The organism is Enterobacter cloacae complex sp. SHL018, from assembly GCF_049237905.1.
GTDB classification, from domain to species: Bacteria; Pseudomonadota; Gammaproteobacteria; order Enterobacterales; family Enterobacteriaceae; genus Enterobacter; species Enterobacter hormaechei_C.
Map to the genome: position 1 here is coordinate 57028 of NZ_JBMKJE010000008.1, position 54121 is coordinate 111148.

Annotated in this window: 48 protein-coding genes and 1 rRNA gene (1 of these 49 cut by a window edge); 14 read left to right on the forward strand and 35 right to left on the reverse strand. The window is 56.0% G+C overall.

Annotated elements, in window-relative coordinates; genetic code table 11:
- Nucleotides 1-89, reverse strand: the start of a protein-coding gene (locus tag ACOTY5_RS21285) for a sensor domain-containing diguanylate cyclase (protein ID WP_032103688.1). It extends 1312 nt beyond the left edge of the window; the window shows 89 of its 1401 coding nt (coding positions 1-89); it begins with the start codon at nucleotides 87-89; its stop codon lies off the left edge, out of view.
- A 443-nt stretch (nucleotides 90-532) separates the two neighbouring features.
- On the opposite strand from ACOTY5_RS21285, the gene ACOTY5_RS21290 reads away from it, so the two are divergent.
- Complete coding sequence (locus tag ACOTY5_RS21290; protein WP_003860282.1) at nucleotides 533-814, forward strand: YjcB family protein; 282 nt, start codon at nucleotides 533-535, stop codon at nucleotides 812-814.
- 60 nt (nucleotides 815-874) lie between these two features.
- Here the strand turns inward: ACOTY5_RS21290 and ssb1 are convergent, their stop codons facing one another.
- Nucleotides 875-1399 (reverse strand): single-stranded DNA-binding protein SSB1, encoded by a 525-nt coding sequence (gene ssb1, locus ACOTY5_RS21295; protein WP_003860284.1) that lies wholly within the window; start codon nucleotides 1397-1399, stop codon nucleotides 875-877.
- A 251-nt stretch (nucleotides 1400-1650) separates the two neighbouring features.
- Here ssb1 and uvrA point away from each other — a divergent pair, with 251 nt between their 5' ends.
- The gene (gene uvrA / locus ACOTY5_RS21300; protein ID WP_045141429.1) at nucleotides 1651-4473 is read left to right on the forward strand and encodes an excinuclease ABC subunit UvrA; all 2823 of its coding nucleotides are present in this window, start codon (nucleotides 1651-1653) and stop codon (nucleotides 4471-4473) included.
- Nucleotides 4474-4476: 3 nt separating this feature from the next.
- On the opposite strand, the gene ACOTY5_RS21305 is transcribed toward uvrA, so the two are convergent.
- The 6 genes from ACOTY5_RS21305 to dnaB all read right to left on the reverse strand — a co-directional run bounded on the left by ACOTY5_RS21305 (nucleotide 4477) and on the right by dnaB (nucleotide 10155).
- Nucleotides 4477-4830 carry an MmcQ/YjbR family DNA-binding protein gene (locus ACOTY5_RS21305; RefSeq protein ID WP_045141430.1) on the reverse strand — a complete coding sequence of 118 codons (354 nt, stop codon included), beginning with the start codon at nucleotides 4828-4830 and terminating at the stop codon, nucleotides 4477-4479.
- Nucleotides 4831-4832: 2 nt separating this feature from the next.
- Nucleotides 4833-5249 (reverse strand): secondary thiamine-phosphate synthase enzyme YjbQ, encoded by a 417-nt coding sequence (locus tag ACOTY5_RS21310; protein WP_022650227.1) that lies wholly within the window; start codon nucleotides 5247-5249, stop codon nucleotides 4833-4835.
- Between the two features lie 112 nt (nucleotides 5250-5361).
- Nucleotides 5362-6075 (reverse strand): acid phosphatase AphA, encoded by a 714-nt coding sequence (gene aphA / locus ACOTY5_RS21315; RefSeq protein ID WP_045141431.1) that lies wholly within the window; start codon nucleotides 6073-6075, stop codon nucleotides 5362-5364.
- Between the two features lie 268 nt (nucleotides 6076-6343).
- Entirely contained in the window at nucleotides 6344-7537 is a 1194-nt protein-coding gene (gene tyrB, locus ACOTY5_RS21320) for an aromatic amino acid transaminase (RefSeq protein ID WP_045141432.1), read from the reverse strand.
- Nucleotides 7538-7646: 109 nt separating this feature from the next.
- Complete coding sequence (gene alr / locus ACOTY5_RS21325) at nucleotides 7647-8726, reverse strand: alanine racemase (protein WP_032652211.1); 1080 nt, start codon at nucleotides 8724-8726, stop codon at nucleotides 7647-7649.
- Nucleotides 8727-8742: 16 nt separating this feature from the next.
- A complete protein-coding gene (gene dnaB / locus ACOTY5_RS21330) occupies nucleotides 8743-10155 on the reverse strand; it encodes a replicative DNA helicase (protein ID WP_003860298.1) in 1413 nt (470 codons plus the stop codon).
- A 60-nt stretch (nucleotides 10156-10215) separates the two neighbouring features.
- Here dnaB and ACOTY5_RS21335 point away from each other — a divergent pair, with 60 nt between their 5' ends.
- On the forward strand, nucleotides 10216-11199 hold the full coding sequence (locus tag ACOTY5_RS21335; protein ID WP_003860300.1) for a quinone oxidoreductase: 984 nt from the start codon (nucleotides 10216-10218) through the stop codon (nucleotides 11197-11199).
- Nucleotides 11200-11383: 184 nt separating this feature from the next.
- On the opposite strand, the gene pspG is transcribed toward ACOTY5_RS21335, so the two are convergent.
- The 4 genes from pspG to ACOTY5_RS21355 form a co-directional block, all read right to left on the reverse strand.
- Entirely contained in the window at nucleotides 11384-11626 is a 243-nt protein-coding gene (pspG, locus tag ACOTY5_RS21340; protein ID WP_017382623.1) for an envelope stress response protein PspG, read from the reverse strand.
- A gap of 136 nt (nucleotides 11627-11762) precedes the next feature.
- Nucleotides 11763-12758 (reverse strand): tRNA dihydrouridine(20/20a) synthase DusA, encoded by a 996-nt coding sequence (dusA, locus tag ACOTY5_RS21345; RefSeq protein WP_045141433.1) that lies wholly within the window; start codon nucleotides 12756-12758, stop codon nucleotides 11763-11765.
- A gap of 82 nt (nucleotides 12759-12840) precedes the next feature.
- Nucleotides 12841-14127: a conjugal transfer protein TraF gene (gene traF, locus ACOTY5_RS21350; protein WP_234423049.1), complete on the reverse strand. Its 1287-nt coding sequence runs from the start codon at nucleotides 14125-14127 to the stop codon at nucleotides 12841-12843.
- Nucleotides 14128-14319: 192 nt separating this feature from the next.
- The gene (locus ACOTY5_RS21355) at nucleotides 14320-14808 is read right to left on the reverse strand and encodes a cupin domain-containing protein (protein WP_017382621.1); all 489 of its coding nucleotides are present in this window, start codon (nucleotides 14806-14808) and stop codon (nucleotides 14320-14322) included.
- Between the two features lie 116 nt (nucleotides 14809-14924).
- Here ACOTY5_RS21355 and zur point away from each other — a divergent pair, with 116 nt between their 5' ends.
- Nucleotides 14925-15437: a zinc uptake transcriptional repressor Zur gene (zur, locus tag ACOTY5_RS21360; protein WP_006810484.1), complete on the forward strand. Its 513-nt coding sequence runs from the start codon at nucleotides 14925-14927 to the stop codon at nucleotides 15435-15437.
- 47 nt (nucleotides 15438-15484) lie between these two features.
- Here the strand turns inward: zur and ACOTY5_RS21365 are convergent, their stop codons facing one another.
- The 4 genes from ACOTY5_RS21365 to ACOTY5_RS21380 all read right to left on the reverse strand — a co-directional run bounded on the left by ACOTY5_RS21365 (nucleotide 15485) and on the right by ACOTY5_RS21380 (nucleotide 18300).
- On the reverse strand, nucleotides 15485-15694 hold the full coding sequence (locus tag ACOTY5_RS21365) for a CsbD family protein (RefSeq protein WP_003860314.1): 210 nt from the start codon (nucleotides 15692-15694) through the stop codon (nucleotides 15485-15487).
- A 119-nt stretch (nucleotides 15695-15813) separates the two neighbouring features.
- Entirely contained in the window at nucleotides 15814-17151 is a 1338-nt protein-coding gene (gene dinF / locus ACOTY5_RS21370) for an MATE family efflux transporter DinF (RefSeq protein ID WP_023302925.1), read from the reverse strand.
- 63 nt (nucleotides 17152-17214) lie between these two features.
- Nucleotides 17215-17823, reverse strand: a complete 609-nt coding sequence (gene lexA, locus ACOTY5_RS21375) for a transcriptional repressor LexA (RefSeq protein WP_003860318.1) — start codon at nucleotides 17821-17823, stop codon at nucleotides 17215-17217.
- A 108-nt stretch (nucleotides 17824-17931) separates the two neighbouring features.
- Nucleotides 17932-18300, reverse strand: a complete 369-nt coding sequence (locus ACOTY5_RS21380; protein WP_017382619.1) for a diacylglycerol kinase — start codon at nucleotides 18298-18300, stop codon at nucleotides 17932-17934.
- 154 nt (nucleotides 18301-18454) lie between these two features.
- Between ACOTY5_RS21380 and plsB the strand changes: the two genes are divergently transcribed.
- Entirely contained in the window at nucleotides 18455-20875 is a 2421-nt protein-coding gene (plsB, locus tag ACOTY5_RS21385; protein ID WP_003860322.1) for a glycerol-3-phosphate 1-O-acyltransferase PlsB, read from the forward strand.
- Between the two features lie 92 nt (nucleotides 20876-20967).
- Here the strand turns inward: plsB and ubiA are convergent, their stop codons facing one another.
- The 5 genes from ubiA to malK all read right to left on the reverse strand — a co-directional run bounded on the left by ubiA (nucleotide 20968) and on the right by malK (nucleotide 26032).
- Nucleotides 20968-21834 (reverse strand): 4-hydroxybenzoate octaprenyltransferase, encoded by an 867-nt coding sequence (gene ubiA, locus ACOTY5_RS21390; RefSeq protein WP_015570176.1) that lies wholly within the window; start codon nucleotides 21832-21834, stop codon nucleotides 20968-20970.
- Nucleotides 21835-21846: 12 nt separating this feature from the next.
- Nucleotides 21847-22344 carry a chorismate lyase gene (ubiC, locus tag ACOTY5_RS21395; RefSeq protein WP_015570175.1) on the reverse strand — a complete coding sequence of 166 codons (498 nt, stop codon included), beginning with the start codon at nucleotides 22342-22344 and terminating at the stop codon, nucleotides 21847-21849.
- 172 nt (nucleotides 22345-22516) lie between these two features.
- A complete protein-coding gene (gene malM, locus ACOTY5_RS21400) occupies nucleotides 22517-23455 on the reverse strand; it encodes a maltose operon protein MalM (RefSeq protein WP_015570172.1) in 939 nt (312 codons plus the stop codon).
- A gap of 114 nt (nucleotides 23456-23569) precedes the next feature.
- Nucleotides 23570-24880: a maltoporin gene (locus tag ACOTY5_RS21405; RefSeq protein WP_026080558.1), complete on the reverse strand. Its 1311-nt coding sequence runs from the start codon at nucleotides 24878-24880 to the stop codon at nucleotides 23570-23572.
- Nucleotides 24881-24922: 42 nt separating this feature from the next.
- Nucleotides 24923-26032, reverse strand: coding sequence for a maltose/maltodextrin ABC transporter ATP-binding protein MalK (gene malK, locus ACOTY5_RS21410; protein WP_003860329.1), 1110 nt, complete (start codon nucleotides 26030-26032; stop codon nucleotides 24923-24925).
- Nucleotides 26033-26403: 371 nt separating this feature from the next.
- Here malK and malE point away from each other — a divergent pair, with 371 nt between their 5' ends.
- From malE to malG, 3 genes are all read left to right on the forward strand, one after another.
- On the forward strand, nucleotides 26404-27594 hold the full coding sequence (gene malE, locus ACOTY5_RS21415) for a maltose/maltodextrin ABC transporter substrate-binding protein MalE (RefSeq protein WP_032646869.1): 1191 nt from the start codon (nucleotides 26404-26406) through the stop codon (nucleotides 27592-27594).
- A gap of 121 nt (nucleotides 27595-27715) precedes the next feature.
- Nucleotides 27716-29260: a maltose ABC transporter permease MalF gene (malF, locus tag ACOTY5_RS21420; RefSeq protein ID WP_017694723.1), complete on the forward strand. Its 1545-nt coding sequence runs from the start codon at nucleotides 27716-27718 to the stop codon at nucleotides 29258-29260.
- A gap of 14 nt (nucleotides 29261-29274) precedes the next feature.
- A complete protein-coding gene (gene malG / locus ACOTY5_RS21425) occupies nucleotides 29275-30165 on the forward strand; it encodes a maltose ABC transporter permease MalG (protein WP_045141435.1) in 891 nt (296 codons plus the stop codon).
- Between the two features lie 96 nt (nucleotides 30166-30261).
- Here malG and psiE read toward each other — a convergent pair whose 3' ends face one another.
- From psiE to pgi, 6 genes are all read right to left on the reverse strand, one after another.
- On the reverse strand, nucleotides 30262-30672 hold the full coding sequence (gene psiE, locus ACOTY5_RS21430) for a phosphate-starvation-inducible protein PsiE (protein WP_000202963.1): 411 nt from the start codon (nucleotides 30670-30672) through the stop codon (nucleotides 30262-30264).
- 178 nt (nucleotides 30673-30850) lie between these two features.
- On the reverse strand, nucleotides 30851-32947 hold the full coding sequence (locus ACOTY5_RS21435) for a YjbH domain-containing protein (RefSeq protein ID WP_017382616.1): 2097 nt from the start codon (nucleotides 32945-32947) through the stop codon (nucleotides 30851-30853).
- Complete coding sequence (locus ACOTY5_RS21440; RefSeq protein ID WP_017382615.1) at nucleotides 32947-33684, reverse strand: capsule biosynthesis GfcC D2 domain-containing protein; 738 nt, start codon at nucleotides 33682-33684, stop codon at nucleotides 32947-32949. Before ACOTY5_RS21440 ends, ACOTY5_RS21435 begins: the two co-directional genes overlap by 1 nt.
- Nucleotides 33681-34319, reverse strand: coding sequence for a YjbF family lipoprotein (locus ACOTY5_RS21445; RefSeq protein ID WP_017382614.1), 639 nt, complete (start codon nucleotides 34317-34319; stop codon nucleotides 33681-33683). The genes ACOTY5_RS21440 and ACOTY5_RS21445 overlap by 4 nt, the downstream gene beginning before the upstream one ends.
- Before the next feature lie 63 nt (nucleotides 34320-34382).
- Nucleotides 34383-34625 (reverse strand): exopolysaccharide production protein YjbE, encoded by a 243-nt coding sequence (gene yjbE, locus ACOTY5_RS21450; RefSeq protein ID WP_003860341.1) that lies wholly within the window; start codon nucleotides 34623-34625, stop codon nucleotides 34383-34385.
- A gap of 366 nt (nucleotides 34626-34991) precedes the next feature.
- The gene (gene pgi, locus ACOTY5_RS21455; RefSeq protein ID WP_003860343.1) at nucleotides 34992-36641 is read right to left on the reverse strand and encodes a glucose-6-phosphate isomerase; all 1650 of its coding nucleotides are present in this window, start codon (nucleotides 36639-36641) and stop codon (nucleotides 34992-34994) included.
- A 374-nt stretch (nucleotides 36642-37015) separates the two neighbouring features.
- Between pgi and lysC the strand changes: the two genes are divergently transcribed.
- The 3 genes from lysC to ACOTY5_RS21470 all read left to right on the forward strand — a co-directional run bounded on the left by lysC (nucleotide 37016) and on the right by ACOTY5_RS21470 (nucleotide 39726).
- Nucleotides 37016-38365 (forward strand): lysine-sensitive aspartokinase 3, encoded by a 1350-nt coding sequence (gene lysC / locus ACOTY5_RS21460; protein WP_006810501.1) that lies wholly within the window; start codon nucleotides 37016-37018, stop codon nucleotides 38363-38365.
- Between the two features lie 93 nt (nucleotides 38366-38458).
- Nucleotides 38459-39403, forward strand: a complete 945-nt coding sequence (gene panS / locus ACOTY5_RS21465; RefSeq protein ID WP_015570166.1) for a ketopantoate/pantoate/pantothenate transporter PanS — start codon at nucleotides 38459-38461, stop codon at nucleotides 39401-39403.
- Between the two features lie 50 nt (nucleotides 39404-39453).
- Nucleotides 39454-39726 (forward strand): DUF3811 domain-containing protein, encoded by a 273-nt coding sequence (locus ACOTY5_RS21470; RefSeq protein ID WP_017382612.1) that lies wholly within the window; start codon nucleotides 39454-39456, stop codon nucleotides 39724-39726.
- On the opposite strand, the gene rluF is transcribed toward ACOTY5_RS21470, so the two are convergent.
- Nucleotides 39727-40599 (reverse strand): 23S rRNA pseudouridine(2604) synthase RluF, encoded by an 873-nt coding sequence (gene rluF / locus ACOTY5_RS21475; protein ID WP_003860347.1) that lies wholly within the window; start codon nucleotides 40597-40599, stop codon nucleotides 39727-39729.
- Nucleotides 40600-40796: 197 nt separating this feature from the next.
- Between rluF and ACOTY5_RS21480 the strand changes: the two genes are divergently transcribed.
- Together ACOTY5_RS21480 and ACOTY5_RS21485 are read left to right on the forward strand one after the other, a co-directional pair.
- Nucleotides 40797-41099, forward strand: coding sequence for a type II toxin-antitoxin system RelE/ParE family toxin (locus ACOTY5_RS21480; RefSeq protein ID WP_015570164.1), 303 nt, complete (start codon nucleotides 40797-40799; stop codon nucleotides 41097-41099).
- Between the two features lie 6 nt (nucleotides 41100-41105).
- On the forward strand, nucleotides 41106-41393 hold the full coding sequence (locus ACOTY5_RS21485; RefSeq protein ID WP_023295755.1) for an addiction module antidote protein: 288 nt from the start codon (nucleotides 41106-41108) through the stop codon (nucleotides 41391-41393).
- Here the strand turns inward: ACOTY5_RS21485 and ACOTY5_RS21490 are convergent.
- Nucleotides 41390-43021: a Na/Pi cotransporter family protein gene (locus ACOTY5_RS21490; protein WP_003860350.1), complete on the reverse strand. Its 1632-nt coding sequence runs from the start codon at nucleotides 43019-43021 to the stop codon at nucleotides 41390-41392. The genes ACOTY5_RS21485 and ACOTY5_RS21490 overlap by 4 nt on opposite strands.
- Nucleotides 43022-43137: 116 nt before the next feature.
- A complete protein-coding gene (gene metH, locus ACOTY5_RS21495) occupies nucleotides 43138-46821 on the reverse strand; it encodes a methionine synthase (protein ID WP_045141437.1) in 3684 nt (1227 codons plus the stop codon).
- 193 nt (nucleotides 46822-47014) lie between these two features.
- Between metH and iclR the strand changes: the two genes are divergently transcribed.
- Complete coding sequence (gene iclR / locus ACOTY5_RS21500) at nucleotides 47015-47842, forward strand: glyoxylate bypass operon transcriptional repressor IclR (RefSeq protein WP_003860353.1); 828 nt, start codon at nucleotides 47015-47017, stop codon at nucleotides 47840-47842.
- A gap of 23 nt (nucleotides 47843-47865) precedes the next feature.
- Here iclR and aceK read toward each other — a convergent pair whose 3' ends face one another.
- The 5 genes from aceK to rrf all read right to left on the reverse strand — a co-directional run.
- The gene (gene aceK, locus ACOTY5_RS21505; protein ID WP_045141438.1) at nucleotides 47866-49617 is read right to left on the reverse strand and encodes a bifunctional isocitrate dehydrogenase kinase/phosphatase; all 1752 of its coding nucleotides are present in this window, start codon (nucleotides 49615-49617) and stop codon (nucleotides 47866-47868) included.
- 51 nt (nucleotides 49618-49668) lie between these two features.
- A complete protein-coding gene (aceA, locus tag ACOTY5_RS21510; RefSeq protein WP_045141439.1) occupies nucleotides 49669-50973 on the reverse strand; it encodes an isocitrate lyase in 1305 nt (434 codons plus the stop codon).
- A gap of 31 nt (nucleotides 50974-51004) precedes the next feature.
- Nucleotides 51005-52606, reverse strand: coding sequence for a malate synthase A (gene aceB, locus ACOTY5_RS21515; protein ID WP_023295752.1), 1602 nt, complete (start codon nucleotides 52604-52606; stop codon nucleotides 51005-51007).
- A 270-nt stretch (nucleotides 52607-52876) separates the two neighbouring features.
- On the reverse strand, nucleotides 52877-53806 hold the full coding sequence (gene metA, locus ACOTY5_RS21520) for a homoserine O-acetyltransferase MetA (RefSeq protein WP_017382604.1): 930 nt from the start codon (nucleotides 53804-53806) through the stop codon (nucleotides 52877-52879).
- 218 nt (nucleotides 53807-54024) lie between these two features.
- Nucleotides 54025-54121 (reverse strand): 5S ribosomal RNA (rrf, locus tag ACOTY5_RS21525); the annotation flags it as partial.

Genomic DNA, 54121 nt, shown 5'->3' on the forward strand with positions numbered 1-54121 from the left:
CACTGCGCGTTGAGTTGCGGCATCAGCTTCGCCAGGGCATGCAGCGCCTGCATGCTGTCGTTAATAATCTCGCGTCTTTTTTCTTTCATTATCTTTTCGCAGGTCATTAATCGAGAGAGCAACCGCAATAATTCATATCTGAATAAAAGAATAAGACCACGAAATCAAAGAGCATGCCGAGTGTAAAACAAAGAATACAAAATCCAAAAAAGTCAATTAATTCAATGGGATGAATTATTTTTGCGGGTGCATTTATTGTTCCAGACAAGCATAATCCATAGATATACTGCTGTAAACGCTATACAGCCGATGGCATTTTGCAAAGGTTTTGCTATCTGGATGAATTGAAAATAAAAATTCCGACCAGACGTCGTTCTGAGCGACGACGATATATTTTCCCCGGCAATAATCCCACTTTTACCTCACGCGGATACTGGCGAATAAAACAGCAAATGTGATATAGTTCACATATCTTATGTAACGAGAAACATTGTTTCATTCCAGTTCGTCTGTTTTGTCGAGGATGGGTTTTATGGCAACCATTACCACCAGCATGGTACTCCTGCGCTGGCCGTTGTTGAGCGCGGTTTTGATGTTCCTGGCCAGCACGTTAAACATTCAGTTCCGAAAGTCCGACTACGCAGGTCTTGCTGTGATAAGCACCCTGTTAGGGTTAGGCGCCGCATGCTGGTTCGCGACAGGTTTGCTCGGCATTACGCTGGTGGATATAGCCGCCGTCTGGGAAAACATTAAAGTGGTGATGGTTGAAGCCATGAGCCACACTCCGCCAGACTGGCCGATGGTGATTACCTGATAGCCTGTTATAAAAAACCCAGACATTGTCTGGGTTTTTTGTGTTTCACGCGTCTGGATATCAGAACGGGATATCGTCGTCGAAGTCCATTGGTGGTTCGTTAGACGGTGCAGGAGCAGACTGCTGCTGCGGACGAGACTGCGCGCCGCCGCTGAACTGATTGCCGCCCTGCGGCTGCTGAGGCTGACCCCAACCGCCCTGCTGCTGGCCGCCACCTGCCGGTGCGCCGCCGCCCTGACGGCCACCCAGCATCTGCATGGTGCCGCCAACGTTCACCACCACTTCCGTGGTGTATTTTTCCTGACCGGATTGATCGGTCCATTTGCGGGTACGCAGCTGGCCTTCGATATAGACCTGAGAACCCTTACGCAGATACTCACCGGCCACTTCAGCCAGTTTGCCAAACAGCACAACGCGGTGCCATTCGGTCTGCTCTTTCATTTCACCGGTCGCTTTATCACGCCAGGATTCGGAAGTAGCCAGCGTAATGTTGGCAACTGCGCCACCACTCGGCATGTAGCGTACTTCCGGGTCCTGGCCCAGATTACCGACGAGAATCACCTTGTTTACGCCTCTGCTGGCCATGTTCGTGTCTCCTGAATACGTTTCTTAATAGTGTAAACGCGCGAGTGTACCATTTCCATGCGACACTTTGATAGTTGCGTAGCATGTTCCAGAGTTCTCTCGCGGACTCGACATTGTTACACAGTGAATCAGAAAATGCATTCCAATACTGTATATTCAAACAGGTCATTTTGTGTCATAATTAGCCGTTTCTGACAGCCGTTTGTCCTTCAAACAAATCAGGCAATCCGTGTTCCAACCGGGAAAGGTGAATGGATAAGATCGAAGTTCGGGGCGCCCGCACCCATAATCTCAAGAATATCAACCTCATAATCCCTCGCGACAAACTCATCGTCGTGACCGGGCTTTCGGGGTCTGGCAAATCCTCACTGGCTTTCGACACTTTGTATGCCGAAGGACAGCGTCGTTACGTTGAATCGCTCTCGGCGTACGCGCGTCAGTTCCTGTCGCTGATGGAAAAACCGGATGTCGACCACATTGAAGGGTTGTCCCCTGCTATCTCCATTGAGCAGAAATCCACGTCACATAACCCGCGCTCCACGGTCGGTACCATTACCGAAATCCATGACTACCTGCGTCTGCTGTATGCGCGCGTGGGCGAGCCGCGCTGCCCGGATCACGACGTCCCGCTGGCGGCCCAGACCGTGAGCCAGATGGTGGATAACGTGCTGTCGCAGCCGGAAGGCAAACGCCTGATGCTGCTGGCGCCAATCATTAAAGAGCGTAAGGGCGAACACACCAAAACGCTGGAAAACCTGGCAAGCCAGGGCTATATCCGCGCCCGTATCGACGGCGAAGTGTGTGACCTGTCCGATCCGCCAAAGCTGGAGCTGCAAAAGAAACACACCATCGAAGTGGTGATTGACCGCTTTAAGGTACGTGAAGATCTGACGACACGTCTGGCGGAATCCTTTGAAACGGCGCTGGAACTGTCGGGCGGCACGGCGGTGGTGTCAGACATGGACGATGCGAAAGCGGAAGAGCTGCTCTTCTCCGCCAACTTCGCCTGCCCGATTTGCGGCTACAGCATGCGCGAGCTGGAACCGCGCCTGTTCTCGTTCAACAACCCGGCGGGCGCGTGCCCGACCTGTGACGGCCTGGGCGTTCAGCAATATTTCGACCCGGACCGCGTGATCCAGAACCCGGAGCTGTCGCTGGCGGGTGGCGCTATTCGCGGCTGGGATAAGCGTAATTTTTACTACTTCCAGATGCTGAAATCGCTGGCTGAGCACTATAAGTTCGACGTTGAAGCGCCGTGGGCGAGCCTGAGCGCGAACGTGCACAAAGTGATCCTGTTCGGTTCCGGCAAAGAGAACATCGAGTTCAAATACATGAACGATCGCGGCGATACCTCCGTGCGTCGCCACCCGTTCGAAGGGGTGCTGCACAATATGGAGCGCCGCTACAAAGAGACCGAATCCAGCGCGGTGCGTGAGGAGCTGGCGAAGTTCATCAGCAACCGCTCCTGCGCCACCTGCGAGGGTACACGTCTGCGTCGCGAAGCGCGTCACGTGTTTGTCGAAAACACGGCGCTGCCGACCATCTCAGACATGAGCATCGGCCACGCGATGGACTTCTTTAACAACCTGAAGCTCTCCGGCCAGCGCGCGAAAATCGCCGAAAAAGTGCTGAAAGAGATCGGCGATCGCCTCAAGTTCCTCGTGAACGTCGGCCTGAACTACCTGACGCTTTCCCGCTCGGCGGAAACACTCTCCGGCGGTGAAGCCCAGCGTATCCGTCTGGCGAGCCAGATTGGCGCGGGCTTAGTCGGCGTGATGTACGTGCTTGATGAGCCGTCAATCGGCCTGCACCAGCGCGACAACGAACGCCTGCTCGGCACGCTGGTTCACCTGCGTAACCTCGGCAACACGGTCATCGTGGTCGAGCACGACGAAGACGCGATCCGCGCCGCGGACCACGTGATCGACATCGGCCCGGGCGCTGGCGTGCACGGCGGACAGGTGGTGGCGGAAGGGACGCTGAAAGACATTATGGCGGTGCCTGAATCGCTGACCGGTCAGTACATGAGCGGCAAGCGCAAAATTGAAGTGCCAAAACAGCGCGTGGCGGCGAACCCGGAAAAAGTGCTGAAGCTGACCGGCGCGCGCGGCAACAACCTGAAGGACGTGACCCTGACGCTGCCTGTCGGGCTGTTTACCTGCATCACCGGCGTGTCCGGTTCCGGTAAATCGACGCTGATCAACGATACGCTGTTCCCGATTGCGCAGACGGCACTGAACGGCGCGACGCTGGCCGAGCCTGCGCCGTACCGCGACATTCAGGGGCTGGAGCATTTCGACAAGGTTATCGACATCGACCAGAGCCCGATTGGTCGTACGCCGCGCTCTAACCCGGCGACCTATACCGGCGTCTTTACGCCCGTACGTGAACTGTTCGCCGGCGTGCCGGAAGCGCGTTCACGCGGCTATACGCCAGGCCGTTTCAGCTTTAACGTGCGCGGCGGCCGCTGTGAAGCGTGCCAGGGCGATGGCGTAATCAAGGTTGAGATGCACTTCCTGCCGGATATCTACGTGCCGTGCGACCAGTGCAAAGGTAAGCGTTATAACCGCGAAACGCTGGAGATTAAGTACAAAGGCAAGACCATCCACGAAGTGCTGGATATGACCATCGAAGAGGCGCGCGAGTTCTTTGACGCCGTCCCTGCGCTGGCGCGTAAGCTGCAAACCCTGATGGATGTGGGTCTGACCTATATTCGTCTGGGGCAGTCAGCAACAACGCTGTCCGGCGGTGAAGCGCAGCGCGTGAAGCTGGCGCGTGAGCTGTCCAAACGCGGTACCGGTCAGACGCTGTATATTCTGGATGAGCCGACCACCGGCCTGCACTTTGCGGATATCCAGCAGCTGCTGGACGTGCTGCACCAGCTGCGCGATCAGGGCAACACCATCGTGGTGATTGAGCACAACCTGGACGTGATTAAAACCGCGGACTGGATTGTCGATCTCGGCCCGGAAGGCGGCAGCGGCGGCGGTGAAATCCTCGTCTCCGGTACGCCAGAGACCGTTGCAGAGTGCGAAGCCTCGCACACCGCGCGCTTCCTCAAACCGTTGCTGTAATCGTCACACGGAGAGCTGCTGTCGGATCGTTTCCGGCAGCAGTTCAACCGCCTGTTGATACGACGCATCCACCAGGTAGTAAATTTGCGAATCTGGCAGCGAGCCGTCGAGAAACACCGTACTCCAGTGCGCTTTATTCAGATGCTTACTTGGCCTGACATCATCGTGCTGCTGGCGCAGTAAGTCGGCCAGTTCCGGACTGGTTTTCAGTGAGGCCGCAGGCCGCGCATCCACCTCTTTCACCATCGCGAACAGCACATCACCCACTTTGATCTGCGTGGCTTTCCAGTCGCTGTGAACGCTTTGTTCCGCACCCGGCTTGTTCATGCAGTACTGAAGTATCTCCGAAATTGTCATCTTTATTCCCCTTGTAGCGTTGCGATAATTTTACGCGAACCACCGTGAATGCGATGTTCTCCCAGCCAGATCCCCTGCCACGTTCCCAGCAGTAGCCGTCCGTTGTGGACCGGCAGCATCAGCGAGACGCCCAGCAAAGAGGATTTGATGTGCGAAGGCATATCGTCCGCCCCCTCGTAATCATGCTCATACGGGGCGTTATCCGGGACGGTTTTCAGAAAATGCCGCTCCATGTCAGACCGGACGGTGGGATCGCAATTTTCATTGAGCGTGAGAGAGGCGGACGTGTGCTGAAGCAGCAGATGCAGCAAACCCGTTTTGACGCGCGACAGGTCGCGGATTTGCCCGATGACTTCGTCCGTCACAAGGTGAAATCCGCGTGGTTTTGCGCTTAAGGTAAGGGTCTGTTGATACCACATGTGCTGCTCCATTATGAAAGGTGAATCTTTCTAAGTGTGCAGCAAGAAAGCGAAAGGTAAAACCCGCGCGGCGAGATTTGCTTAAAAAAGCATTCACCCCGCCATTAATGCGTCAGTATTCAGAGTTAACGATCACCTCTTCACCAAATTTTCCGGCCATCGGCAGCGGTCGGTAGGTGGAGTTCGAGGCGCGTAACACCCTGATGCCTCTGGCTCCCACGTCGTGCGCCGCGGTGATGTCGTTATCTGAATCACCGTAGAACACTTTGATATTTTTCTTTTCCAGCCACTGGGTTTTGGTGTTTTGCCCTTCATGGTCCCCGGCAAAAATGACCGGGTTCATGCTGGCCGCCGGGATCAGGAAATCATCCTGTAGCGTTTTCGAGACGGTTTCGGTTTTGGTCTGGCTACGTCCGGTCACGAAGTAAATGCTGTCGCCGCGCTTTACGTGCATGGCGATCAGCGCGCGGGCAACCTCTTTCGGGATACTGAACTCATCCCAGCCGTTGTTCATCTTTTCCCAGAATTCCGGGTTTTTCAGATAGGCTTCGCTGTCCGGGGAGTACGTTTTTTTGCCGCGCCAGAAACCCGGGCTGGAGAAGAGAACGGTATCGTCAATATCGAAGCCCACGGCCATCGGCGGGCGACCCGTCAGGCTGTTTTCGATTTGTGCCACTGAAACCCAGTGAATGGGGGCCTGTTCGGCAAGCATGGCGGCGGTGGTGCCGGTGTAAAGCGGCGTGGGTGCAGAAGCCCGCGCAACAACGGTGCTATTAAGCGAGAACAATAAGCAGGCGGCGCTGAGCGCCAGTGTGATCTTGCGCATATTTTCCCCTGAATATTCAGTTTGTTATCTTTTTATTTTGAGCGGATGGTCAAAAAACTATCCGACCATAACCCCAGCGGGAGGGGAAGGAAAGGAGTTTTTACTTATGGAGCTGAATAAAAAGAAGACGATCACAAAGCGCAGAAGAAACGTGTAGGTCCGGGAAGCGAAGCGCCACCGGGCAATGACTGGCACCGGCGCGAACAAAAAAGCCGGGCGGCGGCTACGCCTTACCCGGCCTACATACAGTATGCAAGTAAGTGAATGCTTACATTACGGATGCAAACGCCTGCGCCACGCGCTGGACGTTGCTGGCATTCAGACCCGCCACGCACATACGGCCGCTGGCGATCAGGTAGACACCGAACTCTTCGCGCAGGCGATCGACCTGCGCTGCGCTCAGTCCGGTGTAGCTGAACATCCCGCGTTGCTTGAGAAGATAATCAAAGTTATGCCCAGGCACGGCCTCTTTCAGGACGTTAACCAGCTCCTGACGCATCGACAGGATGCGCTTACGCATCGCTTCCACTTCCGCAAGCCAGGACGCTTTCAGCGTTTCGTCACCGAGAACTGTCGCCACCACCTGCGCACCAAAGTTCGGCGGGCTGGAGTAGATACGGCGGACCGTCGCTTTCAGCTGACCGAGTACGCGTCCCGCGGCTTCGGCGTCTTCACACACCACGGACAGGCCGCCAACGCGCTCGCCGTACAGGGAGAAGATTTTTGAGAACGAGTTGCTGACCAGAGCGGGAAGCCCCGCGCTGGCAATCGCGCGAATGGCGTAGGCGTCTTCCTGCATGCCCGCGCCAAAGCCCTGATAGGCGATGTCGAGGAACGGGATCAGGTTACGCGCCTTCAGTATCTCGATCACCGCATCCCACTGGGCATTGGTGAGGTCCGCACCGGTCGGATTATGGCAGCACGGATGCAGCAATACGATACTGCGCTCCGGCAGGGTGTTCAGTTTTTCCAGCAGCGCATCAACGCGCACGCCGTTGGTTTCGCTGTCGAACCACGGATAGGTCGCCACCTTAAAGCCCGCGCCCTCGAAGATCGCAACGTGGTTTTCCCACGTCGGGTCGCTGACCCACACGCCGGAATCCGGGAAGTACTTTTTCAGGAAATCTGCGCCTACCTTTAGCGCACCCGAGCCACCCAGCGTCTGGATAGTCGCCACGCGCTTTTGCGCGAGCACCGCGTGGTCCGCACCAAACAGCAGCGGCGCGATAGTGTTGCGGTAGGTGTTTAATCCTTCCATCGGCAGATAAAGCGAAGCACCGTGCGGGGTTGCGTTCAGACGCGCTTCAGCTTCGGCAACGGCTTTCAACTGAGGAATGATGCCGTCTTCGTTGTAGTAAAGACCAATGCTGAGGTTCACTTTGTCGCTGCGAGGATCTTCTTTGAAACGCTCCATCAAGGAGAGGATAGGGTCGCCGGCGTAGGCGTCTACTTTCTGAAACACGCGATGTTCTCCGGATTATTATGAGGCAGGGCATTCAACAATAAACCGGAAGCGGAAGAAGATCGAGGGGATGTTAACAGAAGCGGGATGCATCTCATCCCGCTCATGCTTAGTCGACGTATTTCATTGCGACCCTTGAGGTAAGGCGCGTGATAAGTTCGTAAGCACTCACTTTTGTTATTTCAGCAATACGCTCTACCGGCAGGCCTTCACCCCACATCACCGCATCGTCCCCCGCTTTATCCTGCGCGTCGGGCCCAAGATCAACACAAATCATGTCCATCGCCACGCGACCGACAATCTTGACTTCGCGTCCATTGACCAGCACCGGCGTCCCCGTTGGCGCGGCGCGGGGATAGCCGTCGCCGTAACCCATCGCCACCACGCCAAGACGCGTGTCGTGCTCGCTGGTCCAGGTGCCGCCGTAACCCACCGGCTCTCCCGCTTTGTGCTCACGCACGGCAATCAGCTTTGAAACCAGCGACATAACCGGCTTAAAGCCAAAGTCCGGCCCCCAGGGTTTGTTCTCCAGCGGCGAAACGCCATAAAGAATGATGCCTGGACGCGCCCAGTCGAAGTGCGACTGCGGCCATAGCAGGATCCCGCCGGACGCCGCAATGGAGCGCATCCCCGGTTTGCCTTCGCAGAAGGTGTTGAAGATATCAAGCTGCTGTTCCGTTGCGCCGCATTCAGGCTCATCGGCGCGGGCAAAGTGGCTGACGATATTCACTGGCTGACGCACATTTTTGCACTGACTCAGACGCTGATAAAACGCCTCCGCGCTTTCCGGCCGCACGCCCAGACGGTGCATGCCCGTGTCGAGCTTCATCCAGACGGTGACCGGCTCGCTCAGTTCAGCCGTTTCCAGCGCGGCCAGCTGTTCTTCGTTATGCACCGCCGTGTGCAGGTGCTGATCGGCAATGGTCGGCAGGTCCGAGGCTTCAAAAAAGCCTTCCAGGAGCAGTATCGGTTGCGTAATTCCACCTGCGCGCAGGTGGAGAGCTTCTTCGAGACGGGCGACGCCAAAAGCGTCGGCATCGGGGAGCGTTCGCGCGGTCTCAAGAAGACCGTGTCCGTAAGCGTTCGCTTTCACGACTGCAACGAGCTTACTGGCGGGCGCCAGTTCTCGCAGACGTTGCAGGTTGTGTCGCAGAGCGCGGCGGTTAATAACAACAGTTGCCGCTTGCATTTGAATTCCTTAGAAATTACTCATCATCATATTGAGGACCGGCATAGTTGTCGAAACGCGACCACTGGCCGTTAAAGGTCAGACGTACCGTACCGATGGGGCCGTTACGTTGCTTACCAATAATAATTTCGGCGATCCCTTTCAGATCGCTGTTCTCGTGATAAACCTCATCACGGTAGATGAACATGATTAAGTCGGCATCCTGCTCGATGGAGCCGGATTCACGCAGGTCGGAGTTGACCGGGCGCTTGTCTGCACGTTGTTCCAGAGAGCGGTTAAGCTGCGATAGCGCCACCACCGGCACGTGCAGCTCTTTGGCTAACGCCTTGAGCGAGCGGGAAATCTCGGCAATCTCCAGCGTACGATTGTCGGAAAGCGACGGAACGCGCATCAGCTGAAGGTAGTCGATCATGATGAGGCCGATACCACCGTGTTCACGGGCGATACGGCGCGCGCGGGAGCGCACTTCCGTCGGCGTCAGGCCGGAGGAGTCATCGATATAGATGTTCCGTTTTTCCAGCAAAATCCCCATGGTGCCGGAGATCCGCGCCCAGTCCTCATCGTCCAGCTGGCCGGTACGGATGCGGGTCTGATCCACGCGCGACAGGGACGCCAGAGAACGCATCATGATCTGTTCAGAGGGCATCTCAAGACTGAAGATAAGCACCGGCTTATCCTGCAACATCGCCGCGTTTTCGACGAGGTTCATCGCAAATGTCGTTTTACCCATCGACGGACGCGCCGCGACGATAATCAAATCCGATGGCTGAAGACCTGCCGTTTTCTTGTTGAGATCGTCATAACCGGTGTTCACCCCCGTCACGCCATCGTGCGGCTGCTGGAAAAGCTGCTCAATACGCGCAACGGTGGCGTCGAGCACGTCGGCGATGTTTTTCGGGCCTTCGTCTTTGTTCGCCCGGCTTTCGGCGATTTTAAAGACGCGGGATTCCGCCAGGTCGAGCAGATCTTCGCTGGTGCGCCCCTGGGGATCGAAACCAGCCTCGGCGATCTCATTCGCCACCGAGATCATCTCGCGGACAACGGCACGTTCACGGACGATATCAGCGTAAGCGCTGATGTTAGCGGCACTTGGCGTGTTTTTTGACAGTTCTGCCAGATAGGCAAATCCGCCGACGCTGTCGAGCTGTCCCAGACGCTCCAGCGATTCTGCGAGCGTAATCAGGTCAATCGGGCTGCCCGACTCCTGCAACCGCGCCATTTCCGTAAAGATGTGGCGGTGCGGGCGGGTATAGAAGTCTTCCGCGACAACGCGCTCGGCGACGTCGTCCCAGCGTTCGTTATCCAGCATTAAACCGCCCAACACCGACTGTTCCGCTTCAATCGAGTGCGGCGGGACTTTTAACCCGGCGACCTGATAATCACGCTCACGAGGTTCAGTCTGTTTGTTGAAGGGTTTGTTTCCTGCCATAGTGAATGGAGTTACCGAGATAAAGAGTGGGTCGAAAGATTACCACATTCTGGAGGAAGCATGGCAACACGTATTGAATTTCACAAGCATGGTGGCCCTGACGTACTCAAAGCGGTGGAATTTACCCCCGCTGCGCCTGGCGAGAACGAAATCCAGGTGGAAAACAAAGCGATCGGCATTAACTACATCGATACCTATATTCGCGGCGGCCTCTACCCGCCTCCGTCGATGCCGAGCGGACTGGGCACCGAGGCGGCCGGTATCGTCAGCAAAGTGGGCAGCGCGGTTAAGCACATTAAGGAAGGCGATCGCGTGGTGTACGCGCAGTCGGCGCTGGGCGCTTACAGCTCCATCCATAACGTTCCGGCCGAGAAAGCGGCGCTTCTGCCAAATGCGATCGGCTTCGAGCAGGCTGCCGCCTCATTCCTGAAAGGGCTGACGGTCTATTATCTGCTGCGCAAAACCTACGAAATTAAGCCTGACGAGCAATTCCTGTTTCACGCAGCCGCAGGTGGCGTGGGGCTGATTGCCTGCCAGTGGGCGAAAGCCCTGGGCGCGAAGCTGATCGGCACCACAGGCAGCGCGCAAAAAGCGCAGCGCGCGCTGGACGCGGGCGCATGGCAGGTGATCAACTACCGGGAAGAGAGCATCGTTGAGCGGCTGAAAGAGATCACTGGCGGCAAAAAGGTCCGCGTGGTGTATGACTCGGTGGGGAAAGACACCTGGGAATCTTCGCTGGACTGCCTGCAACGTCGCGGGCTGATGGTGAGCTTCGGTAACGCCTCCGGGGCAGTCACCGGCGTCAACCTGGGCATTCTGAATCAGAAAGGGTCGCTATATGTCACTCGCCCTTCCCTGCAAGGTTACATCACCAACCGGGAAGAACTTGAGGAAGCCAGCAACGAGCTGTTCTCGCTGATCGCCAGTGGGGTAATTAAAGTGGATGTGGCAGAGGCGCAGAAATATCCGCTGACCGATGCGCAGCGCGCGCATGAGGTGCTGGAGAGCCGGGCAACGCAGGGATCAAGTCTGTTAATTCCCTGAGCCATAAAAAGAAATTGGGCTTCCCGTGGGAAGCCCTTTCTTTTTTTAGTTCGGCTGTATGTAGGGTACAGCTCGATGAATTCTTTAGCGGCAGCCATAGTGACAGATTCGATAAGTAAATCCTATTCTGTTCTAAGGATTGCTGCCGGAAAAGTTGCAGGTATGTGACGTACACCTCAATACCTTAGTAACGGAAGCGGTTATTACGCTGATAAGTGGGCAGTTTTGGTGATTTAATCGCCCGTATCGCCCATACCACCGCAATCGCCAGAAGTAACCACGGCAAGAGTTTAATCGTCAGGGCAAATAAACCGCCGACAAACATCACCACCGTGGCCACGACGAGCGCGGCCAGGATACCGAGCAGCGATACGCCCGTGACCATCAGCATGATAAAGAAGCCAATCACAAAAAGTAGTTCCAGCATGGTGCTCTCCCACGAGTTCCCGAATGATGCTGCGATCGTTACAAGAAACATGCCAAAAATAAGTCGTTGTTCTGAAAGCAAAACGCCCCGCAATGTCTTGCAGGGCGTGGCGTATTTGACCATCTTTTAGCGAAATTTAACGTTTATCCGCAACCAGACGCAGCGCGTGTTCCAGGACCTCAATATCCGCACCGGCCTTATGCGCGTTCTCGCTGAGATAACGACGCCACTGGCGCGCGCCAGGAATGCCCTGGAACAGGCCAAGCATATGGCGGGTAATGTGGCCCAGATACGTACCATGACTCAGCTCGCGCTCAATGTACGGATACATGGCGCGCACTACCGCCACGGGATCGGAGTCAGCACCGTCAACACCAAAGATTTCCCGGTCAACCGTCGCCAGAATGCCCGGGTTCTGATACGCCTCGCGTCCGACCATCACGCCATCCATATGTTCGAGATGCGCTTTGGCCTCGTCCAGCGACGTAATACCGCCGTTGATCGACATGGTCAGGTGCGGGAAGTCGCGTTTTAGCTGGTACACGCGCGGGTAGTCCAGCGGCGGGATCTCGCGGTTTTCTTTCGGGCTGAGGCCAGAGAGCCAGGCTTTACGGGCGTGGATGATAAACATCTCGCATTCACCCTTCCCTGATACGGTGTTGATGAAATCACACAGGAACTCGTAGCTGTCCTGGTCGTCTATGCCGATACGGGTTTTGACCGTAACCGGGATAGAGACGACGTCGCGCATCGCTTTGATACAGTCCGCCACCAGATGTGCATTACCCATCAGACACGCGCCGAACATACCGTTTTGCACACGGTCGGACGGGCAACCGACGTTGAGGTTAATCTCGTCATAGCCGCGTTCTTCAGCCAGCTTCGCGCACTGCGCCAGCGCAGCCGGATCGCTGCCACCCAGTTGCAGCGCAACCGGATGCTCCTCTTCGCTGTACGCCAGATAATCGCCCTTGCCGTGAATAATTGCGCCGGTAGTGACCATTTCGGTGTACAGCAGCGTATGGCGGGAGAGCTGGCGCAGGAAATAGCGGCAGTGTCTGTCCGTCCAGTCAAGCATTGGCGCAATGGAGAAACGGTGTGCATGGAAAGCGGTCTGGAGTTCTGACGACATGGCGAAGTTTTAAGCATCTGGTGGAAAAGGGGCGCTACTATAGCACAAAGAAAAGCCGGAGGCGCAGCGCCTCCGGTGTACTTTAGAACGTCATGCTCAACTGTGCCCCTGCGCCCCAGGTCTCGTCTTCGCCATAAAGCCCCATCAGGTCAACGTGGACGGAGTTGAACGGCGCGAAACCGACACCGCCGGTAAAGACGTTGCTGTCGTTCCCTTTCATATCCGCACGATAACCGGCGCGTACTGCCAGCCAGCTCAGTGGCGTGACTTCGGCACCGACGCCAACGTACTGGGAGGTGTCTTCGCTTTTAAAGCCCTTGGTTTCGGTCAGATCGCCATCTGCGGTCAGCGTGACCAGATCGTTGTGCCAGGCGGCCCCGGCAGTGACCAGCGGACGGATCTGATAGGTGTCTTTATAACTCACCCCCTCTCCCGTGCGCCCATTGCGAATGCGGATATCTTTGGTATCGATATCGCGCGACATCAGGTTTTGCCCGCTCACGCCGACCGTCCAGTTTTCACCAAAATCAGCAGCAATACCGGCATCGACGTTGAAGCCAGTGTCGTCGGTACGGTAGCGGCTGTCGTTCCACTTATTACTGTCGTAATCGTAGATTGAGGTGGTGTAGTTATAGAGCCAGGTTTTTTGCAGCTTCGGCGTGACGCCAACGGAAACCGGAACGCCGCCAAGATCGAACTGACGGGCCACCGCAATACCGTAGTCGGACACAATCGCCGCCCGACCAGACGCCGTAGAGTTAAGGTTTTTGGTGATCTGATCGGTACCGTTTAGCGCGGCATCCAGCGCCACACCGGCAGCCACCGCATCGCTTCGTTGTATACCGCGCAGATAATCAATGTCCTGCTGATCGATTGAAGAGCTGACCCGGCCATGGGCATAGCCTTTTGCCATAAAGGCCACGGAAAGAATATCGTTAGGGATACTGACGGCAATCCCCGCCCCTGCGGTGGCGTGTGCGGTCTTGCCTTTCAGGTAGTCCAGTTCATCAGCGAGATCTTTCGCTGCGCCCTGGAACTGATTGATCGAACCTAATGGATTGGTGATAACTTCAATGGGGGTCAGACTATCAACCACATCCTTGTAATGATTGATTTTGTCGTTAATGGTATCAATCTCGTCCTGAAGATTGTCTTCATCGGTCACCTGCACGCCAACGGACGGCAAAATAACCGTCACATCATCCTCGGGCTTAGATTTTGCCAGTAACGCGGGGTTGATTAACGCCCCGCTGCCATAGCTCCCTGCCGCGACACCCGTTCCGCCCATTGCGTCGCTACGCGCTTCCGTCCAGGTATTGGCTGCTCCCGCCTGATTTGCCATAAAAAAGGAGACAGCGATGCTAACCATCGAAAATTTAAAATGTTTTTTCACAGTGTGCTCGTAAATAGTTTGTTATTAGTTAACCCTGTCTGTTATCACCCAAACAGGAACGAACTATTGCTGTGAATAAGTGCAAAAAGACCCGCTATTTCCTTAAGTTAAATTCCATCCCGGCCTGTTGTAATATGTGACGACCATCAATATTTATAGAAGAGGAAATTATTTTCGCCCAGGTTTTCCATCGTGCGGCCCAAAAAACTGAGGCGGATGGTCGACCCAGCGGTCTTCGCGCGTCGCGGCATACACCGGATTGAGCGGATAGTAGATGCGGTTATGTTTTTTATTGGCCTCACCCACCACCAGTAAGCGCACCTCTTCATCGGTATTGTTGATAAAGGTGTGACACACGCCCGTCCCGGCTGGAAATCCCACGCTGTCTCCGGGTTCGAGCTTCCATAAATAGCCATTGATCCAGGCCTCAGGGTAACCCTCCAGAACGTAAACAAACTCCTCTTCGTCGCTTTCCGCATGCGGATAAGACGTACGGCGTCCGGGTGGCAGCCGTTCATGGTGAATACCAATGCGGCCGAGACCCAGCCTGCGGGCCAGCGGCGCGCCAACAGAAAAACGTTCGTTACTGTCAGGATACGTTGCGTCATCAGCGCCTTCCACGTCCCGCCAGTGCCGAATACAGTCAGGTCTTTTCATTTTGCGATCTCCTGATTTGCGATGCGTCAGGTATAGCACAGCCTGGCGGATCTCGGTGTTTTTAGCAGAACATGATAAAGTGAGGGTTTTCACCCCTTACACATCCGAGGTGCCCGATGGACAAGTCCACAAAAGAGCTGTTAGCGCAAGCTGAAAAGCTGTGCGCGCAACGCAATGTGCGCCTGACCCCGCAGCGCCTTGAGGTACTGCGTCTGATGAGCCTGCAACAGGGCGCCATCAGCGCCTACGATCTGCTCGATCTGCTGCGTGAAAGCGAGCCGCAGGCAAAACCGCCGACCGTTTATCGGGCGCTGGATTTTCTGCTGGAGCAAGGGTTTGTGCATAAAGTGGAATCAACAAACAGCTATGTGCTGTGCCATCTTTTTGACCAGCCAACTCACACGTCCGCCATGTTTATCTGCGATCGCTGTGGTGTGGTGAAGGAAGAGTGTGCGGAAGGTGTGGAAGATATTATGCATACGCTGGCAGCCAGAATGGGCTTTGCGCTGCGCCATAATGTGATTGAAGCCCACGGCTTATGTTCTGCCTGCGTGGAGGTGGAGTCATGCCGCCATCAGGATGCCTGTCAGCACGATCACTCTATCCTGGTGAAGAAAAAGCCGCGTTAAAGCCAAAGAAAAAGGCGGCTCAGGGCCGCCCTTGGGGATAGTGCCGGTTACCAGCGGTAGTCGTTACGGGTTTCCCAGTCTTTGACTTCATTTTCCGCCTGATCTTTTTCGTAACCGTAGCGCTCCTGGATTTTACCTACCAGCTGATCGCGCTTACCTTCAATGACGGTCATATCGTCATCTGTCAGCTTACCCCACTGTTCTTTCGCTTTACCTTTGAATTGCTTCCAGTTGCCGCCGATTTCGTCTTTATTCATAATCGTGTCCTCGTGTTAAGCGTCTATGAGTATCGTCCGCTTCGTTCTTTTCTGCTGGACGTGATTATTATTGTAGTTAAGGATTCGGCAGTTGTTTTTATATTCGGAATCTTTAACCGTTACGATATATCGTGCGGGGCTGGAAACCAGGTATTGTTTCGCCAGTGACGATGCCAGATAACGGCCAGCGAAAGGCCACGCAGTGAGAGAAACACCGCCAGCGCCAGCCACAGACCATGATTGCCGAGATACGGCAGGGTTAGCAGCGTCAGGCCGAACCCCGCCGCCGCGACGGCCATGCTGTTGCGCATCTCCGCCCCTCGCGTCGCACCAATAAACATGCCGTCCAGCAAATAGCACCACACGCCCACCACCGGTAATACTACCTGCCAGAGGATGTAGCGATCTGCCAGCTCACGTAGCGCGGGCAACGAGGTGAGTAACGCGACAATATGCCCACCAAAACAGGCGTATACCAGAGCAAAGACCAGCGCCACCAGGCCCGCCTGACGACAGGCAGCACGCCAGACTTCACGTAACTGGCCGCTTTCACGCGCGCCATAGGCCTGCCCTGAATGCGCCTCCACGGCGTAAGCAAAACCATCCAGCGCGTAAGCGGTAAAGGTCAGTAATGTCATAAGCACTGCGTTGACGGCAACGATCTCAGGCCCAAGACGCGCACCAAAAACGGTTAATGCACCAAAGCAGAGTTGCAGCAGAAGCGAACGGAGCATGATGTCGCGATTAAGCGCCAGCAGCTTTCGAATGTTGCCGCGCCAGGCCGATTTCAGCAGATCCAGGGTGATACCGCGCATCGCCAGCACGCGCCAGACCATCCCCAAACCGATCAGCAGCGTACCGTACTCGGCAATCGCCGTGGCCAGCGCCGCGCCCCGGACGTTCATGTGCAGCCCCATCACCAGCCAGAGATCGAGCACAATGTTAAGCAGGTTGCCCACCACCAGCAGGATCACCGGCGCGCGGGCGTACTGCACGCCCAGCAGCCAGCCCAGCAGGACCAGGTTTGCCAGTGAAGCGGGCGCGCTGAGCCAGCGAATTTCGAGGAACCGCCGGGCCTGTTCCAGTACGGCATCGCTGCCGCCTACAATATGGAGCGCAAGATCAATCAGCGGCGTACGCAACAGAACGATTAACGCGCCGGCACCGAATGCCAGAATGAGCGGCTGAACCAGCGCACGCGCCAGACGCAGGGGATCTTTTGCACCATACGCCTGGGCCGTCAGGCCTGTCGTACTCATGCGCAGAAAAAGCAGCAGCATAAAGAGGAAGCTGGTCGCCGTTGCGCCGATCGCGACGCCGCCAAGATAAATCGGCGAATCGAGATGCCCGATAACCGCCGTATCCACCAGCCCCAGCAGAGGAACGGTAATATTGGAAAAAATCATCGGTAGCGCAAGACGCCACAACGCCTTATCGGCAGAAGTTAGCAATGCCATGGAAATTACCGGAATCAGAAAACAGGCCAGGCTGTAGAGGAACTACAGCCTGTCAGGAAGAGATTACAGCCATTCACCGTTGCGGATAACGCCGACCGCCAGCCCTTCAATAGAGAAGCTCTGCTCGCGGAGATCTACCACAATCGGGGAGAATTCATTGTTTTCAGGCAGAAGCTGCACGGTATTGCCTTGTTTTTTCAGGCGCTTAACCGTCACTTCATCATCAATGCGCGCCACCACGACTTGCCCGTTACGCACATCCTGCGTTTTGTGTACCGCCAGCAGATCGCCATCCAGAATACCGATATCTTTCATGGACATTCCGCTAACGCGCAGCAGGAAATCGGCGCTCGGCTTGAACATGCCTGGGTCAACCTGATAGTGCCCTTCGATGTGCTGCTGCGCCAGCAGAGGTTCACCTGCGGCAACGCGGCCCACCAGTGGAATACCGCTCTCTTCTTCCACAAGCAGACGAATGCCGCGTGAGGCGCCGGAAACAATCTCAATCACGCCCTTACGCGCCAGCGCTTTAAGGTGCTCTTCGGCAGCATTAGGAGAACGGAAGCCCAGACGCTGCGCAATTTCTGCACGCGTGGGTGGCATACCCGTCTGGCCGATATGATCCCGAATGAGATCAAACACCTCTTGCTGCCTGGTCGTTAACGCTTTCATACCGCCCCCTGGGTGTATATACAGTTATGCTGTGAGTATATACAGTCAAAGGCGATTTTGGAACCAAAAACTGCACAAAAAACCAGGGACTTAATTATTCCTCGAGGCTCATCGGAAATGCGACCAAAGCAGCGTGACCCAGGTGATCGCCGCAGTGATAATCGCCAGCAGTACGGCAGCGGAACCCATGTCTTTCGCCCGGCCAGACAGTTCATGGAATTCCGACCCGATTCGATCAACTACGGCCTCAATAGCGCTATTCAGAATTTCCACTATCATCACCAGAAGGACAGATCCGATGAGCAGTACGCGGGTGATAGCATCAACATCAAGGAAGCAGGCGATGACAACGGCAACGATTGCGGCAACCGCTTCCTGGCGGAAAGCGGCTTCATTAACCCATGCCGCGCGGAAACCTTTCCATGAATAACCGGCAGCTTTAATGATTCGAGTTAACCCAGTGGTATTATTGGCCATTAAAAGAACCTTTTATGATAAATAGCGTCTGTAACTAAAGCCGCAGCGCGTTTTGCTGCAACCTGAAGTATGACGGGTAACAACAGAAATTTTGCGCGCTTTCTGTTATCCTTGCGCCGCAATTGCATTATTAACCAGAGGCTTTACATCGTTTATGTCCGGCTGGCCACGAATTTACTACAAATTACTTAATTTACCATTAAGCGTCCTGGTAAAAAGTAAGTCTATCCCAGCAGAACCTGCGCTGGAATTAGGGCTCGATACGTCGCGCCCTATTATGTACGTTTTGCCTTATAACTCGAAGGCAGACCTGCTGACGCTTCGCGCTCAATGTCTGGCGCACGATTTACCTGACCCGCTTGAACCGCTGGAAGTCGACGGTACGCTGCTGCCGCGCTACGTGTTCATCCATGGCGGGCCGCGCGTGTTCACCTATTACACGCCGAAAGAAGAGTCCATTAAGCTGTTCCATGATTACCTCGATCTGCACCGCAGCAACCCCGATCTGGACGTGCAGATGGTGCCGGTGTCGGTGATGTTTGGCCGTCGTCCGGGGCGCGAAAAAGGGGAAGAGAACCCGCCGCTGCGTATGCTCAACGGCATTCAGAAGTTCTTCGCCGTCTCCTGGCTGGGACGCGACAGCTTTGTCCGCTTCTCACCTTCCGTTTCACTGCGCCGCATGGCGGATGAACACGGCACTGACAAAATCATTGCGCAAAAGCTGGCGCGCGTTGCGCGTATGCACTTTGCACGTCAGCGTCTGGCGGCCGTTGGACCACGTCTCCCGGCACGTCAGGATCTGTTCAACAAGCTGCTGGCTTCCAAAGCGATTGCCCGTGCCGTAGAAGACGAAGCGCGCAGCAAGAAAATTTCGCACGAGAAAGCGCAGCAGAACGCGATAGCGCTGATGGAAGAGATCGCCGCGAATTTCTCCTACGAGATGATTCGCCTCTCTGACCGTATCCTTGGCTTCACGTGGAACCGCCTCTATCAGGGGATTAACGTCCACAACGCCGAGCGCGTACGTCAGTTAGCGCACGACGGCCACGAGATTGTCTATGTGCCCTGCCACCGCAGCCACATGGACTACCTGTTGCTCTCTTACGTGCTCTATCACCAGGGTCTGGTGCCGCCGCATATTGCTGCCGGTATCAACCTGAACTTCTGGCCAGCAGGCCCGATTTTCCGCCGTCTGGGTGCGTTCTTTATTCGTCGTACCTTCAAGGGTAACAAGCTTTACTCCACCGTCTTCAGGGAGTATCTGGGCGAGCTGTTCAGCCGCGGTTATTCCGTGGAGTACTTTGTTGAAGGCGGTCGCTCGCGTACCGGTCGTCTGCTCGATCCGAAGACCGGCACGCTGTCGATGACCATTCAGGCCATGCTGCGTGGCGGTACGCGTCCTATCACGCTGGTGCCTATTTACATCGGTTATGAACACGTGATGGAAGTGGGCACCTACGCGAAAGAGCTGCGCGGTGCGACCAAAGAGAAAGAGAGTCTGCCGCAGATGCTGCGTGGGCTGAGTAAACTGCGCAACCTCGGCCAGGGCTACGTGAACTTTGGTGAGCCCCTGCCGTTGATGACATATCTGAACCATCATGTTCCGGAGTGGCGCGAGTCTATCGATCCTATCGAAGCGGTACGTCCGGCCTGGCTGACGCCAACGGTCAACGGCATTGCATCCGAGCTGATGGTACGCATCAACAATGCTGGTGCGGCAAACGCCATGAACCTGTGTTGTACTGCGCTTCTGGCCTCCCGCCAGCGTTCACTGACCCGCGAACAGCTGACCGAGCAGATTGACTGCTACCTGGATATCATGCGCAACGTGCCGTATTCCGTTGATTCGACCGTGCCGTCTGCCACCGCCAGCGAGCTGATCGATCACGCGTTGCAGATGAACAAGTTCGAAGTCGAGAAAGATACGATTGGTGACATCATCATTCTGCCGCGCGAGCAGGCCGTGCTGATGACCTACTACCGCAATAACATCACGCACATGCTGATGCTGCCGTCGCTGATGGCGGCCATTATTACCCAGCACCGCCGGATTTCGCGTCAGGAGCTGCTGCGCCATATTCAGGCCATCTACCCAATGCTGAAAGCGGAGCTGTTCCTGCGCTGGAGTAAGGATGAACTGGCGGCAGAGCTCGATAAAATGACGGCAGAGATGCATCGTCAGGGGCTGATTACCATCAGTGATGATGAACTGCATATCAATCCGTCACGTTCCCGTACCTTGCAGCTTCTGGCTTCCGGTGCGCGTGAGACGTTGCAGCGCTACGCCATTACCTTCTGGTTGCTGAGTGCAAATCCGTCCATCAACCGCGGTACGCTGGAAAAAGAGAGCCGGACGCTGGCCCAGCGCCTTTCCGTTCTGCATGGCATTAACGCCCCGGAATTCTTCGACAAAGCGGTATTCAGCTCCCTGGTGCTGACGCTGCGCGACGAAGGGTACATTAGCGATACGGGCGATGCCGAGCCGGAAGAGACGATGAAGGTTTACCAGATGCTGGCAGAGCTGATTACCGCGGATGTGCGTTTGACGATTGAGAGTTCGACGCAGGGCGAATGATGCTAAAGCCGGGTGGCGCTAACGCTTACCCGGCCTATATGTTCCGCTAAATCGTAGGCCGGGTAAGGCGAAGCCGCCACCCGGCTTTTTTATCACCAGTAACTCATCGCCAGGCCCAGAAACAGCACCAGCCCGACGTAGTTATTATTCAGAAACGCTTTAAAGCAGGCTTCACGCTCGCGCTTCGCGATCAGCTTCTGCTGATACGCAAACAGCAGCCCCGCCACCAGTACGGACCAGTAAAACTCCCAGTTCAGCCCGTTCAGGCGACCAATCGCCACCATCAGCGCCAGCACCGCCACCTGCAATATGCCGATGATAAGTTTGTCGTGACGACCAAACAGGATCGCCGTCGATTTGATGCCAATCTTGAGATCGTCATCGCGATCGACCATCGCGTATTGGGTATCGTACGCAACGGCCCAGAGAATATTCGCCAGGAACATCAGCCAGCAGCTGAGCGGAACGGACTCGCTGACCGCGGCAAACGCCATGGGAATCGACCAGCCAAATGCCGCACCCAATACCACCTGCGGCAGATGGGTGTATCGCTTCATGAACGGGTAAACCCAGGCCAGCGCCAGAGCAGCAACGGACAGCAGAATGGTCATGGTGTTAAGGGTTAACACCAGCATAAAAGAGAGAAGCACCAGCACCACAAACAGAATGCGCGCCTCTTTCCCGGTCACCTGACCGCTCGGCAGAGGACGATTCGCGGTGCGCTTAACATGTCCATCAAATTTCCGGTCAGCATAGTCGTTAACCACACAGCCCGCAGCGCGCATCAGCCAGACGCCCGCCACAAACACCGCCAGGATCCACAGCGGCGGCACGCCCGGCGTGGCAACCCACAGCGCCCATAAGGTCGGCCACAGCAGCAGCAGCGCGCCAATGGGTTTATCAGTACGCATCAGGCGGTGATAGGCCAGCAGCTTATTCTGCGTCAGACTCCACTCCATTTTTTCTCCCTCTTAGTACAACGGCGATGCAGGCAAAAAGAGTTCCGTCAGTATTAACGGCTTGCCACTCAAACGAAGGCGGGAACGGCGCCCCCACAAATCGGCATCGCAACCAATTTCAATAAAATCACGGGTCAGTTCAGACGAGGTGAACAGATAGCGCCCCAGGGGCGTTTTGCCGAGGCGTTGCAATGCCAGCTCCGGCCCGGAAAGTGTAGACTCAGGAACCACCGTCCGCCCGGCAAGCCACGGCTCGCCATCGGCACACAGTAAAATTTCACGCAGCCAGTAGCGTTCTTCCTGCGGCAGCAGCGGCAGCTCGCTGGCAATCTCCGCAGGCGAGACAAACCCTTCCTGAATCATCGTCACCGTGACCGTTTTACCCTGTTGCTCAAAACGTTTTGTCATGGAATCTTCCAGCAGCAGCCAGTCCAGTTGCTCCGGGTCAAGCGCGGGTATTTGGTCGAAATAGCGTAGCGCACGCAGCTGCGTGAGCGCGGGGTGTGACATGCCAGACTCTCCGATACATAACGTAAAGGCATTGTATCGCAGATTGGCAAAATGAGGACGGACAAACCAAATTTAGCGATCACTATCGCAACAATGGTGCAACTTAGCCAAAAAAAGTGCGCCCGTGAAGGCGCACTAAACGACTAACAAAATCAGCACTGTGGGGAGACGGTTACCCCTTGCCTTTTACACTGCTGATAAAGGTGGAACGGGCAGTGGTTGAACCTAAACGCTCGGCTTCATCAAGCAGTTTCAGCGCTTTATCGACATCGCCGTTTTTAACCGCCTGCTTGATGGCGTTGTTAAAGTAAGTTTCAGTATCGTTAAGCACCGGCTCGGCTTTTTTCGCCGGGGCCGGGGCTGCGGCTGGTGCTGCGGCAGGCGCGGCATATACAGGCGCGGCAGTATTACCCACCGTTACCGGACCCGGGCCAGATGAGCCAAACAGCGGGCCTACGAGTACGCTGGAGGCGCTGTTGGTGGAGACTTTCAGCTTGATCAGACCATCGGTGGTATGACGGGCAAGCGGGTCCGGAATATCCGGAACAGAGTTCCCCGTGCCTTTCGCATAGGCTTTTGCCGGGTCAACAAGCTTCGTGGTTTGCTGCAAATCTTTTTCAGTCGTGAACACCAGAACATAAATCTTCTGCTGACCCAGGGCTGGCGTCAGGCGCATAACGCCTTCCAGCCGATCGGCGCTCATGACGCCAGGCTCCTGATAGCTGAAATAGTCGCTTGGGAAGAACGCGGATGGCGTCATGTTCTGATCGAGGATCAGCACGTTAGGCGCGAAGACGCTGGTCTGTTTATTGACTTCACTGGTCAATGTCAGGGTCAGCTCGCCGATATTCGCCGGCACGCTGAAAGCCGCAACCGGACCGCTGATACCCGGCACGTTCAGTGACTGGCCCCCCGCTGAAAGCTGGGTAGTTTGTGTTTTCGATTGATCAACTGGCGTCCACACCAGTTGCTGAAGTGCCGCAGCCGGAATAGCTGGCGCAGCGCTGGTATTTTGAGGAACAAAATTCACATCTGCAAAGGTGACCGCAGGCGCACAGGCCAACAGCCCCGCAGAGAGGCACAGCGCGACGAGACTTTTCTTCATTTTCATTGTTATTACCTCTGATAGCGTGAGCACTGCGGTGGCCAGGCAATAGCGCGCAGCACCCTAAGGAGAGAGGGGCTTGCGCCCCTCTTTTCAGGTCATTACGTCAGGCTTGACGAATTACCACCAGATTTCCATCTGGGCGCCGAAGGTCCACTCATCGTTGTCGCCACGGCTGAAGGTTTTCGCGGAGGTGTCGCTATACGCTACGCCAGAGGTGTAACCTGCACCTGAGTCGTTGTTTGCATAGCCCCATTTCTCATCCCACTTCGCGTAGGTTGCGAAGACGCGGATAGCCGGACGGGACCAGATGCTGTCGCCTGCCTGCCATTGCTGTGCCAGGGTGATTTTGTACTGGCTGTTTTTGTCGTCAGTTTTCTGAGATTTGACGTTGTCGTAGCCCACTTCCAGCAAGGTGCTCATGATCGGCGTCCATTTGAACATTGGACGAACACCCACGGTCCACCACTCGGTACCGTTGTTGTTGTCACGATCGATGTTCTGGTACATACCGACGTACATCAGGTCCCAACGGTCTGCCAGGGTGATTGCACCGTGGTCCAGCACGCGCCACATAGAGCCGTCGTTATCGATGCTGCCGCCCTGTGGAATACCTTTACCGTTAGAGGTCATGGAATCCGTACCGTATTGCAGTACGAACTTGTTGAAGCCTTTCATCATGCTCTGGGTGTGTTCAGCGGTGAACAGCCAGCCATCTTTAGAGGCGCCAGGTTGCAGGTAGTAGTCGTCAGGAATGTTGGTATGACCGTAGTCAACGCCCAGCTCCAGCGTACCGCCCGGGTTGGTTTCCAGACCGGCTAAACGCACATCGAAGACATCGTTTGGTACCACGTTGTCATAAATACGGTCGCCGTTCGCATCACGATCGGCGAAGGTTGCAGAACCGCCGGACTCAGAAGAACGGGTCGCTGCCAGAGAGAGTTTACCAAAGCCCAGATCGATGTTTTCAATACCGGCACCAGGACCAGAGATATCCCAGTAGTAGAAGTCGATCATGTGTACGTCATGACGCTGATAGAAGCGTTTACCGGCCCAGATGGTAGAGCCTGGCAGCCATTCAATCAGGTTTTTACCCTGCACGTTAGCTTCACGGAAGGCCGGGCTGGTGGATTCCCAGTCATTCTGTTGAGAAACGGAGTACGCTACGTTGGTGTCGAAATAGAAGCTCTTGTCGCCTTCTTTCCACACTTCCTGGCCCAGTTTCAGTTCGGCGTAGGTTTCACATTCGTTACCGAGACGGTATTTACTTTGTGCGCCTGTTGCCTGGAAACATTGTTGTTCACCGCCACTTCCGGTCCAGCCAATGCCGGAACGAGCATAACCTTTAAAGTCTACGGCGCCCGCCTGGGCAGACAGGATGCCTGCCGCAATGGCGACAGCCAGAGGGACTTTGCGCAGAGTAATCATTATTCTATCTCCTGAGATCATTGCTTTTCTTTGTAATTGGAATGCTTAAACGCCTGGCTCTTTGTGCAACCGACGACATGCAGTGCCATCCTCACGGAACAGATGGCAACGCTCTGGCGGCAAACCGATAGCGAATGTGGCACCCTCTTCTACCAACACCACGTCATTCTGGCGGTAGACCAGGTTCTGACGGATGGCGGGGATCTGGATATGAATCTGTGTTTCGTGACCAAGCTGTTCGACGACCTGAACTTCACCTTCCAGCGTCACATCAGCGATGTGGCTCGGCAGTAAATGCTCAGGGCGGATACCGAGGGACATGTTGGCCCCCACCTGTACGTTAGCGCTGTCGACCGGCAGCCAGACTTGCTGACGGTTTGGCAGCTCCACCTGTACCTGTTCGATTGCCGTCGCGGTCACTTTTACGGGCAGGAAGTTCATCTTTGGCGAGCCAATGAAGCCCGCAACAAAGCGGTCTGCCGGGTAGTGATACAGCTCCAGCGGTTTGCCCACCTGCGCCACGCGACCGGCGTCCAGCACCACGATTTTGTCGGCCAGCGTCATCGCTTCGACCTGATCGTGGGTGACGTAAATCATCGTGCGTCCAAGGCGTTTGTGCAGACGGGAGATTTCGATACGCATCTGGACGCGCAGGGCGGCATCCAGGTTAGAAAGCGGTTCATCGAGCAGGAACACGCGCGGCTCGGCCACCAGCGTACGGCCGATCGCCACACGCTGACGCTGACCACCGGAGAGCGCCTTCGGTTTACGCTCCAGCAGATGTGCCAGCTGGAGCACTTCCGCCACCTGGGTGACGCGCTGGTTAATGGTCTCTTTTTTCGCGCCGGCCAGCTTCAGGCCAAAGGACATGTTCTCGGCAACGGAAAGATGCGGATAAAGGGCATAAGACTGGAACACCATGCCCACGCCGCGTTCAGCTGGCGGGATGTCGTTCATTCGGGTATCACCAATAAATAAATCGCCACTGGTGATGGTTTCAAGACCGGCAATCATACGCAGCAGAGTCGATTTACCACAGCCTGATGGACCCACGAACACCACAAACTCACCTTCGTGGATGTCCAGATTGATGTCTTTTGACACCACTACGTCGCCCCAGGCTTTCGTTACATTACGCAGCTGTACGCTCGCCATGCCCTTCTCCCTTCGTTACAACCTGTCACCGACAGAAACATTCAAGATAAGTTCACTATGCGTGTTCCATTACTTTCGTGAATCCTCCACCCCCCGGCTTTTTTATGGGGGAGGAGGCGGGAGGATGAGAGAGCAGGCTCTGCGACCGCAGCGGAGGGGCTGAGGCGAAAATCGTGAAGCGGCCTGCAAAATTCAGTGGGTTTTTATGTGCGCCAGCACTCATAACTTAAATTTATGTTACAGGGATCACACAAACAGGGGGTGGGGCGTAGGGACTGGGAGGATGGAAAGAGGATGTCAAATAAGGAGACTGAGTCACGTTGAACCACCTTATGTATCCACGAGCACATCACCAATAAAGGATGGCAGATATGAAGATCAAGACTGGCGCACGCGTTTTCGCATTGTCCGCCCTCGCAGCAATGATGATTTCCGCACCGGCTCTCGCCAAAATTGAAGAAGGTAAGCTGGTTATCTGGATTAACGGCGACAAGGGCTATAACGGTCTGGCCGAAGTGGGCAAAAAATTCGAGAAAGACACCGGTATCAAAGTCACCGTAGAACACCCGGACAAACTGGAAGAGAAGTTCCCGCAGGTTGCGGCAACTGGCGATGGTCCGGACATTATCTTCTGGGCGCATGACCGTTTCGGGGGCTACGCGCAGTCTGGCCTGCTGGCAGAAGTTACGCCAGACAAAGCCTTCCAGGACAAACTGTTCCCGTTCACCTGGGACGCCGTTCGCTATAACGGCAAGCTGATCGCTTACCCAATCGCGGTTGAAGCGCTGTCTCTGATTTACAACAAAGACCTGGTGCCAAACCCGCCGAAGACCTGGGAAGAGATCCCTGCTCTGGATAAAGAGCTGAAGGCGAAAGGTAAATCCGCCCTGATGTTCAACCTGCAAGAGCCGTACTTCACCTGGCCGCTGATTGCTGCCGACGGCGGTTACGCGTTCAAGTTTGAAAACGGCAAATATGACGTGAAAGACGTGGGCGTGGACAACGCAGGCGCGAAAGCGGGTCTGACCTTCCTGGTTGACCTCATCAAGAACAAACACATGAATGCGGATACCGACTACTCCATCGCGGAAGCGGCGTTCAACAAAGGCGAAACCGCGATGACCATCAATGGTCCGTGGGCCTGGACCAACATCGACAAGAGCAAAATCAACTACGGCGTGACCCTGCTGCCAACCTTCAACGGCAAGCCGTCTAAACCGTTCGTGGGCGTGCTGAGCGCAGGCATCAACGCCGCCAGCCCGAACAAAGAGCTGGCGAAAGAGTTCCTCGAAAACTACCTGCTGACCGATCAGGGTCTGGATGAAGTGAACAAGGACAAGCCGCTGGGCGCCGTTGCGCTGAAATCCTTCCAGGATCAGCTGGCGAAAGATCCGCGTATTGCGGCCACCATGGATAACGCCCAGAAAGGCGAAATCATGCCGAACATCCCACAGATGGCTGCGTTCTGGTACGCCACCCGTACCGCGGTCATCAACGCTGCAAGCGGTCGCCAGAGTGTCGATGCCGCACTGAAAGATGCTCAGGGCCGTATTACTAAGTAAGTCTGAAAAACGGCGGGTGGCGCGTGCGCTTACCCGCCCTACGACTACGGCACGATCCGTAGGTCAGGTAAGCGCAGCGCCACCTGACGATAAGTTTCCACCGTTGTAGAGGAAGAACCCCATGGATGTCATTAAAAAGAAACACTGGTGGCAAAGCGACGCACTGAAGTGGTCAGTGATAGGTCTGCTGTGTCTGCTGGTGGGTTACCTTGTTGTTTTAATGTACGTGCAAGGGGAATACCTGTTTGCCATCATGACGCTGATTTTAAGCTCGGTTGGCCTGTATATTTTCGCCAACCGTAAAGCGTACGCCTGGCGCTATGTCTACCCGGGCGTTGCCGGGATGGGGCTGTTTGTCCTCTTTCCGCTGATCTGCACCATCGCGATTGCCTTTACCAACTACAGCAGCACCAACCAGCTCGCGCAGGAGCGTGCCACCCAGGTGCTTCTGGATCGTTCTTACCAGGCGGGTAAAACCTTTAACTTCGGCCTGTATCCCACGGGTGACGAGTGGAAGTTAGCGCTCACTGACGGTGAGAGCGGCAAAACCTATCTTTCCGACGCGTTCAAATTTGGCGGCGAGCAGAAGCTGGCCTTAAAAGAGGCTGCGGCCCTGCCGGAAGGTGAACGTGCGAACCTGCGTATCATTACCCAGAATCGTCAGGCGCTGACCCAGCTCACCGCCGTGCTGCCAGACGAAAGCAAAGTGACCATGAGCTCGCTGCGTCAGTTCTCCGGCACGCAGCCGCTTTATACTCTGGCGGATGACGGCACGCTGACCAACAACCAGAGCGGCGTGAAGTACCGTCCGAACAACGATATCGGTTTCTATCAGTCGGTGAATGCCGACGGCAGCTGGGGCGACGACAAACTCAGCCCGGGCTATACCGTCACCATCGGCTGGGACAACTTCACCCGCGTATTTACCGACGAAGGCATCCAGAAACCGTTCTTCGCCATCTTCGTCTGGACGGTGGTCTTCTCGGTGCTGACCGTGATCCTGACCGTGGCCGTGGGCATGGTGCTGGCCTGCCTCGTGCAGTGGGAGTCCCTGAAAGGCAAAGCGATTTACCGCGTGCTGCTGATTCTGCCCTACGCCGTGCCGTCGTTTATCTCGATTCTGATTTTCAAAGGGCTGTTTAACCAGAGCTTCGGTGAAATCAACATGATGCTGAGCGCGCTGTTCGGTATCAAACCGGCCTGGTTCAGCGACCCAACCACCGCTCGCTCGATGATTATCATCGTGAACACCTGGCTCGGTTATCCGTACATGATGATCCTGTGCATGGGGCTGCTGAAGGCTATCCCGGACGATCTGTACGAAGCCTCGGCGATGGACGGCGCGGGTCCGTTCCAGAACTTCTTCAAAATTACCCTGCCGCTGCTCATTAAGCCGCTGACGCCGCTGATGATCGCCAGCTTCGCCTTTAACTTTAACAACTTTGTGCTGATTCAGCTGTTGACCAACGGTGGCCCGGACCGTCTCGGCACCACCACGCCGGCAGGCTATACCGACCTGCTCGTGAGCTACACCTACCGCATCGCCTTCGAGGGCGGCGGCGGTCAGGACTTCGGCCTGGCGGCGGCGATTGCCACCCTGATCTTCCTGCTGGTGGGCGCCCTGGCGATTGTGAACCTGAAAGCCACACGTATGAAATTTGACTAAGGAGGGCACTGAACATGGCAATGGTACAACCCAAATCTCAGAAACTGCGCCTCCTCGCGACGCACTTAGGCCTGCTGATTTTCATCGCGGCGATCATGTTCCCGCTGCTGATGGTTATCGCCATCTCCCTGCGTTCGGGGAACTTCGCCACCGGGAGCCTGATCCCGGACGAAATCTCCTGGGAGCACTGGAAGCTCGCGCTGGGCTTCAGCGTGGAACATGCGGATGGCCGCGTCACGCCGCCGCCGTTCCCGGTGCTGCTGTGGCTATGGAACTCGGTGAAGGTGGCGACCATCACTGCGATCGGCATCGTGACGCTCTCCACCACCTGCGCTTACGCCTTCGCCCGTATGCGTTTCCCGGGCAAAGCGACGCTGCTGAAAGGGATGCTGATTTTCCAGATGTTCCCGGCCGTGCTGTCGCTGGTGGCGTTGTATGCCCTGTTTGACCGTCTTGGGCAGTATGTGCCGTTCATCGGCCTGAACACTCACGGCGGCGTGATCTTCGCTTATCTTGGCGGCATCGCCCTGCACGTGTGGACCATCAAAGGCTATTTCGAAACCATCGACGGTTCGCTGGAAGAAGCGGCGGCGCTGGATGGGGCGACACCGTGGCAGGCGTTCCGTCTGGTGCTGCTGCCGCTGTCGGTGCCGATTCTGGCGGTGGTGTTTATCCTGTCGTTTATCGCCTCCATCACCGAAGTCCCGGTCGCCTCACTGCTACTGCGCGATGTGAACAGCTACACCCTTGCCGTCGGTATGCAGCAGTACCTCAACCCGCAAAACTACCTGTGGGGCGACTTTGCCGCGGCGGCCGTCCTCTCTGCCATCCCGATTACCGTGGTGTTCCTGCTGGCCCAGCGCTGGCTGGTCAACGGCCTGACGGCGGGCGGTGTGAAAGGTTAAGTTTCATTTGTTATGCCACTGCAACCCTCAACTTTAGACGTATTGTATTGAACCAACTTGTGACTGTTATTCGGCGGCCTCCGGGCCGCCATTTTTTTATTCGCGTTTCAGCCGCTTCGAGTTGCACAGCCAGAGGGTGATCACCAGCAGCAGGATCGCCGCCGAGTAGATCAGCACGTCGAGCGGAGATTTATGATCGACGATGATCAGCCGCACAATGGCGGTGATGCCAATGTAGACAAAATAGCGCAGCGGGAAGTGAAAGCCGGACTGAAAGTACTTCACAATCAGGGCGATAAATTCAAAGTAGAGAAAGTAGACCACCAGGCCTTCCACCAGCGCGTATTTGCTGGTTTGCTCAGGGGCGAACAGCACATCCGCCAGATGCACCGTCTCTTTACCCAGAAAAACGACCAGGATCAGGCCAAGGCTCAGCAGACCGAGGTTCAGCACGGTCTGGAGTATCGTTGAGATAAACTCAACGCGCGGACGAGTCAGGGATGTCATACAGCACCTCATTCTCCAGGGCGAGGTTCCTGTATAACGCAAAAATGTGACGGGGATCTATATTTTTTGTTTATGTTTTGTCCAGATGAACATTCTTGCCGGGCGGCACTGCGTTTGCCCGGCCTACAAAAACACTCTCGTAGGCCCGGTAAGCGCAGCGCCACCGGGCAAATAAGCATCAGCGGAAGTTAATGTTCTTATCGCTGGTCATATCATACAGCTGGAATTTACGTCCAAGCTGCTGACCGCCGTCGCGCGTCAGCGGCGTCCAGCCCACTGCCGCACGGCTGCGGGTTGGGCCTGATGAGAACAGATCCAGCGGAATCGACACGTACACCCCTTTGGTGAAGTCCCCTTCCCCGTACTCGTCTGGCGAAACGTTGGTGATGGTGGCATAGCCGCCCACCACCACGCCGCTGTCGAAGTGTTTGGAGATATCCAGCGTGCCGCCCTTATCACCCGCCAGATACTGGCCGACGCTGGCTTTCACCAGCACGTCCTGCGCGAACGACGGCGTCCAGTAGGCGGTCAGGTGGCCGGTTTTGACGCTGTAGTCGGTGAACTTCATCATGTCCTGCGCGCTGCGCCAGTCACGCTGTTTCACGTAGTTGGCATCAACCCCAAACGCCCAGTTGCTGTCGACAGGACGATAAAGCACTTCTGCCCCGGCGCCGCCGAACATGGTTTCCAGATAGCCACCGTAAACCTGGCCGTAGAAGCCGTTGCCGAAGTACTGGAAGTAGTTGGCCTGGAGGTTATTCACGTAGATATCGTTCTGCACATATTCGCGAACGCGGGTACGCACGCGCGGCAGTTTTGAATCGTTCGGCGGGTTGGTGTAGTTAAATTTGTCGTAGTTGTTAGCAATGTTGCCGAACAGACTACCGGTGGTCAACAGGTGGTCGGTCACCCACAGATCCGCCGTCGCCATCGCCCCCAGCTGATACATGTAGAAGTTTTCCGGCCCACCCACGGACTGGTTCAGCACCGGATCGATATGGAAATCGAAGCGGGATTTATCGATATACCAGCCCTGCTCGGTGCTCTCTGGCACCACCGGCTCAACGCGTTTTTGTACCAGCTCGGTTTCATGTCCCAGCGGTTCGCCTTCAAGATGACGCTTAAGGCTGGCAACATCGGTTTCGGTTGTGACCTGCGGCAGGTTGAGGCGGTTCTCCGTCACGCGGATCGTGCGGATCCCCTCCGGCAGATCGTTCATGACGATCCGGTTGGCGCGCTCGATCCCTTCGCGGGAGTCGCGGTATTTTACCTGCTCGCCGGTGACGTACAGCGTATCGCCTTTGGTCTGGATCTTTGGATCCGCCAGGCCCGCGTTATATTTCAGCAGCGTCAGCTGGTTCGCTACCACGGAGTGCTGAATGATCGCATCCTGCGGCTCCGGCTGATATTTTGGCCGCGGGTTGTCATTGTAGTGCGGCCGCATGTCGTTAAAGTTAGTGCGCAGGGTAAAGCCAAACATCAGGGTATTACCGCGCTCATAGCTGAGGTTAACGTCGGCCCAGTCGGTGACGCGGTAAATGGCGCCGACGTTAAACTTGCTCTTTTGCTCAATTTTCCCGGCGAAGTCCTGCGAGTAGTCGTTTCCTTCGTACTCCAGCTTCAGACGTAACGGCTGCCACGGTGTTTGATACTCCACGCCACCAAACAGCGAGGCCGGGCCGTGGAACATCTGGTCCCCGTTGATGGAGCCCGCTTTCTGGTAGCTGTTATCGCGGTAGCAGTATTTATCGCTGTAGGTACAGAACGGATTTTTGACGTTGCCGCTGGTGCCGAGATAGCCCCATCCCAGACCGAGTGAGAAATCAAACGGTCCCCAGGCTTTGCTGGCCACGATGTATTCCGCGTCAAACAGGCCGGTCCCGCCGATATCCTTCGCACCAACGGAGACCTGCGGCATCCAGTAGCTCTCTTCCCACAGGCGCAGCTTCACGTCGAAAGCTTTGTCTTTGTAGGTCTGGTCGCCGGAGAAGGCATCCACGCTGCTGTACTGTTTTGTACGCACGTCGGTGTAGCGCAGCGTGGTCTCCAGCCAGGGGAACAGCTGCACGGACGCAGAGTAGTAACGGTACTGATCGTTATCGCGATAGTTAAGGCTGATTTCCCCCTCGCGGGCCATACGCGCGGTTGGGGTTTGCAGTAAGCCCACGCCGCCAAAATCGGACTGCGACGGGCCGATGGGTGCCGGATACGTTTCTGCATGACAGGCGGCACTCACGCACAGTGCAAGCATGCTGTAGAGATAGGTTTTTTTCATTATTCCGGTATCCGCTGTATCAGGGAGCGAAGGATATCGGCATTAAGCCCGTCATACGCTTTCGTCCAGAAATGGTCGGCAAAACCGACAAAAATGATGCTGCCTGGCATAGGTTCGATATGGCGTTTATTCCAGTAAGCCACTGGCGCTTTCTGCGTATGCCCGTCCGGATAGACCACCCAGGCATAGCTGTTATCCGCTCCGCTGAGCAGACTTTGCTCGTCGAGATAGCTCGCCACGTCCCGGCCCGGCGTAAACGGCTTTTTGCCAGGGCTGCTGAGAAGCCCCATCATGGTGACGGTGGAAGGCTGAGCCGGAAGCCACAGGGTATAGTCCCCTTCCAGCGACGGATTGCCGTTTTCCGCAACGCGCACCTCATCCGGATCCAGATTCACCTTCTGGCGCCCCGTCACCTTAACCGCCTGAAGCTGCTGACGCAGGCTAGTAATGGCAGCGGCATCGTCGGTATCTTCCTGTTGTGCCAGCCCGCTTAGTCGGGCGAGCAGCGCCTGATGTTTTTGTTCCGCTACAAGCGTCGCCTGACGCTCGCTGATCACCGCCCCGGTCCACCAGCTTTTCGCCAGCCTCGGCTGCCCCACCAGATCGAGCAGATGCCCGGCATTGGTTAAGGTTTTAGGTTTTTCGCTGTCCGGGGTGTAGACCTGTACCGTTCCCGCAGACCACGCCAGCGGCGAGGTCAGGCTGGCGAGAAGCGCAATGTGGATGAACATTTTCATGATTTCGCCGCCTTGATCAGGGTGGCCTTCACCGGGAAGAAACCGGCACCGAGATACTGTAAGGACTGGCGGATTTGCCCCTCTTCGTCCACCCAGAAGCGGTTATGCCAGGTGGCCTGATCGGTTGTCACTTCTTCATCCAGCACGCGCACCTGCGTTTCGTCGCTGCCCACTTTGACACTGTCCGTACCGTCCCAGCGGAAGGTGGAGCGGGCCGTGGCGTAGCGCACCTGTTTATGCTCGGTCCAGCCCATCGTGCGCGTCCAGCTTGCGCCATCGACGATCTGATTCGGCTTGATGAGCGGATCTTCAGCCAGGTTGTTCACCTCAAGCAGGTTGTCGCCGCCGAGCAACGTTTTCACGATGCGGGAATGCTGTGTCACGATGGTGGCCTGATCCTGCGTCACCCATTTCTGCTGCCCGTTTTCATCGAAAGCGAGCACCACAAACAGTTGCGGACCATCGTTTAGCTGCATGTACTGGCTGGCATACGGCATGTTCTGAAGTTCGTCATCGGTCAGATGCACGCCCGGCGTGCCGAACATGCTGTCCCACAGTGAGTGGCCCAGCCCTTTGGTGGTAGCTGAGCACGCCTGCAACAGCAGGCAAATCAGGATGATTGCAGGTCGCTTCACGACTCTTCTCCGAAGGGGCGAAATAACCACACCGAAGTGTGGTTATGATTAAAACACCCGTTATTACTGGGTGCTGGTCGTCGTAGTGGTCGTGGTTCCGGTATTGGAGCCATCACCGCCACCGGTTGCCGCCAGCGCGACACCCACGGCTGAACTTACGGCGCTGGTGCTGGCTGCGGTAGAACTCCCCGCAGACGCAGACGTCGCTGCCGACCCTGCTGCTTCCCCGACCTGGACCGGAGCTGCATAGACAGACGTCGCCGCAAGCGCAGATATGGCAAAAATGCCATACAGTACTTTCTTCATAACAATTTCCCTTCAATGAATGAATGGAGATTTGCCCGAAAAGAAATTCAGGCGGATTCGAGTATACACAACTAAAGCAGTGGGTTTACCGTGGGGGTAAATAGGGATAAGGTTTTCAGACTAATGGTTAAAAATGGAAGGAAAAAAGAATCAAGGAAATATATAATCACTATAAATCAAACATTTATAATATAAGAACATTAAAGCATCACTCCGTATTTTCTTAAAATAAACCTCAGCAATTAACGGGGTTACCGTCTTTTTCGGATTAAACTCAGCTTCAGAATTTGAGAAAACTAACAGACATCAGGAATTATCCGATAAAAAAATGCCGGCATATCGCCGGCATTGTTCATGACATATTTATTACGCACGCCAGGCTTTATAACGGTTAATCAGACCATTGGTGGAGCTGTCGTGGCTGTCGATCGCTTTATCGTCACCCAGCTCTGGCAGAATGCGGTTTGCCAGCTGTTTGCCCAGCTCAACGCCCCACTGGTCAAAGGTGAAGATGTTCAGAATAGCGCCCTGAGTGAAGATTTTGTGCTCGTAGAGGGCAATCAGCGCACCCAGGCTGAACGGCGTGATTTCGCGCAGCAGAATGGAGTTAGTTGGACGGTTGCCTTCGAACACTTTAAACGGCACAACGTGCTCCAGCGTAGCCGGATCTTTACCCTGGTCACGGTATTCCTGCTCAACCACCTCGCGGGATTTACCGAACGCCAGCGCTTCGGTCTGGGCGAAGAAGTTAGACAGCAGCTTCGGATGGTGGTCGGACAGTGGGTTGTGCGTAATCGCCGGGGCGATGAAATCGCACGGTACCATTTTGGTACCCTGGTGGATCAGCTGGTAGAACGCGTGCTGGCCGTTGGTGCCCGGCTCGCCCCAGATGATTGGGCCAGTCTGGTAATCCACCGCGTTGCCGTTACGGTCAACGTACTTGCCGTTGGATTCCATGTTGCCCTGCTGGAAGTAGGCCGCAAAGCGGTGCATGTACTGGTCGTACGGCAGAATCGCTTCGGTTTCAGCGCCGAAGAAGTTGTTGTACCAGATCCCGATCAGCGCCAGCAGCACCGGCAGGTTTTTCTCAGGCGCGGTGGTGGAGAAGTGTTTGTCCATCGCGTGCGCGCCGGAGAGCAGTTCAACGAAGTTGTCGAAGCCCACGGACAGGATGATGGACAGACCGATCGCAGACCACAGTGAGTAGCGGCCGCCCACCCAGTCCCAGAACTCAAACATGTTCGCGGTATCAATACCGAACTCACCCACCGCTTTACCGTTGGTGGACAGCGCCGCAAAGTGTTTCGCCACGTGCTTTTCGTCGCCCGCGGTTTTCAGGAACCAGTCGCGCGCGCTGTGGGCGTTGGTCATGGTTTCCTGAGTGGTGAAGGTTTTAGACGCCACCAGGAACAGCGTGGTTTCCGGGTTCACCTTTTTCAGCACTTCAGCGATGTGAGTCCCATCGACGTTGGACACGAAGTGCATGTTGAGGTGGTTTTTGTACGGGCGCAGCGCCTCGGTCACCATGAACGGGCCGAGGTCAGAGCCGCCGATACCGATGTTTACGACGTCGGTGATCGCTTTGCCGGTGTAGCCTTTCCAGCTACCTGAGATGATCGCTTCAGAGAAGGTTTTCATCTTTTCCAGCACCGCGTTCACTTCCGGCATCACATCTTTGCCGTCAACGATAATTGGCGTATTGCTACGGTTACGCAGGGCCACGTGCAGGACGGCACGGTCTTCGGTGCGGTTGATTTTCTCACCAGAGAACATGGATTTGATGGCATCTGCCAGCTCAGTCTCTTTCGCCAGATCTTGCAGCTTCGCCAGCGTCTCTTCGGTGATACGGTTCTTGGAGAAATCCACCAGCATCAGGTCATCGAAGGTGGCGGAAAACTTGCTGAAACGATCGGCATCTTTCGCGAACAGATCCGCGATAGTGACGTCTTTCATTTCATCAAAATGTTTCTGTAGTGCCTGCCATGCAGCGGTCTGCGTTGGGTTGATGTTTTTCATAGCAATACTCTTCTGATTTGAGAATTGTGACTGCGGTCGATTGTAGCGCCTGCAAATAAAAATTGTGATGGTTTTTATGCCATTGCCCTGGTCTGCATCAAACGCAGGTGAAAAGACCCGAAAAGTATAGCTGCTGTCGCGCCCTTCCGGCGTGGCGAAATGTTGGTCAAAAAGGGGGAAAAAGGAGCATAAAATATGGGCCTGTTATAAGTCCTGTTTCTGAGGGGTACCCCCCCATGAAAAATCCGCATAATCCCAGCATTGACAGGACCTCCCCCGCATTTTATTTATAGGGCCGTATTTTGCGCCTGCACCTGTTCTCGCTTCATTCTTGTGCCAAGGTCGCTCTATTCATTCCCTGACACGAGGTTGTTATGACGAGTTTTGTGGTCGCCAAGTTTGGCGGCACCAGTGTGGCAGACTACGATGCCATGAACCGCAGCGCCGATGTGGTGCTGGCCGATCCGAATACCCGCCTGGTGGTGCTTTCCGCCTCAGCCGGCGTGACGAACCTGCTGGTTTCCCTGTCTGAAGGACTGGAAGCGACCGAGCGTTTCGTGAAGCTGGATGCACTGCGCAAAATTCAGTTCGACATTCTCGAGCGTCTGCAAAACCCGAACGTCATTCGTGAGGAAGTGGAACGCCTGCTGGAAAATATCACCACCCTGGCTGAAGCCGCGTCGCTGGCCACCTCCAGCGCACTGACCGATGAACTGGTCAGCCACGGCGAACTGATGTCCACCCTGCTGTTCGTTGAGATCATGCGCGAGCGCAATATTCAGGCGCAGTGGTTCGACGTGCGTAAAGTGATGCGCACCAGCGACCGCTTTGGCCGCGCCGAGCCGGACGTGGAAGCCCTGGCTGAGCTGACTAACCAGCAGCTTGCCCCGCGCCTGGATGAAGGCATAGTGATCACCCAGGGCTTTATCGGCAGCGAAGCCAAAGGGCGCACAACCACGCTGGGCCGTGGCGGTAGCGACTACACCGCCGCCCTGCTGGGTGAAGCCCTGCACGCCACCCGCGTGGATATCTGGACGGACGTGCCGGGTATCTACACCACCGACCCGCGCGTGGTCTCTGCGGCAAAACGTATTGACGTGATCGCCTTTGAAGAAGCGGCTGAAATGGCGACTTTCGGCGCGAAAGTGCTGCACCCGGCCACGCTGCTGCCCGCCGTGCGCAGCGACATTCCGGTCTTCGTTGGCTCCAGTAAAGATCCAAAGGCGGGCGGGACGCTGGTCTGCAAGAAAACCGAGAACCCACCGCTGTTCCGCGCGCTGGCCCTGCGTCGTAAGCAGACGCTGGTTACCCTGCACAGCCATAATATGCTGCACTCCCGTGGATTTCTGGCGGAAGTGTTTGGCATCCTGGCGCGCCACAATATCTCCGTGGACCTGATCACCACGTCAGAAGTCAGCATCGCGCTGACGCTCGACACCACCGGCTCCACCTCTACCGGCGACACCCTGCTGACGCAGTCGCTGCTGATTGAGCTTTCCGAGTTGTGCCGCGTGGAGGTGGAAGAAGATCTGGCGCTGGTTGCCATCATCGGTAATAAGCTGTCGCGCGCCTGTGGCGTGGGCAAAGAGGTGTTCGGCGTGCTCGACCCGTTCAATATCCGCATGATTTGCTACGGCGCGTCCAGCTACAACCTCTGCTTCCTGGTCCCTGCCGATCAGGCCGAGCAGGTCGTGCAGAAACTTCATCAGAATTTGTTTGAATAAAATTCGTTAGCACGATAAACAATATCAATAAGCCGGGCACAGACCCGGCTTTTTTATAACAAAACAACACGACAATACTGCAAGGAATTCACTATGCTCTCCGCTATCACCCGGCTGTTCCCGTTATGGGCGCTGCTGCTCTCTGTACTCGCGTATTACACTCCTGCCACGTTCACGGGCATTGGTCCGTGGGTCACCACGCTGCTGATGCTGATTATGTTCGGCATGGGCGTGCATCTGAAAATTGACGATTTCAAACGCGTGCTGTCTCGCCCGGCACCGGTTGCCGCAGGGATTTTCCTGCACTACCTGGTGATGCCGCTCGCGGCCTGGCTGCTGGCGATGGCCTTTAAGATGCCGCCCGACCTTTCCGCCGGGATGGTGCTGGTGGGGAGCGTAGCCAGCGGTACGGCATCTAACGTCATGATCTATCTGGCGAAAGGCGACGTGGCGCTCTCCGTCACCATCTCGTCCGTTTCCACGCTGGTGGGTGTGATTGCCACGCCGCTGTTAACCCGCCTGTATGTGGACGCGCATATCCAGGTGGACGTGATGGGCATGCTGCTCAGCATCCTGCAAATCGTGGTGATCCCGATTGCGCTGGGGCTGGTGATCCACCATCTCTTCCCGCGGGTGGTGAAAGCGGTTGAGCCGTATCTGCCCGCGTTTTCGATGGTCTGCATACTGGCCATTATCAGCGCCGTGGTAGCCGGTTCCGCATCGCACATTGCTTCGGTGGGCTTTGTGGTGATCGTCGCGGTTGTGCTGCATAACACTATTGGTCTGCTGGGCGGTTACTGGGGCGGAAAGCTGTTTGGCTTTGACGAATCCACCTGCCGCACGCTGGCGATCGAAGTGGGGATGCAGAACTCCGGCCTGGCAGCGGCGCTGGGTAAAATTTACTTCTCACCGCTGGCAGCGCTGCCGGGGGCGCTGTTCTCTGTCTGGCACAACCTGTCCGGTTCGCTGTTAGCTGGATACTGGTCCGGTAAGCCGATTGATGACCAACCGAAAAAAGATGCGGTGAAACAGGGTTAATTGACCCGGCTTGCTTTACACTGAAGCCTCCCCATCAGGAGGCTTCAGCAATGGCTACACCACGTTTGACCCAGAAAGACATGACCGAAGCCGAGCAGCGCGAACTGAAAACGCTACTCGACCGCGCCCGTATCGCGCATGGCCGCACGCTGACGAACGCCGAAACCAATCAGGTTAAAAAAGAGTACATCGATAAACTGATGGCGCAACGTGATGCCGCGGCGAAAAAAGCCCGCAAGCTGAAAAAAGAGCAGGCTTATAAACCCGATGCAGAGGCGACTTTTTCCTGGTCCGCCAGCACATCAACCCGTGGAAGGCGCTAATCAGCGCCCTTTCTTTTTGCGCCCCGGCTGGGTAAAGCGTTTTCCGTTGCCCGGCTTGCCCCGCCCTTTCTCTTCCGCCTGCGGTGCCTTCACCACCGGACGCTTAATCGCCTGCGTTTTCGGTTTGGCTTTAGCTTTCGGCTTCGCTTCGGACGAGGAGTTCTCGATAAGTTTGAACAGCTCGATCAGCTCGTCATCCGTTAAGTCACGCCACTCGCCCAGCGGGATCCCAGACAGGCTGACGTTCATGATGCGCGTGCGTTCCAGCTTCGTCACTTCATAACCGAAGTACTCGCACATGCGGCGGATCTGGCGATTCAGGCCCTGCACCAGCGTGATACGAAACGCAAACGGCGCCTCTTTTCTGACTTTACACTTCTTCGTCACGGTGCCCAGAATCGGCACGCCTGCGCCCATTCCCCGGATGAACTCGTCCGTGACCGGCTTGTTCACCGTAACAATGTACTCTTTCTCATGGTCGTTACCGGCACGCAGAATTTTGTTCACCAGATCGCCGTGATTAGTCAGGAAAATTAACCCCTGAGAGTCCTTATCCAGGCGACCAATCGGGAAGATACGGCTGCTGTGGTTCACGAAATCAACAATGTTGTCCCGCTCGCCATCTTCCGTAGTGCTGACAATCCCAACCGGCTTGTTCAACGCGATAAACACCAGGTCTTCGGCATCACGCGGTTCGATGACCTGACCATTCACTTTCACCACATCGCCAGGCACTACCTGATCGCCAATGGTGGCGCGTTTGCCGTTAAGAAACACGTTACCCTGTTCAATGTAACGGTCAGCCTCGCGACGTGAGCAGATCCCGCTCTCGCTAATGTATTTGTTTAATCGGGTTGATTGAGTTGGCAGCATAGTTTCTCCTGTGAAGGGCGAAATATACCTTAGGTTTGGGCTGGAAAAAAAGATTAGCCGACGGTAACTGAGACGGGTTTTTTAGTTTGCGAGACGCTTTCAGGATTTAGCGTCAGGCTATTTATCCTTGGGCTAACTCCTTTTAGCTTTACTCTCCAGAGACAATTGCTTGTAGTTTATAAATCACAGGGAGTAATATGAAGGAGATCGTTCAGACAGAATCCTTCCGACGCTGGGAGCAAAATTTAAAGGACAGGCGGGCAAAGACGATTATCGCTTCCCGCCTCTTTAGGCTGGCAAATGGCTTAGCGGGCGACATTAGACCCGTGGGGGAAGGTATCAGTGAACTGAGGATCCACTTTGGCCCGGGCTACAGGATCTATTTTAAGGACCAGGGCAATAGCATCATCGTGCTGTTATGTGGTGGTGACAAAAGCAGCCAGGCCAGAGACATACTTATGGCAAAAATGCTGAGCAATGTATCCCAATGGCAGGAGTGAATGAGCATGCATAAATTAACACCCTACGATCCAGCCAACGCACTGCTGGATGACGAGGAAATCGCTGTGTTTATGGCTGATGCATTAGAGACGGGTGACTCAGCGTACATTGCTAAAGCGCTGGGCGTCATCGCCCGAGCGAAAGGGATGTCGACCATTTCCCAGCAAACGGGCCTGTCACGAGAACAACTGTATCGATCATTCAGTGATAAGGGGAACCCAACGCTCAAAACCACGCTGGCGGTCATGAAAGCATTGGGCCTTGGGTTAACAATCAAACCCTCTGGGGATTAATACTCATCCCGCTCATCGTCTTCATCCGGCTGCTCCATCACGCTGTACGCCACCGCACAGAACAACGAGTTCAGGCGCTTCATATCGCCCAGCAGTCCCAGGTGGAGTGAGCTGGTCTCGATACTCTGCACGTTCTGCTGGTGCAGACGCTCAACGTGGGCGTGTGAGTAGCGGCGATTAAGGATGCGGAAACGATGCTTATTGCGGCGCAGGCGGCGCGCGCTTGGCACGTCGCTGGAGAAGAAGACCGACATCGCCAGCTTCAGGTTGCTGACCAGCTGTTCGTGCAGCGCTTCCAGCTCTTTCAGCCCTTCAACAGAAAACGCCCGGCGTGCGGCCAGGGATTTGTCTGCGATTTCACTGCCCATACGCTCGACAATATCCGAAGCCTGCTCCAGGTTAAGCGACATCTCGATGATTTCCGCCCAGCGGCGCGACTCCTCTTCCGCCAGCTCGTCCTGGGGGATCCGCGCCAGATAGAGCTTGATGGCGGTATACAGCACGTTGATATCGTCCGCCAGCCTGCGCAGCTCTTTTTCTTCGCGCGGCTCGCCGTGCATCACCTTTTGCAGCCCTTCCAGCATGGTTTCCATCGCGTCGCCCATGCGCAGCGTTTCGCGGGCGGCATTGGCGATTGCCAGCGCAGGAGTATCCAGCACCGAGGTGTCCAGATGCTTCGGTTTAAGGCGCGCGTCCAGCTCCGGTTCATCACGAATAAGCCGCTCGCAGAAGCGGGCCATCGGCGCGGCAAACGGCACCATCGCCAGACAGCGCACCAGGTTGTAGAAGACGTGGAAGTAGATCACCAGCTCCGCTTTCGGCAGAGAGAGATTATCCATCAGGTTCGCCAGCGGGTGCACAAACGGCAGAATGATCAGGCTACCCACCAGCTTAAACAGTAAACTCCCCAGCGCCACCCGGCGGGCGGCAGCGTTGGCGGCGCTGTTGTTGAGCATCGCCAGCAGGCCAGAGCCGAGGTTGGCACCGATCACCAGGCACAGCGCCACCGGGAAGGAAATTACCCCTGCGGCGGTTAAGGTCGCCGTCAGCAGGACCGCTGCCAGGCTGGAGTAGCTGACGATGGCGAATACCGCGCCGATCAGCGCATCCAGCATAATATCGCCGGTTAACGAGGCGAAGATGACCTGCACACCGTTGGCCTGGGTGATCGGCGTGACAGCCTGCACAATCAGCTCCAGTGCCAGCAGGATCAGCCCGAGGCCAATACCGACGCGGCCAAGCTGCCCGGCACGGCTTTGCTTACGGCCGAGGAAAAAAATGACGCCGATAAAAATCAGCAGTGGCGACAGCCAGGAGAGATCGAACGTCAGGATACGCGCCATCAGCGCGGTACCGACGTCGGCGCCAAGGACAATCACCAGCGCCGGGGCGAGCGCCACCAGATCCTGCGCCACGAACGAGGTGACGAGCATGGTGGTGGCGTTGCTGCTTTGCACCAGCGCCGTGACGCCAATACCTGCGCAGAAAGCGAGCGGCTTCTTCTCAACGCTGCCGCTGAGAACGGTACGTAAACGTGCGCCAAACACGCGCATCACGCCGGTCCGAACGATATGAGTGCCCCATACCAGCAGTGCGACTGCGGAGAGCAGGTGTAACAACGTCAACACGGTAGGCATTCCTCCTTATCGTTATTCGTTTTCCTGAGGTTCAGTATAAGGGTTTAAACGTAAGAAAGAGACAGGGCACCGTTGAGGTGCCCTGTTTGTTGTAAGGAAAAGTGACGTTAGTCTGCGTCGTAGCCCAAATTCGGCGCCAGCCAGCGTTCCACCTCTGACACGCTCATGCCTTTACGCAGGGCGTAATCCTCAATCTGATCGCGCTGAAGCTGCGCCACGGCGAAGTACTTACTGTCCGGGTGGCTGAAATACCAGCCGGATACGGACGCGCCCGGCCACATGGCGAACGACTCGGTAAGTTTCATGCCCGTATGCGCTTCGACGTCCAGCAATTTCCAGATAGTGCCCTTCTCGGTGTGTTCCGGGCAGGCCGGATACCCCGGCGCCGGACGAATGCCCTGGTAGTTTTCGCGGATCAGCTCCTCGTTGCTGAGGTTCTCATTCGCCGCGTAGCCCCAGTACACCTTACGTACGCGCTCGTGGAGGTACTCAGCAAAGGCTTCCGCCAGGCGGTCGGCGATCGCTTTCACCATGATTTTGTTGTAATCATCGTGCTGCGCGTCGTACGCATCCGCCAGCGCGTCTTCTTCCAGACCGCCGGTTACGGCAAACGCGCCGATATAGTCAGCTTTACCGGAGAGTTTCGGTGCGACGAAATCCGCCAGGCAGTAGTTGGCAAAGCCCACTTTCTCGGTTTGCTGGCGCAGGTGGTGGCTCACGGCCAGCACGTGGGTGCGGGTTTCATCGCGGTAGATTTCCACGTCGTCGCCCACGCGGTTCGCCGGGAACAGCCCCACCACGCCGCGCGGGTTGAGGGCTTTCTCTGCGCTCAGCCTGTCGAGCATGTCGTTAGCATCTTTAAACAGGCGCTTCGCCTCTTCGCCCACCACCTCATCTTCAAGAATGCGCGGATATTTGCCCGCCAGCGACCAGGTCATGAAGAACGGCGTCCAGTCGATGTAGTTACGCAGCGTTTCGATGCTGGCCGTCACGTCCTGCACGCCCAGACGGTGTGCGACCGGCGGCGTAAAGCTGGACCAGTCGAACGCCAGATCGTTATCGCGCGCCGCCTGAAGCGAAACCGGCGGCGTGCGCGGTTTCTTACGTCCATGCTGAATGCGGACGGTTTCATACTCTTTGCGGGTGCGGGCGACAAATTCATCGCGCTGGGTGTCGGACAGCAGCGCGGAGACCACGCCCACAGTGCGCGAGGCGTTTTGAACATACACCGTCGGCCCACTGTAGTTCTGCTCGATTTTCACCGCCGTGTGGGCTTTCGAGGTGGTTGCCCCGCCAATCAGCAGTGGAATGGTAAAGCCCTGGCGCTCCATCTCTTTTGCCACGTTGACCATTTCGTCAAGCGAAGGCGTAATCAGCCCGGAAAGACCAATCAGATCCGCATTCACTTCGCGCGCGGTCCTGAGGATTTTATCCGCCGGGACCATCACGCCAAGATCGATAATTTCGTAGTTATTACACTGCAACACCACGCCAACGATGTTTTTGCCGATGTCGTGTACGTCGCCCTTCACGGTGGCGATGACCATTTTACCGTTACTGGAGCCCTTCTCTTTGCTGGCTTCGATAAAGGGTTCCAGATACGCCACCGCCTGCTTCATGACGCGGGCGGATTTCACCACCTGCGGCAGGAACATTTTGCCCTCGCCGAACAGATCGCCGACCACGTTCATGCCGTCCATCAGCGGCCCTTCGATCACTTCAATCGGACGGGCGGCCTGCTGACGCGCTTCCTCGGTATCCTGCTCGATAAACTCGGTAATGCCTTTTACCAGCGAGTATTCCAGACGCTTATTCACATCCCAGGAGCGCCATTCGGCCTGTTGAACGTTGGCTGATTCGTCAGATTTACTGCCGCGGTATTTTTCCGCCAGATCCAGCATGCGTTCGGTGGCGTCGTCACGACGATTGAGGATCACGTCTTCTACGGCGTCGCGCAGCTCGGCTGGCAGATCGTCGTAAATTGCCAGCTGGCCGGCGTTGACGATCCCCATGTCCATCCCGTTGCGGATGGCGTAGTAGAGGAATACGGCGTGGATCGCCTCACGCACCGGGTCGTTGCCGCGGAACGAGAACGACACGTTTGACACGCCGCCGGAGATCAGCGCATGCGGTAGCTCGCGTTTAATGTCTTCACACGCGCCGATAAAGTCCTGGGCGTAGTTGTTGTGCTCTTCGATGCCGGTCGCGACGGCGAAGATGTTCGGGTCGAAGATGATGTCTTCCGGCGGGAAGCCCACCTCTTCGGTCAAAATTTTGTACGCGCGGCGGCAAATCTCAATCTTGCGCTCGCGGGTATCGGCCTGGCCCACTTCATCGAAGGCCATCACCACCACGGCGGCTCCGTAGCGACGGACCAGCTTCGCGTGGTGGATAAAGGTATCGACGCCCTCTTTCATCGAGATGGAGTTAACGATGCCTTTGCCCTGAATGCACTTCAGCCCTTTTTCGATGACTTCCCATTTGGAAGAGTCAATCATGATCGGCACGCGGGCGATATCCGGCTCACCGGCAATCAGATTGAGGAAACGCACCATTGCCGCTTCGGCGTCGAGCATCCCCTCGTCCATGTTGATATCGATAATCTGCGCGCCGCTTTCCACCTGCTGGCGGGCAACGTCCAGCGCTTCGCTGTACTTCTCTTCTTTGATCAGGCGCTTGAACTTCGCAGAACCGGTAACGTTAGTACGTTCACCCACGTTCACAAACAGGCTGTCGTCGCCAATGGTCAACGGCTCCAGGCCGGACAGACGACAGGCTACCGGAAGCTCGGGTAGCTTGCGCGGTGGAAGCCCGGCGACGGCGCGGCTCATGGCGGCGATATGCTCAGGCGTGGTGCCGCAGCAGCCGCCGACGATGTTGAGGAAACCAGATTCGGCCCATTCGCGGATTTGCGCCGCCATGGTGTCGGCATCCAGATCGTACTCACCAAACGCGTTCGGCAGACCGGCGTTCGGGTGGGCGGTGACGTAGCACTCTGCGATGCGCGAAAGCTCCTGCACGTACTGGCGCAGCTCGTCCGGCCCCAGCGCGCAGTTCAGGCCGAAGGAGAGCGCGTCGGCGTGGCGCAGGGAGTTATAAAACGCTTCGGTTGTCTGGCCGGAAAGCGTGCGCCCCGAGGCATCGGTGATGGTGCCGGAAATCATGATCGGCAGGTCGACGCCCAGCGCCTCGAACTCCTCTTTCACCGCGTAAATTGCCGCTTTGGCGTTGAGGGTGTCGAATACGGTTTCAATCAGGATCAGGTCGGAGCCGCCTTCCACCAGCGCTTTAGTGGACTCACGATACGCGGCCACCAGCTGGTCAAACGTGATGTTCCGAAACGCCGGGTCGTTGACGTCCGGAGAAATCGACGCGGTGCGGTTGGTCGGGCCAAGCACCCCGGCCACGTAGCGCGGCTTGTCCGGCGTACGGACCGTCCATTCGTCGGCGCAGGCGCGCGCCAGCTTCGCCGCTTCAAAGTTGATCTCCGCCGACAGGGATTCCATCTGGTAATCCGCCATGGCGATGGTTGTCGAGTTGAAGGTGTTGGTTTCTACAATATCCGCACCCGCTTCGAAGTAAGCGTTGTGGATATCCCTGATAACTGACGGTTTGCTTAACACCAGCAGGTCATTGTTCCCTTTCAGGTCACAAGGCCAGTCGGCAAAGCGCTCGCCGCGGAAATCGTCTTCACTCAGACGATAGCCCTGGATCATGGTGCCCATGCCGCCGTCCAGCACCAGAATTCGTTCATTTAACTGCGCACGCAGTTGCTCTACTTTGCTGCTCACACTTGCTCCCGACAACGCTCAACATGGCCAAAAGGCTGCGTTCCATACTGGCATAATCTCGCAGGGTCGAAAAGTCACACAGCGGTAACATGAGACATGTTCACTATCACTCCTCCGATCAGTCAGGAAAGCGGTTGCAAAACCACCAAATAAAACGAAAATGATTTCCACGATACAGAAAAAGGAGTTCGTCATGGTTACGACCGTTCCCGCTAAACGCGGCAGAAAACCTGCTGCAACCACCGCTGCACAACCTGGCGGACAGGTTCAATCCCTGACGCGCGGCCTGAAGCTGCTGGAATGGATAGCCGAATCGCATGGTAGCGTGGCCCTGACGGAGCTGGCGCAGCAGGCTGGCCTGCCGAACTCCACCACGCACCGTCTGCTGACCACCATGCAGCAGCTGGGCTTCGTGCGTCAGGTGGGCGAGCTGGGACACTGGGCGGTGGGGGCGCATGCATTTATTGTCGGCAGCAGCTTCCTGCAAAGCCGCAACCTGCTGGCGATTGTCCACCCGATTCTGCGCAAGCTGATGGAGGAGTCCGGCGAGACGGTAAACCTGGCCGTGCTGGATCAGAGCGATCACCAGGCGATTATCATCGACCAGGTGCAGTGTACACAGCTGATGCGCATGTCCGCACCGATTGGCGGCAAGCTGCCGATGCACGCCTCTGGCGCAGGGAAAGCGTTTCTCTCGCAGCTGAGCGAAGAGCAGGTAACGGGGCTGCTGCACCGTAAAGGGCTGCACGCCTATACTCACGCCACGCTGGTGTCGCCCGTGCATCTGAAAGAAGATCTAGCCCTGACCCGCAAGCGCGGCTATTCGTTTGATGATGAGGAGCATGCGCTGGGCCTGCGCTGCCTGGCATCCTGTATTTTTGACGAGCACCGCGAGCCGTTTGCCGCCATCTCCATCTCCGGGCCGATTTCACGTATGACCGACGACCGCGTCACCGAGCTGGGCGCGATGGTGATTAAGGCCGCGAAAGAGGTGACGCTGGCGTATGGTGGGATTCGTTAAACGTGCATTGCCGCCTGATGCCCTCACCCCGGCCCTCTCCCACAGGGAGAGGGAGAAAAGCGGATGCAAAACCGCTGCTTGCGGCGGTAAGCATAGACATCTTCCACGTGCCCATTTTTGATCCGCGTTTGCAGCCCGCGCCAGTAGCTGGCGCGGAACAGATCGGCATGCATCTCTTCGAATAGCGGCCCGATGCGCGGGTCGGCACAAAGCCAGTGGCGAAACTCCTCCGGAAACACATCGCCCGGCGATACGCTGTACCACGGCTCGCTGGACAGTTCATCTTCCGGGTAGCGCGGCGGCGGGATATCGCGGAAGTTCACCTCGGTCATGTAGCAAATTTCATCGTAATCGTAGAACACCACCCGCCCGTGACGGGTGACGCCGAAGTTTTTAAACAGCATGTCGCCGGGGAAAATATTGGCGGCGGCGAGCTGGCGAATCGCATTGCCGTACTCTTCAATGGCGTCTCGTAAAGCCTGGCCTTCGGATTGCTCCAGCCAGATATTTAGCGGCACCATCCGGCGTTCGATATAGAGATGGCTAATCGCAATCTTATCGCCAAGATCGGTAATTTTCGTCGGCGCTTCCTGCATTAGCAGCGACATCAGCGCCGGATCGATCTGCTGCTTATCCAGCACAAAGTTTTCAAACTCCTGGGTATCCGCCATCCGCCCGACGCGATCGTGCTCTTTAACCAGCTGATAGCAGGCGCGGACGTGAGCGGCGGTCATCTCTTTCTGCGGGGCGAATTTATCCTTAATCACCTTAAACACGCGGTCGAAGCCCGGCAGTGTGAAAACCAGCATCACCATGCCGCGTATACCCGGCGCTTCGATAAACTGCTCATCAGCCGTGGTGACATAACGCAGGTATTCCCGATAACTTTCCGTTTTGGCATGCTTCTGACAGCCAATCGCCATATACAGCTCGGCGGTGGTTTTGCCCGGCAGGATCTCGCGCAGCCACTCCACCAGGGCGGCAGGCAGTGGGGCATAGACCATGAAATAGGAACGGGCGAAGCCAAATACGATGCTGGCCTCGGCGCCGGTGGTCAGGCAGGTATCGACAAACAGTTCCCCGTCGTCGGTACGGTGAATCGGCAGCAGAAACGGCACGATAGCTGTCGGCGTAACCAGTTTGCCCACCAGCCAGGCGGCCTTATTCCGGTAGAAAAGCTCGTTGGCAACCTGCAAATGGCTGCGGCTGAGCACCGCCTCGCCGAAGGTTTCACTGAGATATGCGTAGATATAGCCGATATCCCGGGGTTTATTCTCCCACGGCAGGCGCAGCGGCAAATCCGTTAAGACGCGGTGCAGGAGCTTTTCCCAGCCGCGATCGGGAAAGAAATCTTTCGCCAGCGGACGCGGAATGGTACGGAAGCGGCGCTCCGGCTGGGAGCTGAAGATAAATAACCGCTCAGGAGATAATGAGCGGTGGTCAAATAACCGGCAATAGACGGAGTTGAAAAAGCTCTCCGCAATCTCGAAGCGCGGGTAGTCGGGTAACAGATGGGTGTAATGCTCTTTCACGCGCAGTAAAAAATCCGCATCCGGGCTTTTACCGTCGGTGATACAGCGCAGTTGCTCCACCACCAGACCTACGTGGTGATCATAAAGATGGATACGCTGCTTCATGGCCTGCTGAACCGCATGCCAGTCGGCGTGCTCAAAACGCTGTTGCGCGCCGGAGGTGACTTCCAGAAAGCGGCCATACTGGGCATCGAAGCCCTGCAAAATAGTTTGGGCAATCAGTAATTCCAGACCACGCGACATATATTCCCCCTCACCCCAACCCTCTCCCCGAGGGGGGAGAGGGGGAAAAGATTAGAACTGTGCTTCTTCCGTCGAGCCCGTTAATGCCGTGACGGAGGAGGCCCCGCCCTGAATAATCGTGGTCACACTATCGAAGTAGCCGGTTCCCACTTCCTGCTGGTGCGAAACGAAGGTATATCCTTCTTTGCCCGCCGCAAATTCTGGCTGCTGAACCTTCTCAACATAGTGCTTCATGCCTTCGCCCTGCGCGTAGGCGTGCGCCAGGTCGAACATGTTGAACCACATGCTGTGGATACCCGCCAGAGTGATGAACTGGTACTTGTAGCCCATATCTGACAATTGCTGCTGGAAGCTGGCGATGGTCGTATCGTCCAGATTCTTTTGCCAGTTGAAGGACGGCGAACAGTTATAGGCCAGCAGCTTGCCCGGATACTTCGCATGAATCGCATCGGCAAAGCGCTTCGCCAGCGCCAGATCCGGCGTGGAGGTTTCACACCAGACCAGGTCGGCGTAAGGGGCATACGCCAGGCCGCGGCTGATCGCCTGTTCAATACCGGCATGTGTGCGATAGAACCCTTCGCTGGTACGTTCGCCGGTAATGAATTCGCTGTCATACGGGTCGCAGTCAGAGGTGATCAGGTCCGCCGCGTCCGCATCGGTACGGGCAATCACCAGCGTCGGCACGCCGAGCACGTCAGCAGCCAGACGCGCGGCAACCAGCTTCTGGATCGCTTCCTGGGTTGGCACCAGCACTTTCCCGCCCATATGCCCGCACTTCTTCACCGACGCCAGCTGATCTTCAAAGTGAACGGCCGCTGCACCGGCCTCAATCATGGATTTCATCAGCTCAAAGGCGTTCAGCACGCCGCCGAAACCGGCTTCCGCATCGGCGACGATCGGCAGGAAATAGTCGATAAAACGCGGATCGTGGGGTTCGATACCCGCGGCCCACTGGATCTGATCCGCACGGCGGAAGGTATTGTTGATCCGATCCACCACTGACGGCACCGAGTTCGCCGGATAAAGAGATTGATCCGGATACATGCTGGCGGCCAGGTTAGCATCCGCCGCGACCTGCCAGCCGGAAAGATAGATAGCCTCAATGCCGGCCTTCGCCTGCTGCAATGCCTGACCGCCGGTCAGCGCGCCGAGGCTGTTGATATAGCCTTTTTTAGACCCCCCATGCAGCAGATCCCACATTTTCCCCGCGCCGTTCTGCGCCAGCGTACATTCAGGGTTAACCGAGCCGCGTAACTTCACCACTTCCTCTGCGCTGTACGGACGGCGAATGCCTTCCCAGCGCGGTTGGGTCCACTCTTTTTGTAACTCTTCGATCTGTTGGGTACGGGTTTTCATGTGCAGATGCTCCATATTGTTATGTGGTGAATTACGCCAGGAAGCGGTAGCCCGGCAGGGTCAGGAAGTCGATTAAGTCATCAGAGGTGGTGATTTGCTCCATCAGACGTGCGGCATCGTCAAAACGCCCACTGCTGAAGCGGTGCTCGCCCAGTTCGTCCTGGATGACCCGCATCTCTTCGGCCAGCATCTGACGGAACAGGGCTTTGGTTACCGGTTTGCCGTTGCTGAGCGTTTTTTGATGATGGATCCACTGCCAGATGGAGGTACGTGAAATTTCCGCCGTGGCGGCATCTTCCATCAGGCCGTAGATCGGCACGCAGCCGTTGCCTGAGATCCATGCCTCGATGTACTGCACGGCGACGCGAATGTTGGCGCGCATTCCCTCTTCCGTGCGTTCGCCCGCACACGGCGCCAGCAACTGTTCTTCTGCGATTGGCGCATCGTCTTCACGGGTGACAAACAGCTGGTTTTTGTTGTCGCCGAGTACGCGGTTAAAGACTTCCATCGCCGTATCGGCCAGACCAGGATGGGCAATCCACGTCCCGTCGTGGCCATTACGGGCTTCCAGCTCTTTATCGGCTTTCACCTTGTTGAGCACCTGATTGTTACGCTCTGCATCTTTGCTCGGGATAAACGCCGCCATACCGCCCATCGCAAAGGCGCCGCGTTTGTGGCAGGTCTTAATCAGCAGGCGCGAGTAGGCGCTGAGGAACGGTTTATCCATGGTGACAACCTGACGATCCGGCAATACCCGGTCGGCATGGTTTTTCAGGGTTTTGATGTAGCTGAAGATGTAATCCCAACGGCCGCAGTTCAGGCCCACAATATGGTCACGCAGCGCATGGAGGATCTCATGCATCTGGAATACGGCAGGCAGGGTTTCAATCAGCAGCGTGGCCTTAATGGTGCCGCGCGGCAGGCCAAAGCGGTCTTCTGCGTAGCTGAAAACTTCACTCCACCACGCCGCTTCCTGCCAGGACTGGGTTTTCGGCAGATAGAAATAGGGGCCGCTGCCTTTCGCCAGCAGGTTTTTATAGTTGTGAAAGAAGTACAGCGCAAAGTCGAACAGGCTGCCCGGAATCGCTTCTCCGCGCCAGGTGACGTGTTTTTCTGGCAAATGCAGACCGCGTACGCGGCAGATCAGCACCGCCGGATTCGGTTTGAGCTGGTAAATTTTACCGGCTTCGTTGGTATAGCTGATGGTGCCGTTGACGGCGTCGCGCAGGTTGATCTGCCCGTCGATAACTTTCTGCCAGTCCGGCGCGAGGGAATCTTCGAAGTCCGCCATAAATACTTTGACGTTGGCATTCATGGCGTTGATCACCATTTTGCGCTCTACCGGACCGGTGATCTCTACGCGACGATCCTGTAAATCTTCAGGGATTCCGCGGATTTTCCATTCACCATGACGAATGGAAGCGGTTTCCGAAATAAACCCTGGCAACTTGCCGTTATCGATCTCCTGCTGTTGATGAATGCGCGCCGCCAGCAGTTTATTACGCTGTGGCGTAAAGCGAGTCACCAGTTCAGTCAGAAACTCTACCGCTTCTGCCGTCAAAACTTGCTGTTCTTGTTCACCATTCGGCTGGGTAAAGGTCAGTTCATCGACCGTTGTTGCCTGTTGAGTCATCGTTCTGCTCCTCATCAAAGATCCAAAATCACGCCCCCGACGCGAGCGAAAGATCGTTGTGTAGTTTTCGCTCAGCAGAATTAAGACTATCTATAATTTTCCCAAAATCAAAAACAATTTCCATTTTAATTTATATCTAATCACAACTGTATGATTAATATGGAATTAAAGTTTTCTTCGATGTTGAGTTGGATTTCGGAAATAAAAAAGGCACCCGAAGGTGCCTGATCTGAATAGCTGAAACGCTTTAGGATCGTTTAATGCAGACGATTACTCCAGCGTCGGATTCATGTGGCGCAGATCGTACGGTGTAATCTGGTAGACGTAATAGTTGAGCCAGTTGGTAAACAGCAAATTTCCGTGGCTACGCCAGGTTGCCCGAGGCGTGTTTTGCGGATCATTTTTCGGGAAATAGTTGTACGGGACATCCGGATTCAGACCCGCTTCAACGTCACGAAAATACTCTGAGGCGAGGGTATGCGGATCGTACTCAGGATGGCCGGTAACGAACGCGATGCGTTTGTCTTTACTGGCGAACAGGTAGGCATCGCCGTCTTCCGTTTCGGCCAGGATTTCCAGGTCGGTGTAATCGCGGATCAGCTGTGCCGGAAAATCGGCGTAGCGAGAATGCGGGGCCAGGAAAGTGTCATCGAAACCACGCGTCAGCAGCGCATGCGGGTGAAGAATGTGGTGTTCGTATACGCCAGAAAGTTTGTCGCTGCGGGTTTGCTTGGGAATGCCATAGAGGATATTCAGCGCGGCCTGTACCGCCCAACAGACAAACAAGGTGGACGTGACGTGATCTTTTGCCCACTCCAGCACCTGCCTGATCTGTGGCCAGTAGGCAACGTCATTAAATTCCACCAGACCCAGCGGTGCGCCGGTGACGATCAGTCCATCGAAATTCTCATCGCGAATATCTTCAAAATTACAGTAGAAGTTATTCAGATGCTCAGCAGGCGTGTTGCGTGACTCACGCGCGTCAATGCGCAGCAGCTGGATATCAACCTGAAGCGGAGAGTTGGAGAGCAAACGCAGGAACTGGTTCTCCGTTTCGATCTTCTTTGGCATCAGATTAAGGATCAGCACCTTCAGCGGGCGAATTTCCTGACCAGAAGCACGCGAAGTTGTCATTACGAAGACATTCTCTTCACGCAAGAAATTGACGGCTGGTAGCTCGTCCTGCACCCGAATCGGCATAACCTTAAATCCTCACAGCATACGTATAAACGTTTAGACATCCAGACAGCTAACGATACCCAGAAACGGGGTTAATGTCGAGTCTGCAAGCGAAAGGTGAGAAAGTTTCAAGGAGGGAGAGCATGTAGGGCGGGTAAAGCTGGGCCACCACCCGACTTTTCAGAACGTACAAAGCAAAAAACCCCGCACCTTACGGTACGGGGTTCTTCTTGATTGATGCCTGGCAGTTCCCTACTCTCACATGGGGAGACCCCACACTACCATCGGCGCTACGGCGTTTCACTTCTGAGTTCGGCATGGGGTCAGGTGGGACCA

Bases quoted from the DNA above. Each gene is read 5' to 3' on its own strand.
- ACOTY5_RS21290 (WP_003860282.1), top strand. From the start codon at position 533: ATGGCAACCATTACCACCAGCATGGTACTCCTGCGCTGGCCGTTGTTG.
- ssb1 (WP_003860284.1), bottom strand. From the start codon at position 1,399: ATGGCCAGCAGAGGCGTAAACAAGGTGATTCTCGTCGGTAATCTGGGC.
- uvrA (WP_045141429.1), top strand. From the start codon at position 1,651: ATGGATAAGATCGAAGTTCGGGGCGCCCGCACCCATAATCTCAAGAAT.
- ACOTY5_RS21305 (WP_045141430.1), bottom strand. From the start codon at position 4,830: ATGACAATTTCGGAGATACTTCAGTACTGCATGAACAAGCCGGGTGCG.
- ACOTY5_RS21310 (WP_022650227.1), bottom strand. From the start codon at position 5,249: ATGTGGTATCAACAGACCCTTACCTTAAGCGCAAAACCACGCGGATTT.
- aphA (WP_045141431.1), bottom strand. From the start codon at position 6,075: ATGCGCAAGATCACACTGGCGCTCAGCGCCGCCTGCTTATTGTTCTCG.
- alr (WP_032652211.1), bottom strand. From the start codon at position 8,726: ATGCAAGCGGCAACTGTTGTTATTAACCGCCGCGCTCTGCGACACAAC.
- dnaB (WP_003860298.1), bottom strand. From the start codon at position 10,155: ATGGCAGGAAACAAACCCTTCAACAAACAGACTGAACCTCGTGAGCGT.
- ACOTY5_RS21335 (WP_003860300.1), top strand. From the start codon at position 10,216: ATGGCAACACGTATTGAATTTCACAAGCATGGTGGCCCTGACGTACTC.
- pspG (WP_017382623.1), bottom strand. From the start codon at position 11,626: ATGCTGGAACTACTTTTTGTGATTGGCTTCTTTATCATGCTGATGGTC.
- dusA (WP_045141433.1), bottom strand. From the start codon at position 12,758: ATGTCGTCAGAACTCCAGACCGCTTTCCATGCACACCGTTTCTCCATT.
- traF (WP_234423049.1), bottom strand. From the start codon at position 14,127: ATGGTTAGCATCGCTGTCTCCTTTTTTATGGCAAATCAGGCGGGAGCA.
- ACOTY5_RS21355 (WP_017382621.1), bottom strand. From the start codon at position 14,808: ATGAAAAGACCTGACTGTATTCGGCACTGGCGGGACGTGGAAGGCGCT.
- zur (WP_006810484.1), top strand. From the start codon at position 14,925: ATGGACAAGTCCACAAAAGAGCTGTTAGCGCAAGCTGAAAAGCTGTGC.
- ACOTY5_RS21365 (WP_003860314.1), bottom strand. From the start codon at position 15,694: ATGAATAAAGACGAAATCGGCGGCAACTGGAAGCAATTCAAAGGTAAA.
- dinF (WP_023302925.1), bottom strand. From the start codon at position 17,151: ATGGCATTGCTAACTTCTGCCGATAAGGCGTTGTGGCGTCTTGCGCTA.
- lexA (WP_003860318.1), bottom strand. From the start codon at position 17,823: ATGAAAGCGTTAACGACCAGGCAGCAAGAGGTGTTTGATCTCATTCGG.
- ACOTY5_RS21380 (WP_017382619.1), bottom strand. From the start codon at position 18,300: ATGGCCAATAATACCACTGGGTTAACTCGAATCATTAAAGCTGCCGGT.
- plsB (WP_003860322.1), top strand. From the start codon at position 18,455: ATGTCCGGCTGGCCACGAATTTACTACAAATTACTTAATTTACCATTA.
- ubiA (WP_015570176.1), bottom strand. From the start codon at position 21,834: ATGGAGTGGAGTCTGACGCAGAATAAGCTGCTGGCCTATCACCGCCTG.
- ubiC (WP_015570175.1), bottom strand. From the start codon at position 22,344: ATGTCACACCCCGCGCTCACGCAGCTGCGTGCGCTACGCTATTTCGAC.
- malM (WP_015570172.1), bottom strand. From the start codon at position 23,455: ATGAAAATGAAGAAAAGTCTCGTCGCGCTGTGCCTCTCTGCGGGGCTG.
- malK (WP_003860329.1), bottom strand. From the start codon at position 26,032: ATGGCGAGCGTACAGCTGCGTAATGTAACGAAAGCCTGGGGCGACGTA.
- malE (WP_032646869.1), top strand. From the start codon at position 26,404: ATGAAGATCAAGACTGGCGCACGCGTTTTCGCATTGTCCGCCCTCGCA.
- malF (WP_017694723.1), top strand. From the start codon at position 27,716: ATGGATGTCATTAAAAAGAAACACTGGTGGCAAAGCGACGCACTGAAG.
- malG (WP_045141435.1), top strand. From the start codon at position 29,275: ATGGCAATGGTACAACCCAAATCTCAGAAACTGCGCCTCCTCGCGACG.
- psiE (WP_000202963.1), bottom strand. From the start codon at position 30,672: ATGACATCCCTGACTCGTCCGCGCGTTGAGTTTATCTCAACGATACTC.
- ACOTY5_RS21435 (WP_017382616.1), bottom strand. From the start codon at position 32,947: ATGAAAAAAACCTATCTCTACAGCATGCTTGCACTGTGCGTGAGTGCC.
- ACOTY5_RS21440 (WP_017382615.1), bottom strand. From the start codon at position 33,684: ATGAAAATGTTCATCCACATTGCGCTTCTCGCCAGCCTGACCTCGCCG.
- yjbE (WP_003860341.1), bottom strand. From the start codon at position 34,625: ATGAAGAAAGTACTGTATGGCATTTTTGCCATATCTGCGCTTGCGGCG.
- pgi (WP_003860343.1), bottom strand. From the start codon at position 36,641: ATGAAAAACATCAACCCAACGCAGACCGCTGCATGGCAGGCACTACAG.
- lysC (WP_006810501.1), top strand. From the start codon at position 37,016: ATGACGAGTTTTGTGGTCGCCAAGTTTGGCGGCACCAGTGTGGCAGAC.
- panS (WP_015570166.1), top strand. From the start codon at position 38,459: ATGCTCTCCGCTATCACCCGGCTGTTCCCGTTATGGGCGCTGCTGCTC.
- ACOTY5_RS21470 (WP_017382612.1), top strand. From the start codon at position 39,454: ATGGCTACACCACGTTTGACCCAGAAAGACATGACCGAAGCCGAGCAG.
- rluF (WP_003860347.1), bottom strand. From the start codon at position 40,599: ATGCTGCCAACTCAATCAACCCGATTAAACAAATACATTAGCGAGAGC.
- ACOTY5_RS21480 (WP_015570164.1), top strand. From the start codon at position 40,797: ATGAAGGAGATCGTTCAGACAGAATCCTTCCGACGCTGGGAGCAAAAT.
- ACOTY5_RS21485 (WP_023295755.1), top strand. From the start codon at position 41,106: ATGCATAAATTAACACCCTACGATCCAGCCAACGCACTGCTGGATGAC.
- iclR (WP_003860353.1), top strand. From the start codon at position 47,015: ATGGTTACGACCGTTCCCGCTAAACGCGGCAGAAAACCTGCTGCAACC.
- aceK (WP_045141438.1), bottom strand. From the start codon at position 49,617: ATGTCGCGTGGTCTGGAATTACTGATTGCCCAAACTATTTTGCAGGGC.
- aceA (WP_045141439.1), bottom strand. From the start codon at position 50,973: ATGAAAACCCGTACCCAACAGATCGAAGAGTTACAAAAAGAGTGGACC.
- aceB (WP_023295752.1), bottom strand. From the start codon at position 52,606: ATGACTCAACAGGCAACAACGGTCGATGAACTGACCTTTACCCAGCCG.
- metA (WP_017382604.1), bottom strand. From the start codon at position 53,806: ATGCCGATTCGGGTGCAGGACGAGCTACCAGCCGTCAATTTCTTGCGT.